The organism is Amycolatopsis sp., from assembly GCF_025464955.1.
In the GTDB taxonomy this organism is placed as follows: Bacteria; Actinomycetota; Actinomycetes; order Mycobacteriales; family Pseudonocardiaceae; genus Amycolatopsis.
Window position 1 is genome coordinate 163,619 of sequence record NZ_JAODNM010000124.1, and the last position, 54,419, is coordinate 218,037.

Genomic DNA, 54,419 nt, shown 5'->3' on the forward strand with positions numbered 1-54,419 from the left:
TGCCTCGCATACACTGAAATGAATAAGCTCAACGAAGCACGCGGCACCGTCGACGGCGTCTGGCGAAGCCTCAACAACCTGTGGGACGAGGTGCGAACGAAGGGAAATGGCGGACCGATATCGATCGCTGTCATCGGCGGCGGCCAGGCTCGCATCTCCCAATACCTTCCAGCGCAAGATTCTATCCGCTTCATTGCGCTCTCGTACATGTTTGCATCCCGGAAAGAGAAGGTGGCGAGCCGACTCAACATCGTCGCAACAAGGAGCGTCGTTAAAAACCTAGACATGCTTGAGATTCAGGCGTTTCTGAAATCCCTGAGGCCGTCATGAACACTTCGCTGGAAATTCCCGAAGTCGCGCGCTGCCCATTTTGCGACTACCTGACGGGAGCCCGACCGTTCACTATCCTGACAAGGGATTCCCTGACGGCAACTCTCGTAACGCGTGAGCAACGTGGCGCCGGCCACCTCCTGGTGATTCCAGTACAACACCGCCCTACACTGCTTGACCTCACCCGTGATGAGGCCTCCGCCGTCATGGCTTCCGTGACCTCTGCTGCAAGAGCTGTCACCCTTGCATACCAGTCCGAAGGCTTGGCCGTGTGGCAGAACAACGGAGTTCCTGCGCACCAGACGATTCCGCACGTACACTTCCATGTTGCCGGAACACTGCCCGAAGGCGGAACCGAATGGGATGAAGTAGACGAAGCGTCGATCGCCGAGACGGATGTCATCGCCGAAAAGCTTCGACCGTTTATTGCTTGATCGCATCCCACACGTGCTTATATTCTAGATTTGCCGGAACATTGTATTCCGACCGGAACCATTCATCGAACTCTGGAGTCACTTCTTTCATGAACACAGCAAGAGCCTTGGCTGCAGCATACGCCTCGTTAACGTCCGGAAACTCTAAGTTGGCATCCAGATCTTCAAGGGTGTCGACCAAATGGCCTTGCTGCAGTGCCTTGGTCGCCTCGTCGTGGCGTCCCTCGTCCTTTGCGGCGTGCGGCCATTCTAGTAGTTGATTCTGCGTCTTGTTCCATATTGCATCATGCACAATGGGGGAGATTTTCCGGAACGCTTTAATCATAGCGCTTTGAAGGACATGGAACCGTTCAATCTCATCCTCAGGAAGCGCCGCTTCACGCACCTCCTCGGCGGTCTTCGCGGCGACAATGCGCTTGTTCTGTCGCTCAAGGTCACGAAGGTCATTCTCTGAACTGCGCAACGCTTCTTGGGTGTCCTTAAGTCGATCCTTGAGTTCCTGAAACTCGGTTGGATCTATTATTTGAGGAACGCTCAAATCCTTCGCGAGGTCGTCAACGCTGGCAAGCCAGCGTGCGGCGCGCGGCCCCCATGCCGCGGCCTTCCCGTGGCGCCCGGCCGCCTTCATGACCTGGTCGTGCAGTTGATCAAGCGTCGCACGATCATCAATGTAACTAGTTAGCAAGCTGGCTAAAATGCCATCCAGGTCAGTGTGCTTCATCCCGGGTGTTAAGACAGGGAATAGTGCACCGTACTTAACCCATGCGGCACCAAGCTCAGCAAGGCAATACGTGCTATCCAGGTACATTGGCGATATAATCGCAATGACTAGATCTGAATCTCGAACTTTCTCGCGAAGATAATGATTCAAATCTTCGCCGGGAAGAATTCCCGTGTCTGCGCCGGAACTATAGAAGACTTCCTCAGGTGACAATCCAGATCCGAGTATCAGAATCTGCTCGACGAATTGTGTTACAAACTTTTCATCCTGGGAAGCGTGACTGACGAAAATACGCGGCGCGGCGACATCCTGTCTCTCGCGTTCGGCATCAGGGATCGTATTCTGACGGTACTTGGATGTCGCGAACCGAGCGACACCGTTACTGCATTCATGGTCACAATCAGGTAGTGACAGGATTTTCTCTGGCTCGTGTCGCTGCGGTCGCTCCCACGACTTGTGCCGTAGAGCACGGCGGTGTTCACCAGCACGATGAATGAGAGCTGCAGCTAGCGCACAAAAACCAACGGCTGATCGGGCGTCGGTGTGCCATCGGTACCGACAACGACATACGGGCATCTGCCTCACAGATCAGAAGGCCATCTTTTCCCGCGTAAGATGGCCTTCTGGCTGCCAATGGGCGTTACTTGCCAACAGTTTCAAGGAATGACCGCCAGCTCGCAGCCGGCACGTCCAGGAGTCCACCGTCACGGTCTTTAGTGTCACGGACGTAGACGTTTTCTCGGCTCTGGGCGACTTCGGTACAGTTTTCCGCACCACCGCTATACGACGATTTGAGCCAAGGTAGGTCATGCATCAGCTACTCCTCTAGTTCATGAATCAAGTCATCCAAAAGGGTCCATGAATCCTCACGGTTGTGGGCGGCAGCCTGGAGGCGGCCAAACACCAAGCTGTAGATACGAACTTGGTTCGCCTTGGGAAGGTAATCCGAGCCGGTCAGGCTCTCCATGTAAACGATCGTGCGCTGCTGCTGCCCCAGTTCCAGGATGGTGAACGACATCCCGAGCGCCGGATGCGCTCCGGCAGACAGCGGCAGCACTTGCAACGTGACGTTCGGCAGTTCGGCAATTTTGCGCAGATAGCGCAACTGCTCCAGCAACACCCCAGGTGTACCGACATTGCGCCGGAGTGCTTCCTCGCCCAGCACGATCCACACCAACGGACCTTTGCCACTGGCAAGTCGTTGCGCTCGTGCTTCGCGGTCTTCGGCCATCTGCTCGATGTCCGCGGCCGAGACGATCACCGAAGCGCCCAGCACCGCCCGGGCGTAGGCCTTGGTCTGGAGCGAACCCGGCACGAAGTCGCCGAACCACAGCTTTATGTCGGCCGCTGTCGCTTGCAGCGTGACGTACTTGGCCGCCCAGTCCGGCACCCGGGTCGCTGGCAAGCGTCGCCGTGCATCCTTGGCCAGCCGTCGCAGCTGGTTGGCGCGGTCTTCGCCGATGGCGTAGGTCTCGATCAGCTTCTCGACTTCGGGGTCGGTGAGCTTGGCCGAACCGGTCTCAACCTTGCTCACCTTGGCGCGATACCAACCGAGCGCAACGGCAGCATCATCTGAGCTCAGACCAGCGGCTTCACGCAGCTCACGGAGGTCTTCGCCCAGCATGATGCGCTGGAGCGCTGGTCCTGGATCGTCTTGCACACGATAAGTCTGCCTTACCCGACGCTTACGGATCTTGTCGCCCATATCGCGTAACCCTACCGGGAATCCTAGCGTCGTTCCTTTCGTAACCAGGATTCCTAGTGTACGTTCCAGTGGGACGGGCGGTTGCGGCGCGGCACGGGGCGAAACCCCGCTGCCGGGACAGTGCGGAACGGCCCGTGACCACCCCGAAGCGGTCGGCCTGGTGGTGCTGCGGCATAGCCGCCACCAGGTCGACCGTCACCACCGACTTGTGAGAGGGACTCCGCCATGACCGCGCTCATCGACAGCCGCATGCGGGTAGGGGACGACACCGAGGACGACCTATCGCCGCTGCTGGCGCTCCGGCCGCTGGCCTACGGCTACATGCGCGTGCCCTGCGACATTCCCGACGCCAAAGTGCGTCGGATGGAGCTGGAAATGCAGCGCTTCAGTGAGCGCCAGGGCTGGTGCTTGGCGGCCATCTTCTACGAGTTCGTCTGCGGCGTGCACGATGCCTTTGAGGAGCTGGTCGAGGAACTGCAGCGTGCCGATGCGCACCACGTCGTCATCCCGACGTACCGGCACTTGGCTCGCAGCCCGCTGCTGCAAAACAGCCTGTTGCAGCGGCTGGAGTTCGACGCCCATGCCGAAGCCGTCGAGCTGGCAGAGACCGTCGCATGAGCGCGCCGGACACGACCCACAAGGTCGGGAACCCACAGGTCACGCGTCCACCGCTCGTTAACAGTGCGGCTCGCCGAGCGCTCGCTATCAAACTGAAAGCTGCCTACGAAGCCGGAGCGACGACGACCAGTCTGGCCGCCGAACACGGGCTGGCTATGCACACCATCTGGCGGCTACTCAAAGAAGTGGACACCGCCATGCGGCGTACCGGGCCCGCGCGTCGTGAAAGGGACTACGGCGATGACCTCTGACGCCTTCCCACAGCTTCAGGTTCTCGCGAGCAAGCTGCTCCAGCTGCCCTTGGTCGACCCCCCGACCAGCGCCGAGATGGTCTACGGCTACGTCCGCACCAACACGGTGCAACCGGCGTACGTGGATGCGTGCGCCGACCTCCTGACCTGGTGGAGCTCGGCCATCGGACTGCGCCTCGGCACGGTCTTCCGCGACCACGGCGTTGCCGGAACGGCGCTCATCCGTCCCGGCTTCACCGGGCTGCTGGATGTGCTGCGACTGCCGCAGAGCGCCGGCGCGTTAGTGGTCGAGGGCTCGCACCTCTCCGGCTCGGCCGCGGTGGCCAAGCAGCTGAGCTCAGAAATCCGCCGTACCGCCTCCACGTTGCGCATCCTGGCTGACGAGCTCGCCGAGGTGACCGCGTGAAGCAGCAGACGGGCGAGCTGGTCAACGCATTGCATTCGGTCAACCTGCATGTGCCCACGGTGGCTACCAGCTTGCTGGCCGGAACCTTGCCTGTCGCCAAGCAGCGCGAATTCGCCGGGCTACTCATTGAGCTGGGCAACTTGCTACACAGGCACGCCGACGACAGCCCGTCCGAGCCCCGGCACGCCCTACGCGACGAGGGCGACGAACACATGCGCCTGACCGGCACCATTGACAGCTCGTCCGTTCCGGATTGGCTGGTGTTGGAGTCCAACGACGGTGACGACCCTCCGGACCGGTGAACGGCTGGGCGGTCTGCGCCGTAGTGGTTATCGGGGGGCCGCTGTTGCTCCTCGTTCACTGGGCCGTCTCCGACTGGCTCCGGCAACGACGGCAGCGCCGCCTCATTGTCCACCAACAGCCGGACTGGTCAGTGTCGGCGATCGTGGCGCGGGTGGAGCAGGAACGCGCCGACGAAGCAACGGCCTGGCCAACAGGAGATCCCGAAGTGACCGAAGTCCTACCAATGCTGCCGGTTGACGAGCAGCCATACGTCGGCCGCAAACCCAGCCCGTACCCCCGGCAACGGATGCCATTGCAGCCACCGGACACCGAGGTTATCCGGCAGGTACTGGACGGGTTGAAGCGGCTCGACTGATCGTTCCCTGAATGACGCCCCAATGGCCTATGTCATCACGTTCTCTAGTCTCACCATGCCGACCGTTTCTTCAGTGGGGCATGGCTTCATGAGCCAGGCTCAGTGGTGGTCTTTACTGTTGAATTGGAACTAGAAGACATCGAAACCGGCTTGCAGGAGTTCCACAGCGTGTGCCGAATTCACAACGACGGCAATTAACTCACCGAACAATTTGCCTTAAAGACCTACCGGGAGATTCATGAACAACAGTTGCAGTGGTCAATTGGGCAATGTTTGCGATTTCAATTCATGTGAGGTAAAATAGTCGTGACGATGACGAGGGAAAAGGTGATAATTCTAGATGTTGACCACACGCTAACGGTCCATAATTCATGGACCGAGCTTACGCGTGCATTGGGCGCTTCGACTGAAGATCACTTAGAATTACATAAAAGTCTGATTGATCATAAAATTGAACTAGACGAAGCTAATCGGCGGCTCGTCAGATTATGGCAACATACGGGAAAGGCAAATCGCGATTTTGTCGATCGCACGTTCCGGGAAATGCCATTGAAAACGGAAGCGAGGTTGCTCGTAGAGTGGTTAGCGCTGAACGGGTACCGCACATGTCTCATCTCTGGTTCAATGGATCGATACGTTAGCGCCGTGGCCGCTCATCTGGGCATTCAGGACTGGTTCGCTAATGGCCGACTCCTATTCGATGAACAAGACCAGCTCGTGGGACTTAAATACCGTCCGGACCAAAGTGTAGTTAAACTTGAACAGCTCAGAGAATTATGTGCTCATGTCCAGGTCGATACGACCGATACTGTCGTTGTTGGCGACGGTGAAAACGACCTCAATATCTTCAAAGAGACACGCCGAGGAATTCTCGTCTCCACAAATCCAATTCCTGACTTGCAGCGCGCGGCCTGGATGATCGTACCTAACCTCCGCGACATACCGGCAATACTTGAAGCCAATTCTACCTCTCCAAGTACTCACTAATCAGTGTGCTCGCCTCTGCCATGTAGTCGCCAGAAGAATCCAGCCAATGAATATTCGAATCGCGTCGGAACCAGATGAGTTGCTTTCGTGAAAATTGATAGATGTTGGTAGCCAAGTTTTTAACCAGCTCGTCCTCGCTCTTGTAAACACCTTGTATGTACCGCAGCAAGTGTCTGTACTCAAGCCCTAGCGAATCCAACGTGGCTGGGCTTACACCGGAATCAAGGAGGTCCACGGCCTCCTCAACCATGCCTTCCGTCATACGTCTGGTCAGTCGCGCGTAAATGCGTTCCCGTAGCACTTCGGGCGGCCACGTAAGACCCAATGCCAGTACAGTGTATCGCGGTTCAGGTGCGTATTGCTCGGAGTAGCGAACCCCGCCTGCGCTAAGCTCCAATGCTCTAACTATCCGCCTTGTGTTGCGTCGGTCTATAAGCTCAGTAGCCTTAGGGTCAACTGCTGAAAGTCGCTCCCAAAGGTCGCTTTCACTCATCCCCTCTAACTCAGCCCGCAGCGCAGGGTTCGGAGCTACGTCTAGCAGCCTGTATCCTTGCGTAACCGCAGTTACATACAGGCCGGTGCCCCCTACAAGAAATGGGGTAGACCCTTCGGCTTGGACATCATCGATTGTTTGGTACGCCAACCTTTGATAGTCCGCCAAAGAGAAAGTCACGTCTAGATCAACGACATCGATCAGATGATGTGGGATTCCGCGCATTTCAGCTTCTGTCAGCTTGCCGGACCCCAGATCTAAACGACGGTAAACCTGTCGCGAATCTGCCGATATCACCTGGCCATTGAAGCGCTCTGCCAGATCAACACCAAGACTACTCTTGCCGGACGCATTAGTTCCGACAACGGCAACAATTTTCACCATTCAAGTTCCATACTGTCAGTTGGATTTAGTACCACGAGAATCTTAATCTGCATTCCGCTTGGAAGTAATTCTCCAAAGATTGGCCAAGCCTGGGTTAAATCGCGCAGCTAGTATCATGTCTACCAACTTGTCTTTCTTTGGGTCCACAAATATTTGCTTTAAGACGGATGCGCCACCAATTCCTTCAAGAACCGACGCGCCTGCAATGTGACCCAGCCACCCTCCCAGGGCCGGGCTACCAACCTTCAACATCACTTGGATCGAACTTTCAACTCTTCGAGCTTTCCTTACAAACTGCGCGGACGACAACTCTTTCGCGGCGACAGAAATCTCTTTTTGAAGATCGGACGCGCGATCTAGCATTTCCCGATGACCAAGGTGGGACGCTTTAGATGCCTTGCTGACCTTGTTCGCTTTAGACTCAAAATAGCTCATAGCCCTGCGCAGTCTTACGCTATGGCCAGATTGATGGAAGTCAATGATGGCACTAGCATCCATGGTCCTAACCTTAAATCCAAGCCCATTCAAGAGGAGGGGCAAGGTGTCGGGTATAACGCGAACCATAGTCTTATCGCGAGCAAAGTCGAGTCCAGCGAAGATGCTCGCCTCGTTTGCAAAGAACTGTCGGTCGTAGTTTGCGGTTCCACCCAAGCCAAACAACGTCGGATACGTTCGAATCTCGTTAGCCAAAAACAGTCGTTGAGCTATGTCGCCAGCGCTGGCCAGTCCTGAAAATGAGTCGGCAATCTCGCCCTCGCCGAAGATCCACAGGTCCGCGTAGTTAATAAGAATTTCCCGTTTGATTCGATTGGTAAGATCATCACGTGACAGTTCGGGGTGGTATGCAGAATACTTCGTACGCAATGGTTGCCATGCCGCCATCTCTGCAACGGGAAGCGGGCAATGAGCCTCAATAAGCGTATCCCCGAGATTTAGTCGTTCGAGCAGTGCGGCGCCTCTTGGATACAAAGCTGGCGGCTGGGTCTCAAGAAGTGGTTCAAAATGCGGCCTACCATAGTCAATCGCTCGACCGATAATTGGCTGAACGATACCCGCACGAGCTAATTCGACAACCGTGTCGAGCGAAAGGCCCCAGCGCTGCTCTAGCGCTTTCTGCGGGGCGGATGGAACATAGACGACTGTCTTATCGTACAGAAAGATGAGAAATGCCAGAGGGATCGGGGTTCTGGCGTACGCGGTCTGCTTTACTATTTGAATATCAGGATACAGATCTTCGGGTCCTGATATGTACCCGCGTTGAACAGTCTCATACCCCTCCGAGAGCACCAGAGACGCTTGCTCGTCGTCGTAGGCGGCCAGTTTTCTGTCCCTGCTCACGATCGCATATCTTTCGACTCAAACTCGATATGTGAATCATCAGGATAGAAGGTTGCGGTCAAGTCAGGTTTAGAGGTACTGATCGTCACGGTCGGCGCCAGAGTTATACCAGGAACCCCTTGCATGTAGTAGGCGACAACATGGATAAGCGCTTCTAGTTCAACTTGATGCGCCTCATTATCACCAGGATATTCTTCCGAAACTTCCAATTCAAACTGACTGTTGGTGGATATGCGAGCTTCGCGGACGAGTCCGTCAGTTATGCTGAATCCGACTTCGCCACACGAGATCCATTGATCGTCATCAACGGCCGATGGCCACTCGATGATCGCGCGATTCTGCACCTCGCCGTCAGCTTGCGGTATTCTCAGAACCGCGAACTCAGCAAGCATGTTTACCCCTAAGAAGGGTCGTCGGGAAGCTTCGGACAGCCGATGTTACGCGACGACAGAGCACCCTGCGCGCGCACGTTGACCAGTATGCTCAACGCACGTTGAATTACATGCGGCGCTGGGTGCAGCGGCGTAGCGTCCTTCGGTGTCTGTACTAGGTTGGTCGACCGCGGGCTCGTCGTCGCAATCCATCCCCCAACTGCTCCTGGGTGACGGGGCTTACAACCAGCGTGAACCGCTTCCGACGTCGCGGCTCGTGGCTACACTAAGCGCACGGGATGACACGCAGACGAGACATAAGGAGCGCGAGCGCGGGGGCGCAGCGGTTAGGGGGAGATCGTGACCACCGGAGGGGACGCCGCTGGTGCTCGGCATGCACTGGTTCGGCTTGATGACGCACCCGACCGACTACCCGAGTTGCTGTTTGTGCTGGTGACGCCGCCGGAAGGTGGACAACCGGGCGGGGTCGAGGTGCGACGCACAGCCCGCCAGGACAAGGCCGTTATCGCGTACAGCAGGATCGATCTGCTGGTCGGTGCCTGCGGAGCCGGGCAGCCGTGGGTGCAGGTCACCAGGGACCAGCTGATCGCGTTTTGCGAGGAGTTGAAGGTCGGCACGATCACGCTGGACGCGGTGGTTGACGTGACGCCCCGTTATCCAGAGGTGGATAGCCGAGAGCTGCCGCCGCTCGAGCCGATGGAGCCGCTCGAAGAACACGACGACCTGCTGTACGTGCCGTCGCGGCCGGTGAAAGAAGGCCAGTACGGAGTGGAGCTGGAGCTGCAACCCGATACCGGGGGACGGCCTCTGCTCATGGCGTACACCTCAGCTCAGCTGCTCGCCGCCGGGTGCGGCGAGTTCCAGCCGTGGGTCGCGATCCGCGTCGACGACATCGAGGAGATCGTCGACGAATCCGGCGCGCGCGGCGTACTGATCAACCCCGTGCTGGCTGAAGAGTCGCGGCACGCCGGGCCTGTGCACGACTGGAACCGACGCTCACTAACTGGAGGGAACCAATGACCGGCCCATACGGCGAAGGCGGCGGCTACAGCTACACGGCCGGAGCACTCAATTCCCTTGCCGGGCAGCTCAACGACGGTGCGCAAGCACTCGACAACGTCGCTTCCCGCGCGGTGAACGCCGTCGACGCCGGGGCCTCGTCCGCCGCTGTCGGCACGGTCCTGTCCGACATCATCCAGATGGCCACTGCCGCAGCTGGAGCCATGGGCGGAACAGCGAGCCGAGTGCACTCCGCGAACGGGTCTTACGACGATATCGAGAACAGCAACGCCGGACAGATGAAGCTCAACGCGGACAACGACACCCCGGACAGCCGTCTTCAAGACGGCGTCCACGGATAACGGGGCGACATGGGACAGGCACTCAACACCACCGTCAACGGCAGCTCCGGCACCTGCATCGCTGCCGCCGATTGGCTGCACACCGTGGCCGACGCCGGCCACCACGCCGCAGGCTGTGTCCGCAGCGCCAACACCACAGCCGAAGCCGGATGGCAAGGACCAGCAAGTCAGGCCTTCGCGGACGCGATCAACCATGTCGATGTGGTGTCCGACGAGATGGCGACCTGGGCATCCAACACCGAACGCGGACTGCGCGACTTCGCGTCGTCGCTGGACGCGGTGGTCGCGCAGATGCAGGACGCCCTCACCAAGGCCGCCGCCGGAAAGCTCGCAGTTCAGGGCCCCTTTATCGTTGAGCCTGATCCCGTGGCGATGCCGCAGCCGGGTACCCCGGCCAAGGTCTGTATGGCGAACAACGTCGTCGGGATCGTCGGGACCTACCAGGGCGACATCAAGGTCTACAACGGCCTGGTGGCCGACTACAACGCCAAGATCGCCGTCTACAACACCTGCAAAGCGATCGTCGACGCGGCCCGCACCACCGAAGGCAACGCCCACGACGCCCTCCAACAGGCGCTCCAGCCACCCCCTGAGGGGCCACAGATCAACGCCTACAAGCTGGGCAACACCACCATCTCGCGTGTCAACGGGTACATCAAGAGCTTCGAGAACCCGCGCATGGAGAACCTGCTCAAGGCAGGCAGGGCTGAAACCAACGCCCAGTTCTTCGAGGGGTGGGCCAACGGCGCGCTGACCACCTTGAGCGCCGACGACAAGGGACTCCTGCAGTGGGCTGCGGACAATTCGCGCGGCAACAAATTCGGCTACGAAGCTCGTGCGCAGGAGTACGGCAAGTACGTTGCCACCGTCCCGCAGGGCGTGCGGGACCTCATCTCGGCCTACCCTGGCAAAGGGAAGTATGCAATGCTCCCCGCCGACGCGGGCATTGAACTGCAAGCTGGGCAAAAACTCCTCAAGGGTCTGCCCTACGTCGGGAGCCTGCTCACGATAGGCACCGAGGCTTTCGGGGCCTACAAGGGTGAGCAGACCTGGGCGCATGCCGCGGCCAGTACCGGCGGTGTCATCGGTGGTGGGATACTCGGTGCGGCGGGTGCCAGCGCGGCCGCCGGAGCAATCTACGGTTCGCCACTCGGCCCGGTCGGCTCGTTCGTGGTCGGCACGGCCGGCGGGATCGCTGGAGCGATCGGCGGCCAGGCGGTCGTGGACTGGCTGGTGCCCCATTAACAGCGAAAGGCCAACACGGTGACGGACCCGTCGCGAAACGCAGACAACCCGTACAGCGGTGACCAGCTACCACCCCGACCTGACCCCCACACCGGACAGCCGTTCCCGCCGCACGGGCTGAGCTACATGGGTGGGCCGGAGACCGACCGGTTCGACGACCCGCGCCGTGAGACGAGACTGTCCCGCAAACCCGAGCCACCGCCCGGTCTAGGTCCGGTGCTGGCCTGGTACCAAGTAAGTCGTGGCGGCAAGGTGATGAACGTGCTGATCGGGTTCCTTGGGATGCTCCTCATGGTCGCCGTGATCTCCCTGACCGCCGGTGCTGGCCTATCCGGGTTCACGGCCTGGCCGATGTGGATTCTTATTGTGGTCGGCACTGTCCTGACGACCAGCCCGTTCAGCTACTTCACTTACTCGGCGGGGGCGGACTGGCTCCTGGTGGAGCGGGTCCGCTGGGGAGTGCGGAAGCGGGGTTGGGTAGATCTGTACGAGCTGAAGCGGATCGACGCGTCCTTCGGTGGCACCACCTTCCATCTTTGGCTGTTCGACAAGGATTTGGGCTTCAGTCGCAGTTTCCAAGAACTTCAGCAGGATCGACGCATCTGGGACCTCGTCTACAACGGCATCCTGCATTCGGTCGCAGGCGGTGCCGAGCCGAGCAAGCAGGCCATCGGCATCCTCAAGCTGAATGAGACTCCGGCGCTACGGTTGCGGGAATCTGCACGATCTTCCGAGGAGTAGCCCGAAACCCGCGACCAGCAATGAGATGTGCGCTGAGCTGGCGGGAAGGCGAGCAGGAGTTCGCATCGAAGTGAAGGTGACTGGAGCACGTTAGTTGACTGAAGGCCTGATGGAATGGTCGCACGCGCGCCGCGGCATCCCAGAATGCCGATCGACTAATAGCCCATGAGCCATGTGCCGCCATTTGTTCGTCCAAAGCCGTACGTCTTCTGAATCCAATCTGCTCGTCCAATTTGCGTCGCGGCACTCTCCAGCTCCCGCCTCAGCCCGTCAATCCAGTCCTGCGGGTGTTCTGCATCCTCTGCAATCAGGAAACATGCGCACAACCCACGAGCGTACCAATAGAGATTCCTGTGAACATCTCCCATTTTTCTCGCCGCTTCATACATTCTTTGAGATGCAGTTCTTCGCTCATCCGGGGAGAGCGTCAAGTTTGCGTGAACATCGTCCCGCATTTCGCTCGGTGCTTGTTCGACCACCAAGTTCAGCAGGTCGTCATCAGCGTCTATCAGAAGGGCGATCGCGGGAGTGGACAATACTGAACACTGCAGCGAAAGCAGGTCTTTCTGATAAGCCCAACCTTTTTGCTCGAACCAGTCAGACAGATAATCAATTTCCTTCATGGATAAGCTGTCATTAGCCAGCGTAAGCAAGCGGATTTTATGCATACCCGATTCCGGAATCAGTCGAAATAGGTCTAAGCGGTATAGCAATCCTAAATCATTTGTTGCTTCGTCAAGACGTGACCGTCCGCCAGGAAGACCACCTTTTGTCGGATCGCGCTCAATAATAAAATTCTGAAGGAAATTGGGGTCTTCAACCTCGTCTCTTTCAAATTCCACTAACCTACCATTCAGTTCTATCTGTGTCTGCACCTGTGAAATTTGCGCCTTAAGCAGAATGTCCGCCAGCTGGTATGGCGACCTATTCCCGCCGAAACTACTTTTCGATCGATCACGGTATGTCTCTCCAGCACGAAGAAGCCAGAAAGACGCATCGTTCAAATTTCCGGCGCGCAGATGCACGCACGCAAGTCGCCGTGCCGAATCAACTGCGCCACGGAAAGACTCCGCATCCGCACCAATCTTCAAATAACAGGAGTACGCATGCTCGAGGGCACCAATAGCATCTTTCCAACGAGTCGCATCGTAGTGAATTACCGATGCCTGAACTGCTGACTGAGCCATCGATTTGGTAAGCTTACTCCTCGCTGGACGCGCAGTTGCGAGCGCAGCGTCCAACGCAACGACCGAGGAGTTATCGGCCTGACTTCGACTGACGCGTTGAGACGTATCGGCGAAGTGCTGAGTGAGTTCCCACTCCGTAGAACACTCGATTCGAAATCTGTTTATATACGCAATTGCCATGTCGCGATTGAGGCCATGGATAATCGGTTCAATCAGCCCCTCATCAGTTGAATTAAACCCCGTCTTTGCCACGATGTAGCGAAGGTACTCGCTATAAAATCCATTTAATCTTGCCAACAGTGCTTTCTTGTCAATTTTCTCATCATGAACAGATTCGAACACCCGGTCACGGACGACCACGAAAACGCGTAAAGCAGGCAAAATAAATTCCTGCATATAAAGTCCGAGCTGAAGCGCCGACCGAAGGACAAACGCCACAACTACCGCAAGCTGATTAGTCTTGCTATTTGTCAGATCCGAGCGCCGAGCCACCAATTCAGGTTCGACTTTCGGAATAATCGAAATCAGATGAAATGCCCAAGGCAATCGGTGCGCCGGAATAGCGTCGCCAATCTGCCAGTCATCGACTTGCATCAGGACGTGAACCGCCGACAATACGCGCTCATAGGCACGGGCACTTCCCTCGACGCGCAGTGAGCGAAGTATTGAACGAGTAAGCTGATGCATGGAAACCACCTCGCCATCAAAGCGAATAAGTCCGAACTGCTCAAGGCGCTGGACAGCTCCCGCAAAAGCAACCAGCTCAACAGGATCAAACACCGATAGCCGAATGGGACTGACCCATGCCACACCAGGACGATTCGATTCCTGTTCCAGAAGACGCAAACTGCCAATGGAACCAACCAGAGACGATTCGAAAGATTCGACCTCAAGAGTCTCCGGCACAAAGACCTCGTTAGCACTCAACATCGCGAGCATATCAATAGTAAGAGCGCCCGGCTCACTAAAGAGCACGCAATCTAACATTCGTAGGCTAATCGACGAATCGCCGAGCGCTTCAACAGTGAGACGGTAGGCCCCTGTAAGCGTTCGTTCGTATCGGTTTTCCGCGAGCCCCAGTGTGTCCACCGGGCTACGTTCGACCGCTTGGCAGTAGTAGTCGATCGGCATACCGGTCTCACCTATATACGCGCAACTGTGTTCGAGTGCGAGCGGCCGGCCTCCGTGCGTCGTGATGAGCTGATTTATCTCGTATTCAGTGACAGCAGGAAGGCGCGAACGGAGCATTGCTTCCGCTTCTGATCGATCCATTTCGCTTACTTCTATCCGCTTGCCCGCGTAACGTGGAGGCGGCAGAATGACGCTGGTAAAAATCAACACAGTGTCTGTTTCAACGATTAGTCGATCGAGCAGCTCACTGTCTGGCATCATGTCAAAGACGATGGCTGACGGTAGACGATTGTCGCGGAGCGCGCTCAGGAAGATCGGCCACAGGTTGGCCGGGTTGATTACCTCAGGGGTGACGCAGCCGTACTGGACAAGCAGCTCTCCGACCTGATGCTCAAGCTGCCGATTATCACCCGCAAACAGGACGGGAACGGCTATCTCGTCGATGTTGTCATTGTTGACAGCGCGCGCCAGTCGGGTTTTTCCCGTCCCGGCGTCACCATGGAGCCAAAATAGCCGTTCGCCAGAATCACGCAGCGCCCTGATGGTCTGTTCGTACGCCGGGCGGGGGATGAACTTGTCGACGAGCACGGATTGCGTGACCACGATCTGACTCGCCACGCTCGTTGACTCGGCCGCCGTCGCATCGAAAGGGAAGTCGGGATCAACCAGGATGCTGGCCAGCTCTTGCCGCAGTTCTGCAATGTAGCGCCGATATTTCCGCGGTGTCGGTTCATCGATTCTGACGACCTTCGTGAGGCGCTCCACAATCTCCGAGTACCAGTGTCCCGAATTACCGTAGACGAGCGGCTTGATTTTTTTGTACAGCGGCGCCCCGTCAAGGTTGAAGAGCAACAAGGCGGCCTGTTGATCTGGGATTCTCTTACGGGATCCGTGCATTCGGCCGATGCCCCGGCGCAGCACGAGTTCAAGCGCCGCCGTCGGATCACGCTGCCACACCTCTTCGAAGTGGCGGGTGGCAAGGAAGCGCAGTTGCGGAATCTTCAGCGGATGCTGTTTTTCATACTTCCAGAAGGCACGGCTGGCGACGCGCCGGGCGACGTCGTCAAGCTCTCTTGTAACCGTGTGCTCGGCCAGCTCCATCGAGTAAGTATGCCCGCATTCGACCGTGCCGTCGAGACATGAGGTTAAAGCCTACGGATGGAGTTTAAGACTCTGACCACCCCTTCCATGCGTCAGCCTGCCAGTCCCCAGGTAGCTTGCTGTCAAGGTAGCTCGCTGTCGGCGCATCGATCCAGTCGGCACCCACGACCTCCTGCATGGCATCCCTGGCGGTGCCCTGGACTTCAAAATTGTCGTCGTCAAGTAGCTGCACCCACTGGTCGATGACCTCCTGGCGCTTCGGATCATCGATCGCGTAGTGCCGCATGAGCGGTTGTGGCCACGTGTTTATGACAAAAGTCTTGGTCCATTCGTCATCAACTCTGGCCAGCTGCAGAAATAGTTCCTGCGCCCTGTCCGGCTCCTGTTCGGCCAGCCGCGTCAGATCACTGCCCAGGATGTCGATCATGGCCTCTTCGGCGGTATCCATCGGCCGCCCGGTTGGTTTTCTTTGATCGGCATCGTATGCCGCCCCTAGGGCGCTAATCAGGACTGTTATCTGCTCAATGGTGAGCTTCCCCAGGTTGAACACGTCCATTGGACGCTCTTTGTTTATTTCCGGTGTTCGCATGCCTTCGTGTTCCATAGTGGTTCCTTGTTTACAAGATCAACTATGCACGCTGAAGTCGATCTTGACAAGCCCTTCAGCAGGCACGCACGTATGCCTTGAGCTGCGTAAACGTGTCAAGGGTTTGCCACTCGGGATTGGCAGTCAAGTACGGGTCTCACGATGAGTGGCAACCCCGACTAGGAACCCATGGCGTGCCTATAGGAGCCGTCCTAACGTTCAGCTTGTTAGTCCGCTGCTTCTGAACTACATAGTGAAAGTGCCGAAATCAGGACACAAGTCTCTCAAAAATACGTGTTGAACAATAGGAGGTACTGAGAATGTCATTTACACCTGGACGCTACACACCAAGTAGCGACCTCGACCGCGCCAGCGCTCGCAACCTGCCAACCCGTCTTGAACGAGCCGTCCGCGGTGAGGTCGACCTCGTTCAGGGGCGAGCCGTCGTCCAGGCGGCACGTACCCAGAGTGTCGAGTATGTCGCTCACAGTGCACTTCGCGCTGTGGAAGGTCTCACCGACATGGAGGCGATGGCACTTCAGCGCAACCCGCTCGGGGACGCGCGGTACAAGGCCATCGTCGATACGGCTACCGCCAGCCTGGCGTACATCGTCGCCGAGACGGGGCGGTCCTGATGATCAACGTGATACTCGTACTGCTCGGGCTGGTGTTCCTGGCCGGCCTGGTTTGGTTCGGCTACATGATCGCAAGGGAAGAACTGTCCGACGAGATTGAGACCAAGCGCCAGATGCTCGACGCCGAGTGGACGGCGATGGAGAACACGCGGCGGGTGAATTCGGTCTTCTTCAGCGCCCGCGAGGCGATGCGGCGAGCCGAATACGACGGCGACCGCCGTCGGCGGTAGTAGACGCCAAGTGTCGGGGTAGAACCGGCCGGGCAGCTTGGCCGGTTCTACCCCAGGTACTCCCTCAGTACGGCGCTGTTGACAGTAAGTGCGGAAACGATAGTCGCACCGTGACCGTACGTAGGCAGTTCAACGGCGTGGATGCCGGGTCGCTTGCTGAGCTCACTCGGAACGCGGTTGTCGTAGCGGCCGTGGACGGAGACCAGCTTGCGTCTGGTCGGCTCATCGCTCCGATCCAGGAAGGCCGCCGCCTGCCTGAACGATCCGACAAGTAGCTCCTTGGTGGCGATGTCCTTCGGCAGCAGAGGACTCGCAACGGTGACGACGTGCTCGATCTCGGGGCGTTCCGCCAAGAGGTTCACCGCGGCCACACCGCCTGCACTGGCGCCGATCACGTAGAGCTTCTGACCGCGAAGCGCATCGACATGCTTGAGAAGTAGTTCCTGACGCTCAGCCAATTTACCTAATTCGCCATTCCATCCGAATGCGTGAAGCGATACTTCATACCCAAAATTTTGCCATAACGGCACGACTGTCCGATACAGCCACACCCGGTCGCCAAGGCCGGGAATGATGAGAAGGTGTGGTTTAACGTAGTGATTACCCATCACAATAATTATACCTCAGCAAGGCGCGCTTTCCCTCAACTAGCCGCAATGCGACAGGCACGTCAACTCACCGTATCAACGGGGAGTTGTGCCGCTGCCGTACATGAAATTTTTCAGCGCGCCCATATTCGGATCATCGTCAAGGGCGACATGGCACCATGGCGCGCTCCCGGCCATGGCGTGCTGCTTGCAGGCGACCACCGCTTGGGCGCCGAAGTTGCGCCACTGTTTTCACTTTTCGGCCAATTGAGCCGACATGATTTCCATGTCGTCGCAAAGCCGTATTCACTGACCGCACGCCTCCTGTCGAGTGCATGTGGCGCGGACACGCCGATTCTGCCCGTCATTCCAAAAACTCTTACTCGAAGCTCGTCGCAAATCTGGAATCGAGATCTAGGTTGGCGCATTGCTCGCGCCAACCGACTGCCAACCGTACTGGAAGCGGACAAGCTCAATAACAGCACACTGCAAAAGGCCGCAGAACTACTTGCTGGCGGTCGCGCTGTGACCGTCTTTCCAGCAGGTGGGGTAGTAGACGGGTTTTACCGCCCGTGGCGATCAGGGGTTTCCAACGTCATGCTACGCATACCTAAATTTTGCAGAGATAGTGTTGCCGTGGCGCTGTTCCGATTTGACGACTTCTCGCCAGGGCAACTCTTACGCTCGCTCGTCCTCCAAAGCTACGGCATTAGCCCAACCCCGATGCAGATTACGTTGCGTGTAGCCGACGCCATCTCTGTCACCGACATGATGAACGGGGAAGAGGAAGCCGACGCCGCTCGCCTCACACATGCGCTCCAACGGCGATTTTGGCAGACGTTTGACACTACATCGTGAACAGCGGCAGCCCTCAAGGTTGGCGCCAGAAGGCCATCGGCGGCCTCTTGATGGTGTTCGGCGTGGCGGTGGCGGCGCGGGCGTCGTACGAACTGCTCGCGCCCCTCGTCCCGTGGCTCACCGCCGGAGTAGCGCTAGTCGTCATCTACGCCGTCAGCGTCGGCAGGTTCCGACGGTAGGCCGCTCGTCTTCTAACTACTCCACGCCATATTTTAATTCCGCAGATAGGAGAAATATGTCCCGAAGAACCCGCAAGCAACTACTCCTCGTGGACGAAGAGTTAGACCGTACCGACCGCGAAGAAGAGTACCGGGAGCTCGAAATTCAGCTCCACAATGAGTGGCGCGAAAAACTTTCCGTTGGCGCCAAACCAGAGGTGAGAGCCTACCTATCGGTGTTGTATAAAAGAGAAAGATACTTGTAGACCTCAAGCAGTTTCCCCATAATTAAAGAGCGGGTTACGCTGATGCGCCATGCACGGCAGGTTGTTCAGAACCTGCAACTTGTGTGCACACGCATGAGGCGCTAGCTCGCTCAATACATCAACATCCTCGAATCGTTCGGGATGCATACCTCCATTACATGCTTACTGCACTTAAATGTCAAGTGTGGCATGTATTTGTTGTGCCTGCATCTCCTCGTTTCGAGTCATATCGAAGGGAGGTTTTTTCATGTCCGAGCCACCGGAACAAACCGTCAACGTTAACGCGCAGGAGAGGGCGCACCCTACCATTCGCCAGCTGGCTCGGGCATGCATTGCTCTTGCCCGGCAGCTGGCACCAAAGCCGTCTCCCGCTACGACCAACCCAGCACCAATCCTTGAGGCAACAGCCACGCCTGCGAAGGAGGAGCCTCATGCGTGAACTTCGTTGGTTTGAGGCTGCGATCCCCCGCGACACGTCGCTGCCGGAGGTGACCGCGCTAATACGCGTGCTGGCCAACCGGCCGCACTACGGGCTCCGCCGACTGCAACCGATCGTCGTGTTCGAGCTGTGGCTTCACCCCGACCGCGTCCGCTGGCTGGTCGGGATCGAAGTGTCAATCGCCCGCACGCTGCCCGACGAACTCATCGCACAGCTGCCAGGGCTGGTGCTCACGCCCGTCGACGAACCGGAACGGCCGCAACCGGTCACGGCCAGGGACATTCGCTTCACCAGCCTGACCTACCCCTTGCGGCTGGATACCGCCCAAGGGGTGACGGCCGGACTGTTGCATGCCCGCGACGGTCTGCGCAAAGGGGAGGCCGTCTGTGTGCAATTCGTGGCCGGTCCTAGCCACCGCTATCAGCGGCTACCCGTCCAGCAAACGCCGCTCGATCTGCTCGGTTTCACCACACCCCGCGAGCCGGACTCCGGCGAGCGAACCGCCTTCAAGCAGAAGCTCACCGAGCCGCTCATGGGCGTCCGCGGCCGCATCGGCGCAGTATCCGCCGATCCCCGCTGGGCTGGTGGCTTGCTCCGGCCGGTGCTCTCCAGCTTGTCGCTGGTGAACGGCGCACAGGCACGGCTGACCGCCTCGCAGCAATCTTCCCGCACGGCCGTCCAGCTGATCCAGGTCATGGGACGTGCCCGGACATGGTCGGGGACGCTCAATGCCGCCGAGCTCGCCTCGCTAATCGGCTGGAACATCTCCGGCCTCGATGCGCCGGATCTGCCGAGCGGCTTCGAGCCACCGCCAGCCACGCTCCTGGCTGCCGCAACCTCGGCCGCGCCGGCCACCGCGGGACGCCTCGCAGGCATCAGCACCCATCCGGCCACGCGAGGAAAGCGGGTCGTTATGCCACTGTCCAGCTACGCCGCAAATTCCCTGGTGATCGGACCTTCGGGCGTGGGCAAGTCGACGTTGCTCGCAACCTGGATCCTCGCCGAAGCAGCGAACGGGCGCAGCGTCGTTGCCATAGAGCCCAAAGGAGACCTGACCACGGATGTGCTCTCCAGGCTGGATTCCCAGCATCACGCCGACGTCGTCGTGATCGACCCCGGAGCCGACGCCACCTTGCCCGTGGTGGGGTTCAACCCGCTGGCGGGGTCGCGTGACGACGCCGAACGGCGGGCGGACTCGCTGCTCCACCTGTTCCGTGAGCTGTTCGGCACGGCCATCGGCCCCAGAAGCGCCGATGTGCTAATGCACAGTCTCATCATGGCCGCCAGGCTGCCGGACGGAACCTTGACTGACGTTCTCCCGATCCTGACCAACCCGACGTTCCGGCGCTGGGCGGTGGGCAAGGTGGGAGACCCGTTGGTGATCTCGCCGTGGGTGGCCTGGTTCGACGGACTCAGCGACGGTGAGCGCGCCCAAGTAGTGGCGCCGATCGCCAACAAGGTAAGGGTCTTCTCCAGCCGTCCGGCTGTCCGGCGTCTGTTGGGTCAGGCTGCCCCGCGCTTCACTATCGACCAGTTATTCGAGCGCCCGACCATCCTGCTGGTAAACCTCAACGCCGGTGCCATCGGCTTTGAGACAAGTAAAATTGTTGGAGCGCTGCTGCTGGGTCAGCTCTGGGAAGCCATTCAGCGACAGACGATGCGGCCGGAGCGGGAACGCCGCCCGGTGCCGGTCATCGTGGACGAGTGGCAGACGCTGGTAGCAGGCCTCGACTTTGCCGACGTGCTGGCACGCACGCGGGGCGCTCGCGCACCGTTCACCTTGGCAAATCAGCACCTCGGCCAGCTCAGCACCGACTTGCGCGAGGCTGCCCTTTCAAACGCGAGAACAAAAGTGGTGTTTCAACCGGCTGAGGGCGATGCCCGTGCTCTCGCCAAGGTGCTGGGCGGCGTCGTAACCGCCGAAAGCCTGGAACGACTCCCGGCCTTCCACGCCGTCGCCCGCGTGCTGATTAACGGCGCTCCGAGTAGCGCGTTCGAGGTTGCCACGCCGCCCCTCCGCCCGCCGACGACCGATCCCAATCTCCTTCGGCACGCCAGCGCGATGCGGTTCGGCGTCGACCCGTCTGAGCTGGACGCGGCCATCCTGGCCCGCTGGCAAGGCGGTGACGTAGCCCCCGAAACGCCCATCGGGGCGCGGAGGAAACGCTCATGATGCGGCTCATCAGGGACAACCAGCGACCTACCGGTCGCCCTGCCGGTCGGCTTACGCCAGCGCTGCCTCTACCAGCGGAAATACCCGATTGGCGCCAGCGACACTCTGCCACTCCTGGAGGTCTCCAATGAGCGGCCGAGCGCTCGCCCGCAGGCTGGCCCGGCAACTGGGGCCGAGGGATATCGCCATCCTGCGCACGTTGCTCGAATTCAGGCTCATGCAAGGTGCCCAACTGCGGAGACTTCTATTCTCGGAGGGCCAGCGCGACACCCAGACCCGCAAGGCGCGCGCCGCCTTGCAGCGCCTCACCCAGCAGAAACTCATCGTCCGCCTCGACCACCACCGCTCGATCGGCGGAGAGGACGCGGGCTCACAGAGCCACACCTACGGCCTTGGCGGGTGGGGACATGCCGTACTCGACCTCGACCACCAGACCCCGCAGCGCCACCGCCGGGTCTATGACACCAAACCGGCTTTCGCGGCACACGCTCTAACAGTCAGCGAGCTTGCGGTCGAACTCCGGGAACAGGAACGCGCCGGCCTCTGCGAGATCGAGGAACTGCGGGCTGAACCAGGTGCCTGGCGCCGGTTCGTCGGCCTCGGCGGTGAGCAACGCATCCTCAAGCCGGACATGTTCGTGCGGATGAACGTCGGCGAATACGAGCTCAGCCACTTCATCGAGGTAGACAAGGACACCGAGAGCCTGCCGACCATTTTCCGCAAGTGCCGGGTCTACCTCGACTACTTCCGCACGGGCCAGGAACAGCAGACGCACGGGGTCTTCCCGCTGGTGTGGTGGCTCGTTCCCGACCGCCACCGGCTGGAGGCGATCGCCCACACCATCCGCCGTCTGCCCGCCGACGCCCATGCGCTGTTCACCGTCGCCCTCACCAGCGACGCCGTCAGCCGCCTTATCCACCAACCCACCGAAGGAGGTGCCCTATGAACCCCAACACACCGCTACCCCGTAACCAGATACTCGTCGGCGACGTCCGCCAGCGGCTCAAGGAGCTTCCGGACGCCTCGGTGGACTGCATCGTCACGTCGCCGCCGTACTTCGCGATGCGCGATTACGGCCACGCCGACCAGATAGGGGCGGAAGCCCACGTCGACGATTGGGCGGCCGACATCGCAGCGGTCTGCGCCGAACTCTGGCGCGTCCTCACCCCCGGCGGCAGCCTCTTCCTCAACCTTGGGGACGGGTACAGCCGCCACCCGCGAGAAGGAGCCGTCAAGAAGAGCCTGCTGCTTGGACCGCAGCGGGTGGCACTTCGGATGACCGAGGCCGGATGGCTGCTCCGTAACCAAGTCGTGTGGGCGAAGAAGAACCCGATGCCGTCGAGCGTCGGCGACCGGTTCACCACGACGCATGAGTTCGTCTACTTCTTCACCAAGCAGGCGAACTACCACTTCGACCTTGACGCCATCCGCGAGATACCAAAGAACGGACGACCCACCAAAGGGCGAAGCCGCGTCGGCCACTACCTGCCACGCCAGGCGGTGCCCGCACTCGGTGGCGGCACGTCGCCGCGGATCGACCTCAACCACGGCCTGGCGACGCTCAAGAGCGAAGGACGTGACAGCCATCCGCTGGGTAAGAATCCGGGCGACGTCTGGTCGCTGGCAACGGGCAGCTACCGGGGCGCGCACTTCGCCACGTTCCCTGTGGAGCTTGTCCGCCGACCCATCTTGGCGACCTGTCCACAGCGGCTGTGCACAACTTGTGGACAGCCGTGGCAGCGCGCACCCCAGATGTTGGGCGATCGTCGCCTGGCTACCGGCGCGCTTCGTCCTGTCTGCGCCCACAGCGAGTGGCGGCGGGGCATCGTGCTCGATCCGTTTCTGGGCTCCGGCACGGTGGCCGTCGCCGCGGAGGAGCACGAGCGGGACTGGATCGGCATCGAGTTGAACCCGGAGTACGCCGCGCTCGCAGAAAAGCGGCTCGCGGACTGGCGAATCGGGCACAAGAACACCAAGAAAACCAAAGGAGGAATCTGATCATGGAACGCACACCCCACAACCCCAACCACGGAGGTGACAACACCCCAGAAGTCCGCAGCGGCGTCAACAGCTACGGCACCGACGACCCCGAGCAACAAGCACACATAGAAAACGCTCGGATCGAGGCATCCAGAGAACGACGACACAACCGCGCCCAGCTCGAACGGCTCGTCGACGCCGGTCTGAACCCTGACGATGCCGAAACCGTCGTCGAGTTCGATCAGGCTGAACGCGACCGGCGCCGCAGTGACGAACTGCTCCCCGGCCAAGCCCCGCGGATCTACGTAGCTTGCGAAGCCGCCGAGGAGGCCGGGCAGTTGCATGGTCGTTGGATCGACACCACCGACGACCTGACCGACATCCAGACACAGGTGGTCGCCATGCTGGCGGCCTCACCGGTTGTCGGAGCCGACCGCTACGTCATCCGCGAACACCGCGGCTTCGAGGGCTACGGCGTCGAGGAGCACGCGCCGATCGCCACCGTCGCGGTGATCGGGCGCAACATCCAGCGGTACGGCGCGCCGTACGCCGCCTACCTCAGCGTCATCGACACCCGTGACGCCGAAGCGCTCGACAGTTTTGATGACCTGCACGTTGGCAGCTTCGACTCGGCCGAGGCCTGGGCGCAGGCGGTCGGCGAAGATCTCGACTGGGATCTACAGCTCGACCGTGCCGTTGATCCGCAGCTCCGGCCGTACGTGGGCATCGACTACGCCAAGTTCGCCGACGACGCCCGTGCCAAGTGGGACATCGTCGACGGCCTGGACGGCAAAACCCATGTCTTCTTACGCTGACCCGCTCAGCAGGCCACTCCTCGGTGGCCTGTGGCCGCTCACCACGCTCCGCAACTCGCGGACATGGGCGGTCACACCACACCGAGGAAGGAGATCAGTCGTGACTGATCCCACCGGAAAAAACGGCGTCAAGACGCTCGGAATCAAGCTGCCACCAGGGCTGCACGCCCAGTTTGCGCTGGTGGCGCAGCTGGACGGCATCAACCTCAGCGTTGCCGTGCTCCGAGCCGTGGAGTTCTACGTCGCTCACAAGCGGTCTGAGCCCGATTTCAACCAGCGTGCCGCTACGGCACTGGCCGAGATCGAGGAAGAAGCCGCTGCCCGCAAGGCGGCGATCGAAGGACTGTTCGGCGAGGCCAGCCCAGAGCCTGACGCCGCCGCGGCGCCGGCCACGGACGATTCGGCAACAGCCGAGACGACGAAGCCGAGCCGCACCCGCCGCGCTCCCGAGAAGGAGTAGCGGATACGGCCACAGGTAGTGCTCGTGAAGCACTACCTGTGGCCTACACAACTTGTTCGCCACATAAGAAAATGGGTCTGCGCTGCAATAACCACAGCACGACAGTCAACAGGTAAGAACTGAGGTTTTCGACACGAGGACAGCCTGTCCTTTCTTGGCACACAAGACATGCGCTGGAAAAATTGACGGGAGAGGCAATAGGGAAATTCAGAGAAAGGAAGAACTATGAAACAAACTGAACCAGAAAACCGGGCGGTCATCTACCTGCGCGGAAATCGCGCACCTCTTCAGCGGTATCAATGCCAACGGATCGCTGACAAATTCGGGCTGACCGTCGTCAGCGAGTACAACGACTATGCGGTTGCAGCCCGACTCCACCAGCAACCGGCACTCAACCAACTGCTGACTGACCTGGAAAGGCTACGCGACGTCGGCCATGTCGTCGTCTGGGACTACGCGCGTTTGGGTCGGAGTATGCAGCAGCTTGCCTACATCGAGTACCGCCTACATGCCTGCGGTGCCGCCATTACCACCATCACCGGCGTCGCGACCGTGGAGCGCTTCGTGCACACCTACTACGGCAACGACACTCCCGACCAGCCGCCACCGCAACCCTGCAACCCCCTGAATCCGCCCCTGCTGAACAACTAATTTATCAAAGGAGAAATCATGAACAAGGAAAGCAATAACACGCCGGACTACGACGCTGACGACCAAGGTCTTAGCGAAGACTTCCGAATCCAGCCGCTCAGCAGCCAGGTTCGACAAGCGCGCTCAGAGCGCTACACGGGCACGAAAAAGGCCGCCCGGTCAGCTTCATCGGAGGGCACAACCGCCGATGCCATCCGTGCACGCCTGACCACAACAACGGAGAACCACACCCGAGCCAAGCGCTCCGATCGCGCGGTCATCTACCTGCGTGTAAGCACCGAAGAACAAGCGCGTGTCGGTGGAACGGCCGAGGGGTACTCAATCCCGTACCAGCGGGACGCCTGTCACCGAAAGGCTGAGGCGCTGGGGCTGGCGGTCGTTGAAGAGTATGTCGACGCTGGACATTCCGCGAAGTCCGCCAACCGGCCGCAGCTGCAGCGGATGCTCCGCGACTTGCGCGCACAGGGCGTTGGCTGGGTCATCGTCCACAAGATCGACCGTCTGGCGCGCAATACCCGTGACGACCACCAGATCAACGACGCCATCAGCGCCGCCGGAGCCCGGCTCCTGTCGGTCGTAGACCTGATCGACGATTCGCCGCAAGGGAAGTTCAACTACACCATTCAAGCCGGGCTTGCTCAGCTGTACTCGGATAACCTGGCCATCGAGGTCATGAAGGGGTTGTCGAAGAAAGCTCAAGCAGGCGGCACGCCGTACCGGGCGCCGATCGGCTACCTCAACAAGCGGCGCTTCGAGGGCGTCGCTGACATCCGCTGGGTGGAGGTCGACCCGGAACGCAGCCCGCTCATTCGCTGGGCGTTCGAGGAGTACGCCTCGGGAAACTGGTCGCTCGCCACGCTTCGGCTGGAGCTGATCGACAAGGGGCTGACCAACTTCGCGGGTAAGCCGATCAGTATCAACGGGCTGTACAAGATACTCACCAACGCCTATTACACCGGAACCGTGCCATTCCAGGGTGCCTACTACGAAGGCACCCACGAACCGCTTGTCGACCTTCAAACCTGGCTGCTGGTGCAGCAAACCCTTGAAGCCCACAACTTCGCGGGCGAGAAGGAGTTCCTCCACAGCCACTACCTCAAGGGCAGTATCTGGTGCGGCAACTGCGGGTCGCGCCTGATCTTCAGTCGGAACAAGGGGAAGGGCGGCACATACGACTACTTCGTGTGCATCGGCCGACACCGCAAGCGCAACGACTGCACGCGGCGCGCGCTGGCGGTCAAGCGCGTCGAAGTAGGTGTCGAGGAGTTCTACCTCCAGTTCGAAGTACCGGCCGAGCAGCTTGAGAGCATCCAACAATCGGTCGGCGAGGAGTTCGCACGCATCCAAGCGGTGGCCGAAACGGACATGGCGCGGAGCCGACGCCGCCTCGTGCAAGCGCAAGATCAGCGACAGAAGCTGCTGACCGCCCACTACGAGGGTGCCATCCCGCAGGACATGCTCAAGACGGAGATGACCCGCCTGACAGCAGACGTCGGCTCAGCCGAGCGGGAACTGTCCGTGGCGAGTGCCAGCGTCGTCGAACTGGAGAGCCAGCTCGGGCGGGCGCTAGAAATCGCCGGGCAGTGCGCGGACGCGTATCGGGAAGCAGTACCGGCCATTCGTCGGCAGTTCAACCAGGGATTTTTCAAGAAGCTCTACATCGCTGAGGACGGCAGCGTGCAGGAAGGCGACCTCAACCAGCCGTTTGCTGCGCTGATGGCGCGTGTCGAGACGGCGCACCCGGCCGATGACGGACGGCAAGAAGGCGCCCAGGCGCGTCCTGACGGCACGAACGACGTGACGGGTGGAAGTGGGCGGACACGCCCGTCCGCCGTCTGGCGACGATCTGGGACGGTTCCGAGGACACAAAAACCCCCGGTCAGGAGATCCTGACCGGGGGTTCGAACGTTGACTACATGGCGGAAGCGGAGGGATTTGAACCCCCGGTACCTTTCGGTACATTCGCTTTCAAGGCGAACGCATTCGGCCGCTCTGCCACGCTTCCCTGCCCTGAGCCTAACGGGTCAGGTGTCGAGGTCGGACAGGTGTTCCGCGACCCGGTGGAAGGCAGTCGCGATGGTGGCCTGCTCCTCCGGGGACAGCAGGTCGATCAGATGGGTGCGGACGCCGACGACGTGGGTCGGAGCCGCGCTGGCAAGCAGGGCGGTGCCGGCTTCGGTCAGCTCGGCGACGACCCCGCGTTTGTCGTCCGGGTCCCGGACGCGCTGGACGTACCCGGCGACCTCCATCCGGCCGACCTGATGGGACAGCCGGCTCTTCGTCGAGCCGAGCATGGTCGCGAGCTCGGTCATCCGCATCCGCTTGTCCCGCTGCAGGGACATACAGACCAGCACCTCGTAGTCAACCAGCGACACGTCGTGCTCGCTGCTCAGCTCCTGGTGCAACAGGTGACGCAGGCGAAGGGTCGCCACGATGTAGGAACGCCAGGCAGACATCTCCGACTCGGACAGCCAGCGCACGTCGTCGCGATCCACACTCATGGAACGCACCCTAGAACCTTGATCGGCGGCTGGTGCGGCGACGTGGCCGAGTCCTCGCGATCCGACTTCAGGCACCTACACCATGTGACCGCGCGACGAAACAGTGAAATATCGCCCAATAGGGGATTACGAAATGGTTGAGACTCGGCGCGGAAAGGCGCATGGTGGAGGTATCGGATGGTTGGACCCGCACACGGCGAACCGGCACGGTGCGCTGGTCAGGGCCCCCAACCGGGAAAGGGTAGGTGGTTTCGTGGCGGGTGATTTCTCGCGGTTGACTGCCCGCTGTGTCCCCACGACCGGAGCGGATTGATCCTGAATCGGTCGTGATTGTGAACAGCACGAGCGTGGGTTTCTCATGCGCTCGATAATCCTTCTCGCGCATTCGGCGTTGTTCGAGACTGCTTCGCCCCGGCCTCAACGACCGTGGTGGCAGTGCTCAGCGTCGGCCCGGCAGCGGCCAACCGTCGTCCAATTCAACCTCGAAACCCTGAGTGCGGCCCCCGACGGGTGGCCGCACTCAGGTATTTCACTAGCCTGTCGGTGTGAGATTCGACGATGACGCCTCCCTGGACACCTCCGAAGTCCAGGACATGCGCGGCGGCGGTGGCGGAGGCGGAATCGGCGGCAGGGTCGCCCTCGGCGGCGGTGGCCTCGGCGTGGTCGGGCTGGTGATCTACTTCCTGCTCTCCCAGTTCGGCGGTGCCCCGGCGACGCAGCTCGCCGGCGGGCTCGGGCTGGGCAACCTCGGTTCCGGCCAGCAGATCGACAACACGTCGTTGTCGCAGACCTGCAAGACCGGCAAGGACGCCAACCGCAACAAGGACTGCGCGGTCGTCGCGATGATCAACTCGATCCAGGACTACTGGTCCGGCCAGCTCGCCCGATCCGGGCAGACCTATCGCCAGGCCCCGACGAAGTTCTTCAGCGGCAACGTGCGCACCGGCTGCGGGAACGCGACCTCGGACACCGGCCCGTTCTACTGCCCGGCCGACAAGGACGTCTACATCGACCTGTCCTTCTTCAACGAGCTCAAGACCCGCTTCGGCGCGCAGGGCGGCCCGTTCACCGAGGCCTACGTCCTCGCCCACGAGTACGGCCACCACGTCCAGAACCTGCTCGGCACGTCCCGCAAGGGTGGTGGCACCGGGCCGACCTCGGGCTCGGTGCGGCTCGAGCTGCAGGCTGACTGCTACGCCGGCGTGTGGGCCAACCACGCCACCACCACCCCGTCCTCCAGCGGAAAGCCGCTGGTCGCCGACATCACCAAGGACGACATCAACCGCGCGCTGGACACCGCGTCCCGGATCGGCGACGACTACATCCAGACCAAGCTGGGCAGCGGCCACGTCGACCAGTCGCAGTTCACCCACGGCACGTCCCAGCAGCGCGAGAAGTGGTTCACCACCGGTTTCCAGACCGGCGACCCCACCCGTTGCGACACCTTCGGCGCCCGCACCCTGGGTTAGCGACTGGTCAGGCGGCTGCGGGACCAGTGGTTACCGTCGCGACGCGGGCGGCTGAGCGGGCGGCGACGCGGGCCACTGAGCGGGCGGCGGCGCGGGACTTCGAGGCCTTGCCCGGGGAGACGCCGTTGACGTCCTCGGTGCTGGTCGCGTAGACGCCGAGGGCCCACGCGACGCCGTCGGCGTTGTGGTCCAGGACGACGCGGTCGATGTTGCCGAGGTTGTCGCAGGCCTGGTGGTAGCAGGGGTCGTAGGCAACGCCCGCGCGACCGCCCCACTTCTTCGCCTGGGCGTCGGTCTTGAGCACCTCGGCGCCGGTGTCGAGGCCACCGGCCGGGATCCCGGCGGCGATGAACTCGCCGTAGTCCGAGCGGCCGGTGAAGTCGGTGCCCTCGGTCTTGATGCCGCGTGAACCCATGAAGTCGGTCAGCGTCTTCTCGATCTGCGCCGATCCGTACGGTCCGGGGCCCGCGCCGACGCCGTCGGAGTTGTCGCCGTCGTAGGCGAAGTAGCCGGCGTTCGGGGAGCCGACCATGTCGTAGTTCATGTACAACGCGATGTCGAGTTGCTGCTCGAACGGCAGCGAACGCACGTAGTACGTCGAGCCGACCAGCCCGAATTCCTCCGCGCTCCAGAACCCGAACCGGACGCCGTTGTTGATCTTCGGGCTCGAGCCGAGCTGCAACGCGGTCTCCAGCAGCGTCGCCGAACCCGTTCCGTTGTCGTTGATGCCGGGACCCGCCGGGACGCTGTCCAGGTGCGCGCCGAGCATGACGACGTTGTCCTTGCGGCCGGTTTTCGTCTCGGCGATGACGTTGTAGCTCGTGCGCTGCTCCTGCAGCTCGCGCAGCTCCAGCGTCACCGAGGTGCCGTCCTTGGCGGCCAGAGCCAGGCCGTCGGCCTGGCTGACGCCTCCGGTCGGGATCTTCGCTGCCGCCGGGTCGCCGAGTGTGCCGCTCAGCGCGCCGTCGGTGTTGTTGTAGACGATCGCGCCGATCGCGCCCGCGTCCGCCGCGGTCTGCTGCTTCTGGGCGAAGGTGCACGCGCCACGTTTGACCAGCACGATCTTGCCGGTGACGCCGGTGTAGTCGCCGGCGTCGCAGCCCGGGGTTTCGTCGACGGGGACCACGGAAAGGGGCGCGGTGATGCCGCCGACCGGGGTGGACGGGGTGTACGTCATCACCGTGATCGGCACCGCGGCGCCCGCCACGGTCAGCTTCTCGGCCAGCGTTTCGCTGTAGGTGAAGGGAAATTCCTGCCGGGTGACCTGGTAGCCGGCTGCGGTCAGCTTGCCGGCGATGTACTCGGCGGACTTCCGGTGGCCGTCGGTCGAGGCCGCGCGGTTGCCGCCGTTCGTGTCGGCGATGCGTTGCAGCGCAAGGAGATGGCGGTTGATCCCGCCGATGTCGACCTTCTTCACGAGCTGGTTCGCGAGCTGGTTCGCGAGCGCGGGGCCGGTCGTGGCAGCGGCGGCGGTGGGTGCGATCGACAGGGTCAGACCGGCACACAGCGCGGCTGCGAGTATTGGGGTTTTTCTCCCTAAGGGCATGTTTAATCACTTTCACGTATTTTGTCCCGACCGTCAATGCGTCATCCGGAGTACCGCGCGGCGCGGGGATAGGGTCGGGGGCATGTACGCGATCACGATTCGTGAGCCAGGTGGGCCCGAAGCACTGGAATGGGCCGAAGTCCCCGATCCCGTTCCCGCGGCGGGCGAAGTACTCGTCGAGGTGGCCGCAACCGCGGTGAACAGAGCGGACCTCCTCCAGCGGCAGGGGCACTACCCACCGCCGCCCGGCGCGAGCGAGTACCTCGGGCTCGAGTGCTCCGGCACGATCGCCGAGCTCGGTGAGGGCGTCTCGGGCTGGCAGGTCGGCGACGAGGTGTGCGCGCTGCTGGCCGGCGGCGGCTACGCGGAAAAGGTGACCATCCCGGCTGGGCAGCTGCTGCCGGTGCCCGCCGAGGTCGAACTGATCGCCGCGGCCGGTCTGCCCGAGGTCGCCTGTACGGTGTGGGCCAACGTCGTCATGTACGGCAAGCTCGGCGAAGGCGACGTGTTCCTCGTGCACGGCGGCGCGGGCGGGATCGGCACGCACGCGATCCAGATGGCCAAGGCACTGGGCGCGACGGTCGCGGTCACGGCAGGCTCGGCGGCCCGGCTGGAGAGCTGCGGCCAGCTCGGCGCCGACATCCTGATCAACTATCGCGAGCAGGACTTCGTCGAGGAGCTGAAGAAGGTCGGCGGCGCCGACGTCATCCTCGACAACATGGGCGCGTCGTACCTGGACAAGAACATCAGCGCGCTGGCCATGGACGGCAGGCTCGTGAACATCGGGATGCAGGGCGGGGTCAAGGCCGAGCTCAACATCGGCAAGCTGATGGCCAAGCGCGCGAGCGTCTATTCGGCGGGGCTGCGCGCCCGGACGCTCGAGGAGAAGGCCGCGATCGTCACCGATGTGCGCGAGCGCCTGTGGCCGCTGGTCGAGCAGGGCTCGGTCAAGCCGATCGTCGGCCAGGTCTTCCCGCTCGCCGAGGCCGCCGACGCGCACCGCGCGCTCGAAGACGGCACGGTGTTCGGCAAGATCCTGCTGGCGGCCAAGGGCTGAAACTGGACGTGAAGGCCACCTTCATTGCGTGTTCTGGTGTGAAGGTGGCCTTCACGTCCCGCTAGCGGAGTTCTTCGAGCACTTTGACGAGCTGGTTGATCTCGAAGACGTTCGAATAGTGCGCGAGCCCGATGCGAACGGCGCCGCCGACCTCACCGACACCGAGCGACGCGAAGACACCGCTCGTGCCGTCGTCGGCGAAGGCGCACAGCCCCTGCGAAGACAGGTAGTCGGCGACCTCGGGAGCTTTCTTGTGCTCGACCGCGAACGCCAGCGCCGGGATCCGCCGCATCGCGTCGCCGATCACCATCACGTGCCGCAGCGATCGCAGCTCGCTGGACAGCTGCGCGAGCAGTCCCGCGTGGTACGACTTCGCCGAGCCCAGTGACGTGACGAGCCGCTCCCGCCGCGACCCGCTGGCCGCGTCGTCCAGCCCCGCGAGGTAGTCGACCGAAGAGACCAGCCCAGCGAGCAACGGGTACGCGTGCGGACCCAGCTCGAGCCGCGCCGCGCCGCGCGCGTTCGCCTCCAGCGACACCGAGGGCAGCCGCTCGATCATCTCGGGGTCGCGGAACACCAGCGCGCCGATCGCCGGCCCGCCCCAGCCCTGGGCGGACACGACCATGACATCGGCGCCGAGCTCGTTCAGGTCCAGCGGGACGAACGGCGCGGCGTAGGTCGCGTCGACGACGACCGTCGCGCCGACGCGCTTCGCGAACTCGATGACTGTCGGCAGGTCCGGGCGGGTGCCCACGGAACCCGAGGCGGCGGTGATGGTCACCGCCTTGGTCCGAGCCGAGATCAGGTTCTCGTACTGCCAGGCCGGCAGCTCACAGGTCTCGATGTCGATCTCACCCCAGCGCACCACCGCGCCGACCCGCTTGGCCGCCTGCCGCCACGGCGCGAGGTTGGCCTGCTCGTCGAGCCGCGACACGACGACCTCGTCGCCGATCGTCCAGCGCTCGGACATGGCGTCGACAAGGCGCCGGAGGAGCACGGACGCACTTGGTCCGAGCACGACTCCGGCCGGGTCGGCACCGACCAGGTCCGCCACCGCGCGCCTGGCTGCGGTGACGATGCTTTCCGCGCGTTGTGAGGCCGGAAACGCCCCGCCTGGCCCAGAAACCGGAGCCCGCATCGCCGTCGAAACCGCGGATGCGACCTGCTCGGGAACCAACATTCCGGCAGCGCCATCGAAGTGAATCCAGCCGTCACCCAGCGCGGGAAACAGCCCACGAATACGAGCGACGTCGAACGCCATGGGGGACACCGTACGGAGCCGTTGTTTCGCCCTGTGTTCCGGGGTTGGCCTGGTGAACACACCGCGCGACGACTCCCGCTACGCTCGGAGACCGAGCACAGGTGCGCGAAACGGAGCGTGCTGGAGCTAGGCAAGGATGGAGCGCATGACCGAGCCGAATTCCCACAAAATGAGCACAGCCGGTGACGACGACGAGTACGGCTCTCCCCACGTGGTAGTAGTGGGTCCGGACGGCACTCCGGTCGGCACCGTCCCGCTCAGCGATGTCGAGGGCGGGCCGGGCGACTCGGTCAGCGACCTCGTCGAAGAGCCCGCCAAGGTGATGCGCATCGGCACGATGATCAAGCAGCTGCTCGAAGAGGTCCGCGCCGCGCCGCTCGACGACGCGAGCCGCAACCGGGTCCGCGTCATCCACGAGACGTCCGTCCGCGAGCTGGAGAACGCGCTGGCCCCGGAGCTGCAGGGCGAGCTGGAACGCCTGATCCAGCCGTTCGACGAGGACTCGACCCCGTCCGACGCCGAGCTCCGCATCGCCCAGGCCCAGCTCGTCGGCTGGCTCGAGGGCCTGTTCCACGGCATCCAGACGGCGCTGTTCACCCAGCAGATGGCGGCCCGCGTGCAGCTCGAGCAGATGCGCCGTGGCCTGCCGCCCGGCCAGTCCGCCGAGGGCAACCACGGCCCGAGCATCAGCGGCACCGGGCAGTACCTCTAGGTCACGGACTCGTGAGTGTTCCGGCACGCCCGGGTGCGAGTGTCCCGCAGGGCACAGTAACCGGCCGGAACACTCACGAGTCTCTAACCCAGCGTGCGGAAGAAAGCCCGGACGTCGGCGATGACGAGGTCCGGCTCTTCGAGGGCGGGGAAGTGGCCGCCGCGGTCGAACTCCGACCAACCGACGATGTTCTCCGTCCGCTCGGCGAAGGAACGCACGGGCCGGGCCGTGTCCTTGGGGAACACGGCGATGCCGGTCGGCACGGTCGACTTCTCGGTTTTGCCGCCCCAGGTGCCGCCGAGTGTGGCGTAGATGCGCGAAGACGAGTTCGCGGTCCCGGTGATCCAGTACAGCATCACGTTGGTCAGCAGGTCGTCCCGATCGATCGCGTCCTCGGGCACGTCGACCGAGTCGGACCACTCCTTGAACTTCTCCGCGAGCCACGCCAGCTGCCCGACGGGCGAGTCGGTCAGGCCGTACGCAAGCGTTTGCGGCCTGGTGCCCTGGATGATCGCGTAGCCCATTTCCTCCTGCCGGAACCGCGTCGAGCGCTCCAGCGAAATCTTGGCCTCGGTCAGTTCGTCCCCGGTCAGGTCGGCCAACTCGGCTTCGCTCCACGGTCCCGCGCCCGCCAGCATCGTCAGGTGGAGCCCGATCACGTGCTCCGGGAACCGCAGCCCGATCTCGCGAGCGATCAGCGCGCCCCAGTCCCCGCCATGCGCGGCGAAGCGCTCGTACCCGAGCCGGTGCATCAGCTCGACGTACGCCGGCGCGATCCGCTTGGTGCCCCAGTCCGGCTCGGTGGTCGGCCCCGAGAACCCGAAGCCGGGACTCGACGGGACGACGACGTGGAACGCGTCCGCCGGGTCGCCGCCGTACGCGCGGGGGTCGGACAGCGGGCCGATGACGTCGAGGAACTCGACGATCGACCCCGGCCAGCCATGCATGAGCAGCAACGGCTTGGCGTCGGCCTCAGGCGACCGGACGTGCAGGAAGTGCACGTTGGCGCCGTCGAGGTTCGTGGTGAACCCGGCGAAGCCGTTGAGCCGCTCCTCCTGGGCGCGCCAGTCGTACCGCGTCCGCCAGTACTCGGCGAGCTCCTTGACGTAGTCCAGCGGGATGCCGAACTGCCAGCCCGCCCCGGGCAGCTCGTCGGGCCAGCGGATGTTGCCCAGCCTTCCGGCCAGGTCGTCGAGGTCGGCCTTCGGAACCTGGATGCGGAAGGGGGTGATGTCGTTGCTCATGAGGGCAACGCTATGACCCATCGCGGACAGGATGAGTCCTCGATCTACGCCAGTATTTCCGACACCGCGTCCAGGACCCTGTCCGCGCCGAGGCCGTCGACGGTGGCCGCGGCGGTGGCGGCGAGGCGCTCGCGCTCGGTCGAGCGGCTGAGCAGGTCGCTCAGCACGGAACCGGCTTCCTGCCCGCCCGCGAGCAGCGACTCCCCCGAGCCGATCCCGGCGGCGAGCCCGTGGTCCAGTGCGCCGCGGTACCCGGTGACCTGGTTGTCCACCAGCCGCACGACGGCTGTCGGCACGCCGAGACAGCACAGTTCGAGCAGGGTGACCCCGGCCGCGCTCACCGCGAGATCGGTGTCGACGAGCAGGTCGTGCAGGTTCGTCCCCGGCCCGGTGACCTCGAACGACTGCCCGTCGAACGCCGCTGGGACCGTGACGTCGCCGCGCGCGAGCACCCGCGCCGCAAACGACAAGCCTGTCTCGCTCAGCGCCGTCAGGATGGCGCTGACCACCCCTGCCCACGCCCCGCCACCGCCGAGCACGACCGTCACCCGCAATGGCCCGTCGAGCCGCACGTGTTGCCGCTTGTCGCGCGCGGCGAGGACGACGTCGCGCAGCGGCGCGTAGGCGACGCCGCGCAGCAGCACCGGCGAGCCGTCCTCGGGCCGCGGAGCCGGGGCGAACCCGCAGTCCGCGACGACGTCAGCCGCCCTCCTGCCGAACGTGCCGTCCTCGATCGAGACCAGCAGCGCTCCCACGTTGTTGACGTCTTTGCGCAGGTCACCGAGCTCGTAGTGGTCGACGAGTACCACGTCGAAGTCCTCCGCGAGCCGGCCCAGCGCAGGCCCGTCGTCGGCCGGCTGGAGCCGCGGGACGCCCAGCTCGTCGAACCGCGAGGCCAGCCACTCGGCGTTGTCGGTCCGGCCGGAGAACGACACGGCCCAGCCGCGCGCGACGGCTCGTTCGGCATACGCGACGACCCTGGAGATATGCCCGGCACCGATCACCGGCGAGGCGTCGGCACGCAACAGCAAGCGCGTCATGACTCGACCTTCTTCTGCTCGACTTCGGCGTTCAGCGCGGCCAGCTCCGGCCGCGCCCGCAACACGGCGACGACTTCGCGCCAGCCCGACACCCGATCACCCAGCTCCGCGACGACGCCTTCCAGCACGGCCCAATCCTCGACGGTGTCCAGTGTCACGCGCAGGTCCTCGGCGGGCGGGCTGACGACCACACCGCCGCATCGATACCGCTCCGGCTGCGTGTAGATGCCGGACGTGACGTGCTCGCGCGCGGACCCGGTGGCGTCTTTCACCTGCTCGGCGAGCACGTCGAAGCGCACCAGCTCGGCGTCGAAACCACGCGGCAGGGTGCGCGTCAACGTCGTGCTCAGGTAATCCAGCGAAGGCTGCGCGCGCCACAGGGCGATCAGCTGGGCGATCAGTTCGGGGTCGAGCAGCGGGCAATCGGCCGTGAGTCGCACCACAGCGTCCGCCGGGTACCGCTCGCACGCGAGCGCGAAGCGGGCGAGCACGTCGTCGAGCGGGCCGCGCACCACGCCGGCGCCATGAGCCTCCGCTTCGCGGGCGACCGAGTCATCGTCCGGGGCATCGGAAGTGGCCACGATTACCTGGTCCACGCCCACAGTCGCGGCGGCGGCCCGGATCACCCAGCCGAGCACGCTGCGGCCGCCGAGCGGCCGGAGCACCTTGCCGGGGAGCCGCGTCGACGAGACCCGCGCCTGTATGACGGCGTTGACGACCGGGGAGCCAGACATGAGTGACATGATGGCCGACGTTCATCCGCACCGATCGTGGAGGTCACCGATGTCCGAGCTGGATGGCTCCAGCATCCTGCTCACCGGCGGGACCGGTTCGTTCGGCAAGGCGTTCATCGCCTACGCCCTCGCCGAACTGAACCCGAGCCGGCTGGTCGTGCTCTCCCGCGACGAGCTCAAGCAGTACGAAGCACGACAGCTGTTCAACGACGACCCGCGGCTGCGGTGGTTCATCGGGGACGTGCGGGACCGCCGCCGGCTCGAGCGCGCGATGCACAAAGTGGACTACGTAGTCCACGCCGCGGCGCTCAAGCAGGTCGACACCGGTGAGTACAACCCGTTCGAATTCGTCCAGACCAACGTGATGGGTTCGCAGAACGTCATCGAGGCCGCGATCGAGACCGGGGTGAAGAAGGTCGTCGCGCTGTCCACGGACAAGGCGTCGAGCCCGATCAACCTCTACGGCGCGACGAAGCTCTGCGCGGACCGCATGTTCATCAGCGGCAACCACTACGCGGCCGCGTACGAGACCAGGTTCTCCGTGGTCCGCTACGGCAACGTGATGGGCTCGCGCGGCAGTGTGATCCCATTCTTCCGGAAGCTGGCCGAGCGTGGCGAGTCGCTGCCGATCACGCACAAGGAGATGACCCGCTTCTGGATCACCCTCCCGCAGGCCGTGCAGTTCGTCATCGACTCGTTCGACCAGATGAACGGCGGCGAGCTGTACGTGCCGCGGATCCCGAGCATGCGGCTGGTCGACCTGGCCCAGGCCATCGCACCCGGCAGCGAGATGCACGAGGTCGGCGTCCGGCCCGGGGAGAAGCTGCACGAGGAGATGATCGCGCCCGACGACGCGCGGCGGACCGTGCAGCTCGCGGACCGCTACGTCGTCCAGCCGCACATCGCGGGCTGGGGCTACGAGTCGCCGGCGGATGGCAAGCCCGTGCCCGACGGCTTCGCGTACCGCTCGGACAGCAACGACCTCTGGCTCGACGCCGACGAGCTGCGCAACCTGGTCGAGCAGTATGGCTAGCTCTGATGCCGCCTCCGCGGGAAAAAGTATGTCGGCGGATTTCCTGCCCTACGGCCGCCAGTCGGTCGTCGAAGAGGACATCGAGGCAGTCGCCGAGGTCCTGCGCGGCGACTGGCTGACCACCGGCCCCGGCGTGAAGCGCTTCGAGGAGGGGCTCGCCGAGTACACCGGCGGGACGCCGACAGTCGCCGTCACGTCCGGCACAGCCGCGCTGCACGTCGCGTACTACGCGGCTGGGATCGAACCTGGCGACGAGGTCGTGACCTCGCCGATGACGTTCGTGGCCACCGCGGCCACGGCGTCGCTGCTGGGCGCGAAGATCGTCTTCGCCGACGTCGAAGAGGACACCGCGAACCTGGACGTCGCCGCGGCGAAAGCGGCGATGACCAGCCGGACCAAGGTCGTCGCGGCGGTCGACTACGCCGGGCATCCGGCCGAGCTGGGCCAGCTGCACGACCTGGCCCACGAGGCCGGCGCACTGCTGCTGGAGGACGCCGCGCATTCCGTCGGCGGCTCGTGGCAGGGCAGGCCGGTCGGCTCCATCGCGGACCTGACGACGTTCTCGTTCTTCCCGACCAAGAACCTCACGACAGCCGAGGGCGGCGCTGTCGCGGCGACGTCGGATGAGCTGCTGCGGCGCGCGTTCAGTTTCCGAAACCACGGTCTCGTGCGCGACAAGAGTGCGCAGCGGTTCCCGGACGAGGGCGCCTGGCACCAGGAAGTCCACGAGTTCGGGCTGAACTACCGGCTGCCGGACGTCCTGTGCGCGCTCGGCATCAGCCAGCTACGGCGGCTCACGGCGTTCAAGCTGCGCCGCGCCGAGATTCACGCGCGCTACAACGCCGCGCTGGCCGACGTCGACGGCGTCCGCACCCCGGTCACCCGGCCCGGCGCCGACCCGATGTGGCACCTGTACCCGCTGCGCGTGCTCGGCGGACGACGTCACGCGATGTTCGACCACCTGCGCGCGGCCGGTATCGGCGTGCAGGTCAACTACATCCCGGTGTACTGGCATCCGGTGTTCGCCGACCTCGGTTACCGGCGGGGGATGTGCCCGAACGCGGAGGCGTTCTACGCCGAGGAAATCTCGCTGCCGCTCTTCCCGTCCATGACCGACGACGACGTCGACCGCGTTGTCGACGCCATCCGGACGTTCGCGGGTTAACGCACGTTCACGGGGCCTGTCGCGTCCTGTGGCTGTGACTGGTGTCGCTGATGTGGCAGGTGTGACGTTGTGACGTGTCGTGAAGGCCACCTTCACGGCGTAAGGCGCACTCAACTAGGCCTTCACAACGCCCCTGCCGTACCGAAAGTGCCGTCAGGGGCCCCAGCAGTCACATCGCCATCACCACCTGCACGACGTGACTGGCCATTGCCTCCGCTGCCAGCACCCCTTCGCCCCGGTCCTTGCTGCCGTAAACAGGACCTGCCGCACCAGCCAGCCCTCCAAAGTTCCAGGCATTGACGTTCAACGCACCGCGAGGGTCGCCATGTCGTGGCCTTGAGGGTCTTTCGGACCGCTACACCAGGTCCCAGGTGAGCGCGGTGCCCTTGGGGGCGTCCTGGCGGAAGGTGCGGCCGAGGACGTGCACGATGTCGCCGGGGGCCAGGCCGCCGGCCGGGCGGATCGAGCGGACGTTGCCGCGCGTGACCTCATCGCCGGCCCGGACGTCCTCGACGACGTACAGCGAGCGGCGGAAGCGGAGTCCTTCCTTCTCGCTTTCGCGCGGGCCGATCACGGCTGAGCCGAGAGCCTCCCAAGCGCGGTGGCTCTCGGTGACGAGCGAAGCCAGTTCGTGCGGCTCAAGGGAGAAGTCCGCGTCGACACCGCCATCACCGCGAGCGAGCGTGACGTGCTTCTCGATCGCGACAGCGCCGAGCGCGACGGCGGCCAGCGGCGCACCGATGCCCGGAGTGTGATCCGACAGGCCGACGAGCGTGCCCGTGACACCCGCGAGCACAGGCAGCCCGCGAAGGTTGCTCTCCGACGGCGACGCGGGGTAGCTCGCCGTGCAGCCGAGCACGATCAGCTGGTCGTTGCCGGCCTCCCTGGCCGTCCGGACGGCCGCGTCGATCTCCGCGACGCTCGCCATACCGGTCGAAATGATCATCGGCTTGCCCGTGCGAGCACACAGCTCGACCAGCGGCAGGTCGACGATCTCCGAAGACGCGATCTTGTACGCGGGCACCCCCAGCGACTCGAGGAGTTCGACGGCCGTCGGGTCGAACGGGCTGGAAAACGCCTCCAGGCCGCGCTCGCGGGCCCGCGCGAAGATCGGCTCGTGCCACTCCCACGGCGTGTGCGCGCGCTCGTAGAGTTTGTACAGGTTTTCGCCGCCCCACAGCGAATGCGTGTCACCGATCCGGAAATCCGGGGTGTCGACGTCAATGGTGATCGTGTCCGGGCGGTAGGTCTGGAGCTTCACCGCGTGCGCGCCGGTTTCGGCGATCGCGTCGACGATGGCGAGCGCGCGGTCGAGTTCACCGTTGTGGTTGCCGGACATCTCCGCGATCACGAACGGCGGGTGTGCCGGGCCGATCAGGTGGGCGCCGATCCGGAGTTCTTTGCTGGCCGTCATTTCGAGGTGGAACCCTTCCTGGTCTTCCGGTGGGCGGCGACCAACTCGGTCCACACGACGTCGCGCGGTTCGCCGTCCACCTCACGAACATAGCGTCGTGTCTCGGTAAAGCCGAACCGCTGGTGCAGTTGGATCACCTGGATGTTCGACGCGAGCGTCGCCCCACCCAGGGTCTGGACGCCGAGCACGTCGAACGCGTAGTCGATCGCGTCGCCCTCCAGCCGCATCCACGCCGCCAGCAGGTTCTTGCCGAGGCCGTCGATGTCGAGGTAGAAGCCCCATTCGGCGCTTTTCGCTGCGGGATCGATGTCGCTGAAGAGCACCACGCCGGCGGGTACACCCCCCTCTGCGTAGATCAGCACGCGCCGGGTCGGGTTCTTGACCACCGCGTCGAACCACGCCCGGTGCTCGGCGATGCCGATCTCGTGCGTGGTGAAGCTGACCTCGCGGACCTTGGGATGGTTGCGCCAGCGCCAGATCAGCTCGATGTCGGCTTCGGTGGCTTCACGCAACGACGCGATCACAACGGGTGGTGGCATCGGTGGTCGATCCTCCGGGGACGGTGGCCAGGGTCAGCTCAGGGTTTTGCGCAGCTGCCGAAACTCCCCCGCCGCGGGCACGTCGACGTAACCGGCGCGCTGGAAGAGCGCCGCCGAAGCCGCGTTGTCCCGATGGACACCGGCCAGGATGTACGCGGGACGCTGTCGCTGGGTAAGTATACGTTCACCCGCGGCGAGCATCGCGCCGGAAAGGCCGCGTCCGCGGTGCTTCGGAGCGACGGTGATACTGACTTCCCAGCTGTCGCCGCCGTTTTTGTGGTCACTGTTGTGGTCGAACCGGACGGTCCCCACCGGCTCGTTGTCCACCTCGACCACCAGCAGCAACCTGGACGGCGACGCGAGCACGTCGCGAAGCCACCCCAAGTGCCGATCGAGCGGGATCAGCCCGGTCGTCCGCGAAACGACCCGGGTCTGCGGGTCATTTCGCCATTCGAGCAGGAGTTCAGCGTCCGACTCGGTGGCTTCGCGGGCAACTGGTGGAGCCATGGCTCACGCCTCGACGGAGGCGCTCTCGCGGTCCTCGAGCTTGCGGAGCCTGTCCTCGTACCGCGCGATTCCGGCGAGGCGGACCCGGATCTGCGCGTGCTGGCGCTGGATCTCCTCGATCAGCGAACGCGACTCTGCCTGCTCCGCGGAGTCCGCCGACGGCGCGAGGCTGAGCTGCTCACGCAGGTCCTCGATCCGCGCGTCCTGCGCGGCGACGTGCGGCATCAGCCGGTCGAGCTCGTTGCGGGTCCAGTGCTGCTCGTCGTCCGCCTTCCGCAGGCTCTCTTCGATCAGCTCGAGCCGGCGGCGGTGGTCGACCGTGCAGTGCTCCTGCTCGCTCATCCGCGCGTCGAGCTCGCGCTGCCCCTCGGTGACCCGGAAGTCGACGAACCTGATGAGCCTGCCCAGCAGCAGTGATTTCGCAGTCATGGAAACGGTCCTTAAGTAAATCGAGCGGGAAGGGTCAGCGCAGGAGATCGGTGTCGCCCGTTTTGGTCCATGAGTCCAGCAGCCTGCCCTCGGCGGCGATCTGATGCTCGGGACCGACGATGCAGGAGTCGCCGGCCGCATGCTCCCACGACGTCTGGTCGGGGTCGTCGATGAAGGAGAACCCGGTGAGCAGCAGGTTCGCCGTCGGGAACGAGGTACGGGCGATCCACGCGGCCATCGTGCCGGTCGTGGACCACTTCGACTGCTCGCGGCTGGCCAGGCCCAGCGCGTCGGACAGCGGCAACGTCACTTCGCGGTTGGACACCGGGACGAACCCGAGGTCCTCGGGCCACCAGGCCGGAATCGCTTCCGGCTCCCAGTGCAGCCGGCCGGGCTCGACCATCAGGTAGAGCCGCTTGCGGTAGTCGCGGAAAACGTACGGGGTGGCGCGCACGGCCCGGTTGAACACCACGACGTGCACCCGGCTGCCCACCACCTCGGGGCCGCCGGGCTCGTCGAGGACGAACCCGTTGACCCGGATCACCAGGTCGCAGGCGTCGACCGCCTTGGCGCGCTGCGGGTCCTCCGGCAGCGGCTGATTGCCGACGACGGCGACCGAGCGGGGCTCCGGGCGGTCGGCGTAGGCCGCGAGCAGATTCACCATCAGGCTCGAAGCACCGGAAACTGCAGTCATGAGGGGAGAAACTACCAGTACATCCCGGGCGTGCGGCGCGGTCGCGCGTGCTGACCGGCCGTGCTTGCTCGGGTACCCCCGAGCAGCGTTACGCACGTGGGTACCCTCGTATCTCGTGCACGCCACCAGCACGGTTCACGCGCCCAGCGAAGACTCTGCCACCGCCTCGGACACCGTTCCGCCGCGGTCGGACAGTAAGACTTTCGCGCGCGCGGTCGCCGACCTCAAAGACGGTTTCAACCGCCGGGAACTCTGGCTCCACCTGGGCTGGCAGGACATCAAGCAGCGTTATCGCCGCTCGGTGATCGGCCCGTTCTGGATCACCATCAGCCAGGGCATCACCGCGCTCGGCCTCGGGCTGTTGTATTCACAGCTGCTCGATACGTCGATTTCGACCTTTTTGCCGTATATCACCACCGGTTTCATCGTGTGGAACTTCATCCTCGGCTGCGTGACCGAAGGCACCGAAACCTTCATCGCGAACGAAGGGCTGATAAAACATCTGCCCGCGCCGATCACGATCTACGTGTTCCGCACGGTCTGGCGCCAGACGCTGATGCTCGCGCACAACTTCTTGATCTATCTCATCGTGGTCGTCGTGTTCTGGGGCGCCATCACCAAGCACGGCTACACGATCAGCGCCGGCGGCACCCCGCAGCCGGGTCTGTCCTGGACGGCATTGCTCGCCATTCCGGGCTTCTTCCTGCTGGCGCTCAACGCGGCCTGGCTGACCGTGGTCTTCGGCATCATCTCGACCCGCTTCCGCGACCTTCCCCAGGTGGTCAGCAGCCTGATCAACCTCGCGTTCTTCGCGACGCCGATCGTCTGGTCGACCGATATCCTGGAGAAGAAGTTCGCCAACGCCGCCAGCTGGCGTGGTTACGTGGCCGAGCTGAACCCGCTTTACCACTACGTCCAGGTAGTGCGCGCACCGCTGATCGGCGCGGAGATCAACTGGCACAGCTGGGTGGTCGTCGGTGGGCTCACCGTCCTCGGCTGGAGCCTCGCGATGGTCGTCCTGCGCAACTACCGTTCCCGCGTCTCCTATTGGGTGTGACAACAAATGGTCAGCATTGATGTCTGGAACGCTTCGGTCGATTTCCCGATCTTCGACGCGAAGACGCGTTCACTGAAAAAGCGCGTGCTCGGCAAGGTCGGCGGCAAGATCGGCACCGAGAGCAAGGTGCCGGTGATCCAGGCCCTGCACGACGTGACGATCTCGGTCAACGAAGGCGACCGCATCGGCCTGGTCGGCCACAACGGCGCCGGCAAGTCGACGCTGCTGCGCCTGCTGTCCGGAATCTACGAGCCCACCCGGGGATCCGCGCGGATCCGCGGCAAGGTCGCGCCGGTGTTCGACCTCGGGGTCGGCATGGACCAGGAGATCTCCGGCTACGAGAACATCATGATCCGGGGCCTGTACCTCGGCATGACCCGCAAGCAGATGACCAAACGAGTCGACGACATCGCGGACTTCACCGAGCTCGGTGACTACCTGTCGATGCCGCTGCGCACGTACTCCACCGGGATGCGCGTGCGGCTCGCGCTCGGCGTGGTCACCTCGATCGACCCGGAGATCCTGCTGCTCGACGAGGGCATCGGCGCGGTCGACGCGGCGTTCCTCAACAAGGCCCGTGACCGCCTCAAGGACCTCGTCAAGCGGTCCGGTCTGCTCGTCTTCGCCAGCCACTCCGACGAGCTGCTCATCGAGATGTGCAACTCGGCGATCTGGATGGACGAAGGCCGCGTCAAGCAGCACGGTTCGCTGCGAGAGGTCCTCACCGCGTACAAGGGCCGCGACCCGTTCGAGAACATGAGCCAGGAGGCGATCGAGCGGCTCGGCCTCTCCGCTCAGACCGCCGCGCCGAACGGCGGGGTGTGACGTGAGCGGCGAGGCGATGGCCGCGGGTTCGGTGGTCGGCGTGGTGGTCACCATGAACCGGCGGGAGCAGCTCGCGGACTCGTTGAAGATCATCGCCGCGCAGACGCACTCGGTCGACCACCTCATCGTCGTCGACAACGGGCCCGAGCAGTCCGCGAGCGACGTCGTCAGCGGTTATCCGCTGCCGCACACGTACATCGCCTCGCACCGCAACCTCGGCGGTGCGGGCGGGTTCGCGCTCGGCATGCTGCACGCGCTGGCGATGGGCGCGGACTGGGTCTGGCTCGCCGACGACGACGGCAGGCCCGGTGACGAGAACGTGCTGTCGATCCTGTTGTCCGAAGCGGAAAAGCGCGACCTCGCCGAGATCTCGCCGATGGTGGTCAACATCGACACCCCGGACAAGCTCGCCTTCCCGTTGCGCCGCGGGCTGACGTGGAAGCGTTCGTCCGAGGAGCTGGGCGTGGACTTCCTGCCCGGCATCGCCTCGCTGATGAACGGCGCGCTGTTCCGTGCGTCCACTTTGGACGTCGTCGGCGTGCCGGACCTCCGGCTGTTCCTGCGCGGCGACGAGGTCGAGCTGCACCGCCGCCTGGTGCGGTCGGGGCTGCCGTTCGGGACCTCGCTCAAGACGACGTACCTGCACCCGGACGGCTCGGACGAGTTCAAGCCGATGCTGGGCGGCCGGTTCCACGCGCAAGACCCGGAAAACGAGTTCAAGCGCTACTACACCTACCGCAACCGCGGATACCTGCTGTCGCAGCCGGGCATGCGCAAGATCGGCGCGCTCGAAGTGCTGCGCTTCGGCCTGTACTTCGTCGGCGTCAAGCGTGATCCCAAGGCGTTCCTGCAGTGGCTGAAGCTGGTCCGACAGGGCCGCAACGAAAAGTTCTTCCGCTTCTCCAAGTAAACCGGTGCCACGCTGAAGATGACAGAGCACAATGCCACCTTGCGCTCTGCCGAGCCACCCGTCGAACCCACGGCCCAGTCGCGGCCGTGGGTTCCGGCGTTGTGGACCGGCGTCGGTCTGGTCTGGGCATTCGCACTGGTGGTGACCGGTTCCCCGCTCGGTGACGTCGTGCTGTGGTTCGTCGCGGCAGTGCTCGGGGTGCTGCTGCCCGGGGTCGCACTGGTCCGCGCGGTGCGTCCCGGGCGTGCCGCCCTGATCGAAGACGTCGGCTGGGGCATTCCGGCCGGTTTCCTCGTCGCGATCGCGGGCTGGGCCGTGGGCGCAGCGCTCCCCTGGGCTCCGCCTCCGTGGCTGTTCGGGCCGCTGGTCGTCGCGGCGCTGTTCGCCATCCCCGCTGCCCGGCCACGGCTGCTCGCGCGCCCGGGTCCTGGCTGGGGCCTGCGTCCGAACCTCGTGCTCTGCGCCGTCATGCTGGTCGTGGTCGCTTGGATGACCGTGGACTTCCTGCGGCTCAACCCGGTCGATCCGGGAGCGGCCGGCAGTTTCTCCTACCCCGACGGAATTTTCCAGCTGTCGTTGGTGGGCGAGCTCCGGCATTCGCTGGTCGTGACCTACCCGATGGTCGCGGGCGAGCCGTACTCGTACCACTGGTTCGGCCACGCGGTACTCGCCCACCTGCTCAGCGGCGGAGTGTCGCCGTTCGACGCGGTGGTCCGGCTCGCGCCGTCGACGCTGATGCCCGCGACCGTGCTCACCGCGGCCGTGGTGGCCCGCGGGGTCGCCGGGCGCGTGTCCGCCGGACCGCTCGCGGCGGTGCTGCTCGGCGCGCTGGGGACCACGGTGGCGACGCAGAGCCCGGATGGGCAGTCCCAGGCCGTGATCCAGACGTACTGGTGGGCCAGTATCACCACGGTGTTCGGCTGGATCGCGAGCCTCGCCGTGGCCGGTTGCGCCGTCGCCGTCCTCCGGAGCCGCGCGAACCCGGACGTCCCGACATGGCTGCTCGTACCGTTTCTGCTCTTCGCGGCGGGCGCGAAGTCGTCGGCCGTGCCCGTGCTGCTCGGCGGTGCCGCGCTCGCGATGGTCGCGCTGCTCATCACCCGGCAGCGGGTCCGTGCGGGTGTGCTGGTGCTCGCCGCTACCGCCGCCACCCTCGGCGCAGCCACGCTCACGGTGTACAGCGGCGGCAGTTCGGGTCTGCATGTCGACGTCTTCGGCGGCCTGGTGCGCAACGCCGGACGGCTGTTTCCCGGCCTCACCACGCCGAAGTCCGACGGCCTCGCACTGACGTTGCCCGGTGTACCGGTCACAGCCGTGCTGGTGACGGCGGTCCTGCTGTACGTCCCGCTGCTGCCGCGCCTGATCGGGTTCGTGTTCCTGGCGCGCTGGGAACGCCGTGACCCGGCGACGTGGTTCTTCGCCGGGATCGTGCTCGCCGGCGCGGGGGCGACTCTGGTGTTCCGGCATCCGGGCGAAAGCGAAGGTTTCTTCCTGCTGTCCGCGTATCCGCTCGGCGTGGTGGGCTCGGCGTGGGGTCTGGCAAGGGCGGCGGACCACGTCCGCAAACTGCCGTGGGTCCGGACAGCGCTGGCGGGGGCCGCGGCCGGGGCCGTGGCGTCGACCGTGATCGCGTTCGGCCTGCCGACGGACTGGACGCCCTCCTTCCGGCACGACCTGGAGCCTCTGGGCTTGCTCATCGTCGGCCTGGCGGTGGCGTTCGCCGCGGCTTGGGTTGTGCGGCGCGCTTCACGACGGTTCGTCGCCGTGGCCGCGGTCGGCGCGGTGCTCGGCACCGGGCTGCTGAGCACCGCGTTCTACGCGACGGCTTCGGTTACGACGTACAGCCAGATCGCGACCACCAGCCCAGGAAGCCTGCTGGTGACCCGCGACGGCCTGACGAGCGGGCACTGGCTCGACGAGCACGCCGGCCCCCACGACATCCTTGCCGCGAACCACTTGTGTACGCAGACCGGCGGCGCTCAGCCGATAACTCCCTGCCAGGCCAAGGCTTTCACCCTGTCCGCGTTGTCCGGCCGGACCATCGACGTCGGCGGCTGGGCCTACGCGTCACGCAATCTGGGCACCGCCTGGGACGCACCTCAGCACTGGACCGACCAGCCGTTCTGGGACCAGGCAAGGCTTACCCGCGAACAGACGGCGTTCAGCGCACCGACGTCCACCCTTCTCGACGGCCTCTACCGCGACGGCGTCCGCTGGCTCGTGGCCGACTCCCTAGGCACCCCGGCCGACACGACGTCCCTCGACAGGCTCGCCATCCGACGGCTTTCCTTGCCCACCATCACCATCTGGCAGCTACGCGGGTAATTGCGCCGCGGGCATAGGTGCTCCCTTGGGTGGTGCAAACAGCTCACGTACGACGCACTCGATGAGGGAGAATCACGGGAGTTCCTTGCACAACTCGCAAGTGACTACGACCAGCCCGGCGAAGGAGCTCCCTGATGCACGCGCAGCACACCCCGACTTGGCAGAAGAGCAGCTACAGCAACACCAAGGACGACTGCGTTGAGATCGCGCTGGACCCGGCCGACATGGGCATCCGCGACTCCAAAGCCCCCCACGCCGGTGCTCTGCACGTGTCCCCCCTCGCCTGGCACTCGTTCCTCTAGGACGCCGTAACTCCTGCTTAATGGCCTGACCTCGCCAAACGCACAATCTCGTGGGTTTGGTCCACTCTGCGTGCCTAACGTGTTATTTTGCGTAGTGCATAGTTTGGCGCGCAACTGGGCCGAATGGGTGAACGAGGGGTGGGGACTCCATGGCAGACGATGCTGGGCAGACAACCGGGGTAGTGGTCGGCAAGATCGACACAGCGGGTGACATCTTCGCCAAGTTCAACTTCTGGAACACCGACAGCCCCGCCGGAGGCTCTACCCCGGCCGGCGGCCAAGGGTTCAGCATGAGCGCCGACGAGATGCACGCCATGCTCACCAAAGCCAAAGCCACCCGACAACTCATCCAAGCCCAGTTCCTTCCAGCTGAGAGGCTGAGCCAGGGGGTACCGCCCGCGAATGAACCCGCCAGCAACGGGGCAGTGCTCGGCCAGAACGGCGTCAACGACACCGGACGCTACTACCAAGGCCACCTCCACATCCAGAACCAGCACTATTCATCGTTGATCCAGAAACTAGAATCGGCCCTCGGGGAGACCGTGGAAGCCGATGATCAGGCAGCCGACGCGGCGAACAAGACAGGTGGAGTACTTTGATGGTCCGTCGGTACGGTCTGACCGCTACAGCACTGGTTGTGGGAGCAGTGTTGCTCTCGGCGTGTTCCAACAGCACGGTAACCGGGGTGGCCAATACACCCTCGGCCGCGCCAAGCGATCCATCTTCGTCGTCCAATGCTGCGGTGCCGCACAGCGGCGCACCCAAAGTGCAGAACCCTTTGCCTGCCAAAGTGCTTGGCGGCAGTCCCTGCGACACAGCATTTACCGCCGCTCAGCTGACTCATTTTCTTGGTCCGACCACCCCGCCGAAGGCGACCACAGATCAGCTTGGCACTGCGTGCCTCTGGCAAAACGAGGCTGGCAACGGTTCGGGGCTCTCTGTCGGCTACCAAACCAAGGTTCACGATGGCATCAGCCTGGCATACCAGACAGTAGAGCCTACGGCTTCCCGCTGGGTGGTACTCGACTCCGTCCAGGGTTATCCAGCCATTGGGTACGTGTCGCAACACGTCGACCCCAGCGCCAAAGATAACTGCGTGATCGTGGTCGGTATCAGCGATGAACTGGCTTATTCTATTTCGCTGGGGCTCAGCGATGGTGCAATCGCCCAGCACAAGGACGCATGTCTGTCTGGCCGTGATGTTGCTGACGCGATGATGACAAATATGAAGGCGAGGGCCTGATGGGTCTCCTCGGTGACGTGATGGACGCCGCGAAGCACATCGGGTCGGGCGCCGCTCACCTGGTCGAATCAGGCGCCAAGGACCTGAGCAACATTGTGACTGGGGCTGGGGCAGGCTTGCTTCTCGGTGGTCCCGCGGGAGCGCTGATCGGCGGTTATCTGGGTTCCCAGGCCGGTGGTGGGGCGAACAATCCGACCGTCGGTGGACTGGGACCGGGCGATCTCGTCCAGCGGGTCATGCAAGGCCCTGGCACGACCTCTTTGCAGGACGTCCACCAAGCCGGTGTCGAGCAGTCCAAGGCCCAGGACCAGATCGAGTCCGGTAGTCGTGATCTGATGTCCGGGTTGGAATCGGCCTGGACCGGCAGTGGTTCGGATGCCGCACGGGCGAGTATCCAGCCGCTGGCCGACACGGCGGCGTCCGCTTCGGCGACTTTGCAGCGGAATTCCTCGTTGGCGCAGGATCAGATCGGCCAGTTCGAGTCGATGAAGAATTCGCTCCACCAGGACGTCACGAATACCGCTCCCGAAAGAAGCGCCTGGGACGTCGGTACTCCGTGGAACACCAGCACCGAAGACGCGATCAACGATCACAACCAGAAAGCCCAGGAAAACCTCGCCCGCTACACCGACTATTCGAGCCAGTCGACGGCGAACACCGGCTCACGGACCATCGACTACGGCCAGTTGGCACAGTCCCAGATCGGCGACGTCACGCTTGCCCCCACTTCGCTGACGCCGCCCCCCGGCCCCACCCATGGCCCAGGCGGCGGACCCACGCACGGCCCCGGCGGTGGGCTCACCGAATACAAGCATTCGCCGCCACCCAGCGGACCCCCTCCCGGTGGACCTCCGACTCCTGGTCCGGGAAACCAGCCCGGCACCTCCGGACTGCCCTCGGGCGGCACCGTGGCCGCGGGCTACACCCCGCCGCCGACCTCGGGCGGGTTCCAGCCGGGCGGCTTCGGTCCGGGCGGATTCGGCCCCGGTGCGAATGGTGGTAACTCGACGTACTCCCCCGGCGGCTTCGGCGGTGGGGGCGCGGGATTCGGTCCGATGGGCGGCGGCTTTGGCGGCGGCTCAAGTGGTTCGGGCGGCGGCTACGGCAGTGGCTCAAGCAGTGGCTCAAGCAGTGGAGCCGGTGCGGGCTCGGCAGGCGCCGGTCGAGGCCTCGCGGGTGGAACGAGCTCGGGTGCCGGTGCACCGGGCGAGTCGGCTGGGCGACCCGGCGGATCGGGCAGCGCGAGCGGCTCCGCGGCACCCGGCAAGGCCGGGACGAGCGGCATGGGCGGCGCCGGAAAAGGCAAGGGCGAAGGCGGCGAAGACGCCGAGCACAGCCGTCCGTCGTACCTGATGGAAGCCGACACCGACGAGATCTTCGGCAGTGACGAGCGGACAGCACCGCCCGTCATCGGTCTGTAGCCGGGCGACGAGGTGCTCCTCAACCGACCGGTTTACCTGCCAAAAGCCGTGCTGCTGAAGGTCTGGGAATGGGAAGGCCACGGCAGCCCGCCCGCGGTCTTCGGCCCGGACAACTACTGGCTCGGCGACGAGACCAAGAAACAGTACGAGGACAAGGTGCTCGACGTGCTCGTGGGCCTGGGGCTCGGTGCGGGCGGCACCGTAACCAAGGAGTTCCGTGAGGTTCTCCGCGTGCTGGCTCAAGGGACGCAGCAGTTCAGCGCTTGGCTGGGCAGCGTGGAGACCGACGAATCGGCGGGGACGCTCGTCTCCGTCCGCGGGTCCGACGCCGTTCGGCTCGTTCGCCAGGACGACAGGGTGCGCCTAGATTCCGTCGCCGTCGAGTACCCCGCGGAGTCGTTGGTCGGTCTGCTGCCACCGGTGCCGCCGGTGCGGATGGACCCGATCACCGTTCCGAACGCCCGGTTCGGTCCTCGGAAACCGCGCGCCGACGAGCCGTACGAGCTGAAGGTGTCCACCGGGTACGCGCCGCCTGACCCCGCGCGCCGGGCGAAGGACCTCGCTGCCGGCAAGCGATCCGGCGTCCACCAGTTCTACGCGACGAAGGCCGGCGGCCGGAGTAAACCGTTGACAGTGCTGACATCCTCGGCGAAGGCAGGCTACTGACGTACGTCTTCGAACGGCCACGCGAGGAAGCGATGGTCAGCTTCCAGCCAGGCACCAGGGAAAACGTGACTCGGGCGCTCTACTCGACTTTCGCCGGGATGCGGTAGCGCTACTCGCCGATGACCGGAGGCGAGGTGCGCTCGTTGGTACCGAACACCTCGTCCGGATCGCCTTCGACGAGGTAGGTCGGACGCTGGTGCTCCTGGTCTTCCTCGCCCTTGCCACCGCGGCCGCCACCCATTCCGCCGGACGCGCCGGTTTTCCCCGGGGTGGACCCCATTCCCCGGCCCGCGGCCGACTCGGCCGCACCGACTCCGCCCGGTTTCGCCGCGCCTGAGCCGCTGCCCGCGGCCGGCTCGGAAGAGCCGCCAGACAACGAGCCGCTGCCGCCGGGACCGAACCCGCCACGCCCGAGCTTGCTGTTGTACTCCTCGGCGTCGCCGAAGCCGCCCATGCCGCCGCCCATTCCGCCCATCGGCATCGGGCCCATTCCGCCCATTCCGCTGTTGTTGCTAGCGGCAGGCGGCGGAGCGATGTTGGCCTGCGGCTGGAAGCTCTGGGCGCTGGTATGTCCTTGCCCCAGGTTCACGCCTCCAGTGGTGTTGCCCGGCTGAAGCTGTTGCTGGGTACCAGCATCGGTCGACTTGCCCTGCGACGCGCTACTACTCGACGTGCCTCCGCCACCGCCGGCGGAGGAGAAGTCGGAGGAGGAGTGTGTGCCACCGCCGCCGGTCGGCATCGGGTTGTTCGTACCGCCGCCGCCGGTCGCGGCGAACTTCGGCGGGTCGGCGAACACCGGCTGCTTCGACGCGGCGGTGTAGAGGTCCTTGTCGTACTGCGACAGCACGCCGGCGGCCTCTTCGTGGGCTTTTTGGCTCTGCTGCTGCAGTTTGAACGAGTCGCCGACCGCGGTGCCCATATCGAGCGGTCCGGCGGTGGCCCATTTCTTGAACTCGTCGTTCCAGCTGAACGGGACCGGGTCCGGCATCTTGCTCTTGGCCGCCGCGGCGGCGTTGCTCTGCTCGTAGATGGTCTCGGCGGCGAGCTGCGCGTTCTGCGAGTTCGCGTCCGACCATTTGGTGAGACTGCTGAAGTACCCGCGGGCGGCCTCGGCCGAGTCGCCTTCCCAGGCGCCTTGCGACTTGTTGACCGCGGCGTTGAACTTCGTGCCGAAGTTGTCGAACGCCTTCTGGACGCCGGCGTACGCGTTGGAGACGTCGGTGACCTGGCCGGTGTTGAGGTTGGTGTTGACGTACTGCTTCAGCTGGGCGTGGTCGGTGCCCAGGTACAGCCCGTCGGAGGCCTGCAGACCCGGGACGAACTCGACGTCGTGCCCGGACGACAGGGTCGTGACGTTCTTCGTGCCGATCGCGGCGGCCCGCTGCTTGCCCGCGTTTTCGGCCTGGCTCCGCTTGAAGTCGTTAAGCAGGTTGCCGAACCAGCTGCCGTCGTCGGGATACCCCGCGTCGGCCTGCTGCTGCAGATACTGCTCACGGGCCGCCGGAGGCATGTCCGCAAGCTGCTGCTGGCTCTTCGGCGGCTGCGGCGCTGTCATCGCGCACCCCGCCCGCTGGTCTTGGCTAGAAAACGCATTACCGCCCCACAGTTTCGCCGTACAACGTCCGCGGCCGCATTCTACAAGCCGCGGCCGACCCGGGGCGACCGTTTCGCGAAGTGCCCCCCGCCGCTCGACCGCCGATCGACCGCCGATCGACCGCCGATCGACACTGTGACGCGGTGACTTTCGGGATGGTTCCCGCAGCCTAGAAATAGCCCTCGAGCTGCTCGAACAGCTGCTGCGCGATGCGTGCGTTGTCGGCCGGAGCGTAGGTCAGCCAGCTCTGGCCGTCGGCTGCCTCACGCGTGGTCATCAGGTACCGGCCGGTCTCCGTGTCGAACCAGGCGAGCGGGCTCAGGTCGGTCTCGCGACCATGGCGGCCCTGCACGAACGCGGTGAACTGACCGACACGCAGCTTCGGCTTCTCGAAGATCCGCTCGACGGACCGCAGCTGCGGCGAGACCCACCTCGGCGCGCTGACCTGCGAAAACGCGTTGTACCCGGCATCGTCCGGGCGGCGGTTGCGCGGCGGCGCGGGCGCGGGTTTGGCGACGGTGACCGACTGCCCCGGCGCGGCAGGCGTCAGCGGGATCAGGTCGACGATCGACGCGACGATCGAGGTGGGCCTGGTCTCTTCGAAGCGCAGCATGTTCTCGTCCTGGCGGACGACGATCGCGAACTGCCCGTCGGACGCCGCCCGGGCGAACAGCGCCTTTCCCCCGTCAAGACTGGCGGCGGCCGAGATCGACAGACGGGACCTCACGAACGTCGCCAGCCCCAGCTCGACGTCGGCGTCGAGGCGCCCGCCACGCAGCACGCCCCGCGACTCGAGATCGCGGAACACCGCTTCGCGGATCTGTGCGCGCTGGGTGAATGTGGTGCCCAGGTGACCGACGGTGAACGGGAACGGGGCACGGCCCAAGTTCTCCTGCTCGAGCAGGATGTCCACGGCTGCCAGCGACAGCGAGAACGAGTACGGCATCGCCAAAATCCTCACCTACCTGCGTCGAACGGTATCTCAGCCCTCAGCGAACCCGCTTGCCGCGACGCTCCCGCACTGATGTGGTGGTCGTATGGCTGATCAAAAACCCGCACTCGTCCTGCATCTGGCCGCGGGCGGCGAACCACTGCTGTTCGCCGTCACCGACGAAGACGCCACAAAGTACGAGGAAAAACTGCCCGGACTCGTCAAGAGCAGCGCCATCGAGTCGGTCCAGACGAAGGACGGCTCCAAGGTCACGATCAACTTCGCGCACATCGCCGTCGCCTACATCGACGACCTGCAGCGCAAGGGCCGCGTTTTCGGCCTGCACTAGAGGCCGCTCGCGACGTTCCCTCGGGGCCACCCTTGTGGCGTTCAAAGCCATAAGGGTGGCCCCGAGGGGTCCTTGACGCCCCTACAAGACGCGCGGATCAAAGCTCGTAGAGCCGCTTCCAGTTTTCGCG

General features: G+C 63.9%; 61 protein-coding genes and 1 tRNA gene (2 of these 62 running past the window's edge). 38 read left to right on the forward strand and 24 right to left on the reverse strand.

Features of this window, described 5'->3' with window-relative positions:
- Both JWQ81_RS31100 and JWQ81_RS31105 read left to right on the forward strand, forming a co-directional pair.
- On the forward strand, positions 1-330 hold the 3' portion of the coding sequence (locus JWQ81_RS31100; protein ID WP_297547248.1) for a macro domain-containing protein. 546 nt of this gene lie to the left of the window's left edge; the window shows 330 of its 876 coding nt (coding positions 547-876); its start codon lies off the left edge, out of view; it ends in the stop codon at positions 328-330.
- Positions 327-764: an HIT family protein gene (locus JWQ81_RS31105; protein ID WP_297547249.1), complete on the forward strand. Its 438-nt coding sequence runs from the start codon at positions 327-329 to the stop codon at positions 762-764. Before JWQ81_RS31100 ends, JWQ81_RS31105 begins: the two co-directional genes overlap by 4 nt.
- On the opposite strand, the gene JWQ81_RS31110 is transcribed toward JWQ81_RS31105, so the two are convergent.
- The 3 genes from JWQ81_RS31110 to JWQ81_RS31120 form a co-directional block, all read right to left on the reverse strand.
- Positions 754-2,061: a TIR domain-containing protein gene (locus JWQ81_RS31110; protein WP_297547639.1), complete on the reverse strand. Its 1,308-nt coding sequence runs from the start codon at positions 2,059-2,061 to the stop codon at positions 754-756. The two genes, JWQ81_RS31105 and JWQ81_RS31110, sit on opposite strands and share 11 nt — an antisense overlap.
- A 64-nt stretch (positions 2,062-2,125) precedes the next feature.
- Positions 2,126-2,299: a DUF397 domain-containing protein gene (locus JWQ81_RS31115; protein ID WP_297547251.1), complete on the reverse strand. Its 174-nt coding sequence runs from the start codon at positions 2,297-2,299 to the stop codon at positions 2,126-2,128.
- Positions 2,300-2,302: 3 nt separating this feature from the next.
- Complete coding sequence (locus JWQ81_RS31120; protein WP_297547253.1) at positions 2,303-3,190, reverse strand: helix-turn-helix transcriptional regulator; 888 nt, start codon at positions 3,188-3,190, stop codon at positions 2,303-2,305.
- Between the two features lie 225 nt (positions 3,191-3,415).
- Between JWQ81_RS31120 and JWQ81_RS31125 the strand changes: the two genes are divergently transcribed.
- The 6 genes from JWQ81_RS31125 to JWQ81_RS31150 all read left to right on the forward strand — a co-directional run bounded on the left by JWQ81_RS31125 (position 3,416) and on the right by JWQ81_RS31150 (position 6,110).
- The gene (locus JWQ81_RS31125) at positions 3,416-3,808 is read left to right on the forward strand and encodes a hypothetical protein (RefSeq protein ID WP_297547255.1); all 393 of its coding nucleotides are present in this window, start codon (positions 3,416-3,418) and stop codon (positions 3,806-3,808) included.
- On the forward strand, positions 3,805-4,059 hold the full coding sequence (locus JWQ81_RS31130; RefSeq protein WP_297547257.1) for a hypothetical protein: 255 nt from the start codon (positions 3,805-3,807) through the stop codon (positions 4,057-4,059). The genes JWQ81_RS31125 and JWQ81_RS31130 overlap by 4 nt, the downstream gene beginning before the upstream one ends.
- Positions 4,049-4,465, forward strand: coding sequence for a hypothetical protein (locus JWQ81_RS31135; RefSeq protein ID WP_297547258.1), 417 nt, complete (start codon positions 4,049-4,051; stop codon positions 4,463-4,465). Before JWQ81_RS31130 ends, JWQ81_RS31135 begins: the two co-directional genes overlap by 11 nt.
- Positions 4,462-4,767 carry a hypothetical protein gene (locus JWQ81_RS31140; RefSeq protein WP_297547260.1) on the forward strand — a complete coding sequence of 102 codons (306 nt, stop codon included), beginning with the start codon at positions 4,462-4,464 and terminating at the stop codon, positions 4,765-4,767. Before JWQ81_RS31135 ends, JWQ81_RS31140 begins: the two co-directional genes overlap by 4 nt.
- Entirely contained in the window at positions 4,764-5,123 is a 360-nt protein-coding gene (locus JWQ81_RS31145; RefSeq protein ID WP_297547262.1) for a hypothetical protein, read from the forward strand. The genes JWQ81_RS31140 and JWQ81_RS31145 overlap by 4 nt, the downstream gene beginning before the upstream one ends.
- Before the next feature lie 312 nt (positions 5,124-5,435).
- Positions 5,436-6,110 carry an HAD family phosphatase gene (locus JWQ81_RS31150; protein ID WP_297547263.1) on the forward strand — a complete coding sequence of 225 codons (675 nt, stop codon included), beginning with the start codon at positions 5,436-5,438 and terminating at the stop codon, positions 6,108-6,110.
- Here JWQ81_RS31150 and miaA read toward each other — a convergent pair.
- Genes miaA through JWQ81_RS31165 form a run of 3 tightly spaced genes read right to left on the reverse strand, consistent with a single transcriptional unit; the run spans position 6,088 to position 8,717 of the window.
- The gene (gene miaA, locus JWQ81_RS31155; protein WP_297547265.1) at positions 6,088-6,987 is read right to left on the reverse strand and encodes a tRNA (adenosine(37)-N6)-dimethylallyltransferase MiaA; all 900 of its coding nucleotides are present in this window, start codon (positions 6,985-6,987) and stop codon (positions 6,088-6,090) included. The genes JWQ81_RS31150 and miaA overlap by 23 nt on opposite strands.
- A gap of 42 nt (positions 6,988-7,029) precedes the next feature.
- A complete protein-coding gene (locus tag JWQ81_RS31160) occupies positions 7,030-8,325 on the reverse strand; it encodes a hypothetical protein (protein WP_297547267.1) in 1,296 nt (431 codons plus the stop codon).
- Positions 8,322-8,717, reverse strand: a complete 396-nt coding sequence (locus JWQ81_RS31165; protein WP_297547268.1) for a hypothetical protein — start codon at positions 8,715-8,717, stop codon at positions 8,322-8,324. Before JWQ81_RS31165 ends, JWQ81_RS31160 begins: the two co-directional genes overlap by 4 nt.
- 339 nt (positions 8,718-9,056) lie before the next feature.
- Here JWQ81_RS31165 and JWQ81_RS31170 point away from each other — a divergent pair, with 339 nt between their 5' ends.
- The 4 genes from JWQ81_RS31170 (at position 9,057) to JWQ81_RS31185 (ending at position 12,064) form a co-directional block, all read left to right on the forward strand.
- On the forward strand, positions 9,057-9,737 hold the full coding sequence (locus tag JWQ81_RS31170) for an SAV_915 family protein (protein ID WP_297547270.1): 681 nt from the start codon (positions 9,057-9,059) through the stop codon (positions 9,735-9,737).
- Positions 9,734-10,078: a hypothetical protein gene (locus JWQ81_RS31175; protein ID WP_297547271.1), complete on the forward strand. Its 345-nt coding sequence runs from the start codon at positions 9,734-9,736 to the stop codon at positions 10,076-10,078. The genes JWQ81_RS31170 and JWQ81_RS31175 overlap by 4 nt, the downstream gene beginning before the upstream one ends.
- 9 nt (positions 10,079-10,087) lie before the next feature.
- Positions 10,088-11,323, forward strand: a complete 1,236-nt coding sequence (locus JWQ81_RS31180) for a hypothetical protein (RefSeq protein ID WP_297547273.1) — start codon at positions 10,088-10,090, stop codon at positions 11,321-11,323.
- 261 nt (positions 11,324-11,584) lie between these two features.
- Positions 11,585-12,064: a hypothetical protein gene (locus tag JWQ81_RS31185; RefSeq protein ID WP_297547275.1), complete on the forward strand. Its 480-nt coding sequence runs from the start codon at positions 11,585-11,587 to the stop codon at positions 12,062-12,064.
- Positions 12,065-12,219: 155 nt separating this feature from the next.
- On the opposite strand, the gene JWQ81_RS31190 is transcribed toward JWQ81_RS31185, so the two are convergent.
- Both JWQ81_RS31190 and JWQ81_RS31195 read right to left on the reverse strand, forming a co-directional pair.
- Positions 12,220-15,483 carry a hypothetical protein gene (locus tag JWQ81_RS31190; protein WP_297547277.1) on the reverse strand — a complete coding sequence of 1,088 codons (3,264 nt, stop codon included), beginning with the start codon at positions 15,481-15,483 and terminating at the stop codon, positions 12,220-12,222.
- A gap of 64 nt (positions 15,484-15,547) precedes the next feature.
- A complete protein-coding gene (locus JWQ81_RS31195) occupies positions 15,548-16,087 on the reverse strand; it encodes a hypothetical protein (RefSeq protein ID WP_297547279.1) in 540 nt (179 codons plus the stop codon).
- A 485-nt stretch (positions 16,088-16,572) separates the two neighbouring features.
- Here JWQ81_RS31195 and JWQ81_RS31200 point away from each other — a divergent pair, with 485 nt between their 5' ends.
- Together JWQ81_RS31200 and JWQ81_RS31205 are read left to right on the forward strand one after the other, a co-directional pair.
- On the forward strand, positions 16,573-16,704 hold the full coding sequence (locus tag JWQ81_RS31200; RefSeq protein ID WP_297547281.1) for a hypothetical protein: 132 nt from the start codon (positions 16,573-16,575) through the stop codon (positions 16,702-16,704).
- The gene (locus JWQ81_RS31205; RefSeq protein ID WP_297547283.1) at positions 16,704-16,934 is read left to right on the forward strand and encodes a hypothetical protein; all 231 of its coding nucleotides are present in this window, start codon (positions 16,704-16,706) and stop codon (positions 16,932-16,934) included. Before JWQ81_RS31200 ends, JWQ81_RS31205 begins: the two co-directional genes overlap by 1 nt.
- A 47-nt stretch (positions 16,935-16,981) precedes the next feature.
- On the opposite strand, the gene JWQ81_RS31210 is transcribed toward JWQ81_RS31205, so the two are convergent.
- Entirely contained in the window at positions 16,982-17,542 is a 561-nt protein-coding gene (locus JWQ81_RS31210; RefSeq protein WP_297547285.1) for a hypothetical protein, read from the reverse strand.
- 48 nt (positions 17,543-17,590) lie between these two features.
- Here JWQ81_RS31210 and JWQ81_RS31215 point away from each other — a divergent pair, with 48 nt between their 5' ends.
- From JWQ81_RS31215 to JWQ81_RS31255, 9 genes are all read left to right on the forward strand, one after another.
- The gene (locus JWQ81_RS31215; protein WP_297547286.1) at positions 17,591-18,379 is read left to right on the forward strand and encodes a hypothetical protein; all 789 of its coding nucleotides are present in this window, start codon (positions 17,591-17,593) and stop codon (positions 18,377-18,379) included.
- Positions 18,376-18,558: a hypothetical protein gene (locus JWQ81_RS31220; protein WP_297547288.1), complete on the forward strand. Its 183-nt coding sequence runs from the start codon at positions 18,376-18,378 to the stop codon at positions 18,556-18,558. Before JWQ81_RS31215 ends, JWQ81_RS31220 begins: the two co-directional genes overlap by 4 nt.
- A 676-nt stretch (positions 18,559-19,234) precedes the next feature.
- Positions 19,235-21,415, forward strand: coding sequence for a type IV secretory system conjugative DNA transfer family protein (locus tag JWQ81_RS31225; protein WP_297547289.1), 2,181 nt, complete (start codon positions 19,235-19,237; stop codon positions 21,413-21,415).
- 127 nt (positions 21,416-21,542) lie between these two features.
- On the forward strand, positions 21,543-22,361 hold the full coding sequence (locus JWQ81_RS31230; protein ID WP_297547291.1) for a replication-relaxation family protein: 819 nt from the start codon (positions 21,543-21,545) through the stop codon (positions 22,359-22,361).
- Positions 22,358-23,413, forward strand: a complete 1,056-nt coding sequence (locus JWQ81_RS31235) for a site-specific DNA-methyltransferase (RefSeq protein WP_297547293.1) — start codon at positions 22,358-22,360, stop codon at positions 23,411-23,413. The genes JWQ81_RS31230 and JWQ81_RS31235 overlap by 4 nt, the downstream gene beginning before the upstream one ends.
- A 2-nt stretch (positions 23,414-23,415) precedes the next feature.
- On the forward strand, positions 23,416-24,210 hold the full coding sequence (locus JWQ81_RS31240) for an antirestriction protein ArdA (RefSeq protein ID WP_297547294.1): 795 nt from the start codon (positions 23,416-23,418) through the stop codon (positions 24,208-24,210).
- Positions 24,211-24,310: 100 nt separating this feature from the next.
- On the forward strand, positions 24,311-24,670 hold the full coding sequence (locus tag JWQ81_RS31245; protein ID WP_297547296.1) for a hypothetical protein: 360 nt from the start codon (positions 24,311-24,313) through the stop codon (positions 24,668-24,670).
- A gap of 225 nt (positions 24,671-24,895) precedes the next feature.
- Positions 24,896-25,321, forward strand: a complete 426-nt coding sequence (locus JWQ81_RS31250; RefSeq protein ID WP_297547298.1) for a recombinase family protein — start codon at positions 24,896-24,898, stop codon at positions 25,319-25,321.
- An 18-nt stretch (positions 25,322-25,339) separates the two neighbouring features.
- The gene (locus JWQ81_RS31255) at positions 25,340-27,214 is read left to right on the forward strand and encodes a recombinase family protein (RefSeq protein WP_297547299.1); all 1,875 of its coding nucleotides are present in this window, start codon (positions 25,340-25,342) and stop codon (positions 27,212-27,214) included.
- 24 nt (positions 27,215-27,238) lie between these two features.
- Here JWQ81_RS31255 and JWQ81_RS31260 read toward each other — a convergent pair.
- Positions 27,239-27,326, reverse strand: a tRNA-Ser gene (locus tag JWQ81_RS31260).
- Positions 27,327-27,345: 19 nt separating this feature from the next.
- Positions 27,346-27,822, reverse strand: coding sequence for a MarR family transcriptional regulator (locus tag JWQ81_RS31265; RefSeq protein ID WP_297547300.1), 477 nt, complete (start codon positions 27,820-27,822; stop codon positions 27,346-27,348).
- A gap of 545 nt (positions 27,823-28,367) precedes the next feature.
- Between JWQ81_RS31265 and JWQ81_RS31270 the strand changes: the two genes are divergently transcribed.
- A complete protein-coding gene (locus tag JWQ81_RS31270; protein WP_297547301.1) occupies positions 28,368-29,291 on the forward strand; it encodes a neutral zinc metallopeptidase in 924 nt (307 codons plus the stop codon).
- Between the two features lie 7 nt (positions 29,292-29,298).
- Here JWQ81_RS31270 and JWQ81_RS31275 read toward each other — a convergent pair whose 3' ends face one another.
- Entirely contained in the window at positions 29,299-30,837 is a 1,539-nt protein-coding gene (locus JWQ81_RS31275) for a M28 family metallopeptidase (RefSeq protein ID WP_297547302.1), read from the reverse strand.
- A gap of 82 nt (positions 30,838-30,919) precedes the next feature.
- Here JWQ81_RS31275 and JWQ81_RS31280 point away from each other — a divergent pair, with 82 nt between their 5' ends.
- Complete coding sequence (locus tag JWQ81_RS31280; RefSeq protein WP_297547303.1) at positions 30,920-31,894, forward strand: NAD(P)H-quinone oxidoreductase; 975 nt, start codon at positions 30,920-30,922, stop codon at positions 31,892-31,894.
- Between the two features lie 61 nt (positions 31,895-31,955).
- On the opposite strand, the gene JWQ81_RS31285 is transcribed toward JWQ81_RS31280, so the two are convergent.
- Complete coding sequence (locus JWQ81_RS31285; protein WP_297547305.1) at positions 31,956-33,155, reverse strand: cysteine desulfurase-like protein; 1,200 nt, start codon at positions 33,153-33,155, stop codon at positions 31,956-31,958.
- A 136-nt stretch (positions 33,156-33,291) separates the two neighbouring features.
- On the opposite strand from JWQ81_RS31285, the gene JWQ81_RS31290 reads away from it, so the two are divergent.
- The gene (locus tag JWQ81_RS31290; protein WP_297547306.1) at positions 33,292-33,867 is read left to right on the forward strand and encodes a bacterial proteasome activator family protein; all 576 of its coding nucleotides are present in this window, start codon (positions 33,292-33,294) and stop codon (positions 33,865-33,867) included.
- A gap of 83 nt (positions 33,868-33,950) precedes the next feature.
- On the opposite strand, the gene JWQ81_RS31295 is transcribed toward JWQ81_RS31290, so the two are convergent.
- From JWQ81_RS31295 to JWQ81_RS31305, 3 genes are read right to left on the reverse strand one after another with little or no spacing between them, the layout of a single operon-like run.
- Entirely contained in the window at positions 33,951-35,111 is a 1,161-nt protein-coding gene (locus JWQ81_RS31295) for an epoxide hydrolase family protein (protein WP_297547308.1), read from the reverse strand.
- Positions 35,112-35,155: 44 nt separating this feature from the next.
- Complete coding sequence (locus JWQ81_RS31300) at positions 35,156-36,151, reverse strand: spore coat protein (protein WP_297547309.1); 996 nt, start codon at positions 36,149-36,151, stop codon at positions 35,156-35,158.
- Complete coding sequence (locus tag JWQ81_RS31305) at positions 36,148-36,894, reverse strand: glycosyltransferase family protein (RefSeq protein WP_297547311.1); 747 nt, start codon at positions 36,892-36,894, stop codon at positions 36,148-36,150. The genes JWQ81_RS31300 and JWQ81_RS31305 overlap by 4 nt, the downstream gene beginning before the upstream one ends.
- A 40-nt stretch (positions 36,895-36,934) precedes the next feature.
- Here JWQ81_RS31305 and pseB point away from each other — a divergent pair, with 40 nt between their 5' ends.
- The gene (pseB, locus tag JWQ81_RS31310; protein WP_297547313.1) at positions 36,935-37,918 is read left to right on the forward strand and encodes a UDP-N-acetylglucosamine 4,6-dehydratase (inverting); all 984 of its coding nucleotides are present in this window, start codon (positions 36,935-36,937) and stop codon (positions 37,916-37,918) included.
- 28 nt (positions 37,919-37,946) lie between these two features.
- Positions 37,947-39,083, forward strand: coding sequence for an aminotransferase class I/II-fold pyridoxal phosphate-dependent enzyme (locus JWQ81_RS31315; protein WP_297547314.1), 1,137 nt, complete (start codon positions 37,947-37,949; stop codon positions 39,081-39,083).
- 355 nt (positions 39,084-39,438) lie between these two features.
- Here JWQ81_RS31315 and pseI read toward each other — a convergent pair whose 3' ends face one another.
- Genes pseI through JWQ81_RS31340 form a run of 5 tightly spaced genes read right to left on the reverse strand, consistent with a single transcriptional unit; the run spans position 39,439 to position 42,636 of the window.
- Complete coding sequence (pseI, locus tag JWQ81_RS31320) at positions 39,439-40,497, reverse strand: pseudaminic acid synthase (protein WP_297547316.1); 1,059 nt, start codon at positions 40,495-40,497, stop codon at positions 39,439-39,441.
- Entirely contained in the window at positions 40,494-41,036 is a 543-nt protein-coding gene (gene pseH, locus JWQ81_RS31325; RefSeq protein WP_297547318.1) for a UDP-4-amino-4,6-dideoxy-N-acetyl-beta-L-altrosamine N-acetyltransferase, read from the reverse strand. Before pseH ends, pseI begins: the two co-directional genes overlap by 4 nt.
- 33 nt (positions 41,037-41,069) lie before the next feature.
- Entirely contained in the window at positions 41,070-41,543 is a 474-nt protein-coding gene (locus JWQ81_RS31330; protein WP_297547320.1) for a GNAT family N-acetyltransferase, read from the reverse strand.
- 3 nt (positions 41,544-41,546) lie between these two features.
- The gene (locus JWQ81_RS31335; protein ID WP_297547322.1) at positions 41,547-41,972 is read right to left on the reverse strand and encodes a hypothetical protein; all 426 of its coding nucleotides are present in this window, start codon (positions 41,970-41,972) and stop codon (positions 41,547-41,549) included.
- 34 nt (positions 41,973-42,006) lie between these two features.
- Positions 42,007-42,636, reverse strand: coding sequence for a hypothetical protein (locus JWQ81_RS31340; RefSeq protein WP_297547640.1), 630 nt, complete (start codon positions 42,634-42,636; stop codon positions 42,007-42,009).
- A gap of 145 nt (positions 42,637-42,781) precedes the next feature.
- On the opposite strand from JWQ81_RS31340, the gene JWQ81_RS31345 reads away from it, so the two are divergent.
- The 9 genes from JWQ81_RS31345 (at position 42,782) to JWQ81_RS31385 (ending at position 51,415) form a co-directional block, all read left to right on the forward strand.
- Positions 42,782-43,723 carry an ABC transporter permease gene (locus JWQ81_RS31345; protein WP_297547324.1) on the forward strand — a complete coding sequence of 314 codons (942 nt, stop codon included), beginning with the start codon at positions 42,782-42,784 and terminating at the stop codon, positions 43,721-43,723.
- A gap of 6 nt (positions 43,724-43,729) precedes the next feature.
- A complete protein-coding gene (locus JWQ81_RS31350; RefSeq protein ID WP_297547325.1) occupies positions 43,730-44,548 on the forward strand; it encodes an ABC transporter ATP-binding protein in 819 nt (272 codons plus the stop codon).
- A gap of 16 nt (positions 44,549-44,564) precedes the next feature.
- Positions 44,565-45,458: a glycosyltransferase family 2 protein gene (locus JWQ81_RS31355; protein ID WP_297547641.1), complete on the forward strand. Its 894-nt coding sequence runs from the start codon at positions 44,565-44,567 to the stop codon at positions 45,456-45,458.
- Between the two features lie 18 nt (positions 45,459-45,476).
- Entirely contained in the window at positions 45,477-47,783 is a 2,307-nt protein-coding gene (locus JWQ81_RS31360) for a hypothetical protein (RefSeq protein ID WP_297547327.1), read from the forward strand.
- Between the two features lie 134 nt (positions 47,784-47,917).
- Positions 47,918-48,085: a DUF397 domain-containing protein gene (locus JWQ81_RS31365; protein ID WP_297547329.1), complete on the forward strand. Its 168-nt coding sequence runs from the start codon at positions 47,918-47,920 to the stop codon at positions 48,083-48,085.
- Positions 48,086-48,267: 182 nt separating this feature from the next.
- Positions 48,268-48,684 carry a hypothetical protein gene (locus JWQ81_RS31370; protein ID WP_297547331.1) on the forward strand — a complete coding sequence of 139 codons (417 nt, stop codon included), beginning with the start codon at positions 48,268-48,270 and terminating at the stop codon, positions 48,682-48,684.
- Complete coding sequence (locus tag JWQ81_RS31375; RefSeq protein ID WP_297547333.1) at positions 48,684-49,328, forward strand: DUF3558 domain-containing protein; 645 nt, start codon at positions 48,684-48,686, stop codon at positions 49,326-49,328. The genes JWQ81_RS31370 and JWQ81_RS31375 overlap by 1 nt, the downstream gene beginning before the upstream one ends.
- The gene (locus JWQ81_RS31380) at positions 49,328-50,749 is read left to right on the forward strand and encodes a hypothetical protein (protein WP_297547334.1); all 1,422 of its coding nucleotides are present in this window, start codon (positions 49,328-49,330) and stop codon (positions 50,747-50,749) included. The genes JWQ81_RS31375 and JWQ81_RS31380 overlap by 1 nt, the downstream gene beginning before the upstream one ends.
- Before the next feature lie 12 nt (positions 50,750-50,761).
- Positions 50,762-51,415: an ESX secretion-associated protein EspG gene (locus JWQ81_RS31385; RefSeq protein ID WP_297547336.1), complete on the forward strand. Its 654-nt coding sequence runs from the start codon at positions 50,762-50,764 to the stop codon at positions 51,413-51,415.
- Positions 51,416-51,524: 109 nt separating this feature from the next.
- Here JWQ81_RS31385 and JWQ81_RS31390 read toward each other — a convergent pair whose 3' ends face one another.
- Both JWQ81_RS31390 and JWQ81_RS31395 read right to left on the reverse strand, forming a co-directional pair.
- Complete coding sequence (locus JWQ81_RS31390) at positions 51,525-52,970, reverse strand: hypothetical protein (protein ID WP_297547338.1); 1,446 nt, start codon at positions 52,968-52,970, stop codon at positions 51,525-51,527.
- Between the two features lie 208 nt (positions 52,971-53,178).
- Positions 53,179-53,955, reverse strand: coding sequence for an ESX secretion-associated protein EspG (locus JWQ81_RS31395; RefSeq protein WP_297547339.1), 777 nt, complete (start codon positions 53,953-53,955; stop codon positions 53,179-53,181).
- A 91-nt stretch (positions 53,956-54,046) separates the two neighbouring features.
- Here JWQ81_RS31395 and JWQ81_RS31400 point away from each other — a divergent pair, with 91 nt between their 5' ends.
- Complete coding sequence (locus tag JWQ81_RS31400) at positions 54,047-54,289, forward strand: hypothetical protein (RefSeq protein WP_297547341.1); 243 nt, start codon at positions 54,047-54,049, stop codon at positions 54,287-54,289.
- Positions 54,290-54,386: 97 nt separating this feature from the next.
- On the opposite strand, the gene JWQ81_RS31405 is transcribed toward JWQ81_RS31400, so the two are convergent.
- Positions 54,387-54,419: the 3' portion of a glycosyltransferase gene (locus JWQ81_RS31405; RefSeq protein WP_297547343.1), read on the reverse strand. 1,902 nt of this gene lie beyond the right edge of the window; the window shows 33 of its 1,935 coding nt (coding positions 1,903-1,935); its start codon lies off the right edge, out of view; its stop codon occupies positions 54,387-54,389.

What these genes read in the sequence shown, in the direction of transcription:
- pseH (WP_297547318.1), bottom strand. Translation starts at nt 41,036, where the DNA reads ATGCCACCACCCGTTGTGATCGCGTCGTTGCGTGAAGCCACCGAAGCC.
- JWQ81_RS31105 (WP_297547249.1), top strand. Translation starts at nt 327, where the DNA reads ATGAACACTTCGCTGGAAATTCCCGAAGTCGCGCGCTGCCCATTTTGC.
- JWQ81_RS31165 (WP_297547268.1), bottom strand. Translation starts at nt 8,717, where the DNA reads ATGCTTGCTGAGTTCGCGGTTCTGAGAATACCGCAAGCTGACGGCGAG.
- JWQ81_RS31335 (WP_297547322.1), bottom strand. Translation starts at nt 41,972, where the DNA reads ATGACTGCGAAATCACTGCTGCTGGGCAGGCTCATCAGGTTCGTCGAC.
- JWQ81_RS31150 (WP_297547263.1), top strand. Translation starts at nt 5,436, where the DNA reads ATGACGAGGGAAAAGGTGATAATTCTAGATGTTGACCACACGCTAACG.
- JWQ81_RS31225 (WP_297547289.1), top strand. Translation starts at nt 19,235, where the DNA reads ATGCGTGAACTTCGTTGGTTTGAGGCTGCGATCCCCCGCGACACGTCG.
- JWQ81_RS31130 (WP_297547257.1), top strand. Translation starts at nt 3,805, where the DNA reads ATGAGCGCGCCGGACACGACCCACAAGGTCGGGAACCCACAGGTCACG.
- JWQ81_RS31210 (WP_297547285.1), bottom strand. Translation starts at nt 17,542, where the DNA reads ATGGGTAATCACTACGTTAAACCACACCTTCTCATCATTCCCGGCCTT.
- JWQ81_RS31295 (WP_297547308.1), bottom strand. Translation starts at nt 35,111, where the DNA reads ATGAGCAACGACATCACCCCCTTCCGCATCCAGGTTCCGAAGGCCGAC.
- JWQ81_RS31305 (WP_297547311.1), bottom strand. Translation starts at nt 36,894, where the DNA reads ATGTCACTCATGTCTGGCTCCCCGGTCGTCAACGCCGTCATACAGGCG.
- JWQ81_RS31360 (WP_297547327.1), top strand. Translation starts at nt 45,477, where the DNA reads ATGACAGAGCACAATGCCACCTTGCGCTCTGCCGAGCCACCCGTCGAA.
- JWQ81_RS31330 (WP_297547320.1), bottom strand. Translation starts at nt 41,543, where the DNA reads ATGGCTCCACCAGTTGCCCGCGAAGCCACCGAGTCGGACGCTGAACTC.
- miaA (WP_297547265.1), bottom strand. Translation starts at nt 6,987, where the DNA reads ATGGTGAAAATTGTTGCCGTTGTCGGAACTAATGCGTCCGGCAAGAGT.
- JWQ81_RS31175 (WP_297547271.1), top strand. Translation starts at nt 9,734, where the DNA reads ATGACCGGCCCATACGGCGAAGGCGGCGGCTACAGCTACACGGCCGGA.
- JWQ81_RS31250 (WP_297547298.1), top strand. Translation starts at nt 24,896, where the DNA reads ATGAAACAAACTGAACCAGAAAACCGGGCGGTCATCTACCTGCGCGGA.
- JWQ81_RS31300 (WP_297547309.1), bottom strand. Translation starts at nt 36,151, where the DNA reads ATGACGCGCTTGCTGTTGCGTGCCGACGCCTCGCCGGTGATCGGTGCC.
- JWQ81_RS31340 (WP_297547640.1), bottom strand. Translation starts at nt 42,636, where the DNA reads ATGGTGAATCTGCTCGCGGCCTACGCCGACCGCCCGGAGCCCCGCTCG.
- JWQ81_RS31365 (WP_297547329.1), top strand. Translation starts at nt 47,918, where the DNA reads ATGCACGCGCAGCACACCCCGACTTGGCAGAAGAGCAGCTACAGCAAC.
- JWQ81_RS31290 (WP_297547306.1), top strand. Translation starts at nt 33,292, where the DNA reads ATGGAGCGCATGACCGAGCCGAATTCCCACAAAATGAGCACAGCCGGT.
- JWQ81_RS31125 (WP_297547255.1), top strand. Translation starts at nt 3,416, where the DNA reads ATGACCGCGCTCATCGACAGCCGCATGCGGGTAGGGGACGACACCGAG.
- JWQ81_RS31195 (WP_297547279.1), bottom strand. Translation starts at nt 16,087, where the DNA reads ATGGAACACGAAGGCATGCGAACACCGGAAATAAACAAAGAGCGTCCA.
- JWQ81_RS31390 (WP_297547338.1), bottom strand. Translation starts at nt 52,970, where the DNA reads ATGACAGCGCCGCAGCCGCCGAAGAGCCAGCAGCAGCTTGCGGACATG.
- JWQ81_RS31255 (WP_297547299.1), top strand. Translation starts at nt 25,340, where the DNA reads ATGAACAAGGAAAGCAATAACACGCCGGACTACGACGCTGACGACCAA.
- JWQ81_RS31280 (WP_297547303.1), top strand. Translation starts at nt 30,920, where the DNA reads ATGTACGCGATCACGATTCGTGAGCCAGGTGGGCCCGAAGCACTGGAA.
- JWQ81_RS31285 (WP_297547305.1), bottom strand. Translation starts at nt 33,155, where the DNA reads ATGGCGTTCGACGTCGCTCGTATTCGTGGGCTGTTTCCCGCGCTGGGT.
- JWQ81_RS31205 (WP_297547283.1), top strand. Translation starts at nt 16,704, where the DNA reads ATGATCAACGTGATACTCGTACTGCTCGGGCTGGTGTTCCTGGCCGGC.
- JWQ81_RS31395 (WP_297547339.1), bottom strand. Translation starts at nt 53,955, where the DNA reads ATGCCGTACTCGTTCTCGCTGTCGCTGGCAGCCGTGGACATCCTGCTC.
- JWQ81_RS31265 (WP_297547300.1), bottom strand. Translation starts at nt 27,822, where the DNA reads ATGAGTGTGGATCGCGACGACGTGCGCTGGCTGTCCGAGTCGGAGATG.
- JWQ81_RS31380 (WP_297547334.1), top strand. Translation starts at nt 49,328, where the DNA reads ATGGGTCTCCTCGGTGACGTGATGGACGCCGCGAAGCACATCGGGTCG.
- JWQ81_RS31235 (WP_297547293.1), top strand. Translation starts at nt 22,358, where the DNA reads ATGAACCCCAACACACCGCTACCCCGTAACCAGATACTCGTCGGCGAC.
- JWQ81_RS31400 (WP_297547341.1), top strand. Translation starts at nt 54,047, where the DNA reads ATGGCTGATCAAAAACCCGCACTCGTCCTGCATCTGGCCGCGGGCGGC.
- pseI (WP_297547316.1), bottom strand. Translation starts at nt 40,497, where the DNA reads ATGACGGCCAGCAAAGAACTCCGGATCGGCGCCCACCTGATCGGCCCG.
- JWQ81_RS31115 (WP_297547251.1), bottom strand. Translation starts at nt 2,299, where the DNA reads ATGCATGACCTACCTTGGCTCAAATCGTCGTATAGCGGTGGTGCGGAA.
- JWQ81_RS31215 (WP_297547286.1), top strand. Translation starts at nt 17,591, where the DNA reads ATGCGACAGGCACGTCAACTCACCGTATCAACGGGGAGTTGTGCCGCT.
- JWQ81_RS31190 (WP_297547277.1), bottom strand. Translation starts at nt 15,483, where the DNA reads ATGGAGCTGGCCGAGCACACGGTTACAAGAGAGCTTGACGACGTCGCC.
- JWQ81_RS31135 (WP_297547258.1), top strand. Translation starts at nt 4,049, where the DNA reads ATGACCTCTGACGCCTTCCCACAGCTTCAGGTTCTCGCGAGCAAGCTG.
- JWQ81_RS31275 (WP_297547302.1), bottom strand. Translation starts at nt 30,837, where the DNA reads ATGCCCTTAGGGAGAAAAACCCCAATACTCGCAGCCGCGCTGTGTGCC.
- JWQ81_RS31180 (WP_297547273.1), top strand. Translation starts at nt 10,088, where the DNA reads ATGGGACAGGCACTCAACACCACCGTCAACGGCAGCTCCGGCACCTGC.
- JWQ81_RS31375 (WP_297547333.1), top strand. Translation starts at nt 48,684, where the DNA reads ATGGTCCGTCGGTACGGTCTGACCGCTACAGCACTGGTTGTGGGAGCA.
- pseB (WP_297547313.1), top strand. Translation starts at nt 36,935, where the DNA reads ATGTCCGAGCTGGATGGCTCCAGCATCCTGCTCACCGGCGGGACCGGT.
- JWQ81_RS31315 (WP_297547314.1), top strand. Translation starts at nt 37,947, where the DNA reads ATGTCGGCGGATTTCCTGCCCTACGGCCGCCAGTCGGTCGTCGAAGAG.
- JWQ81_RS31110 (WP_297547639.1), bottom strand. Translation starts at nt 2,061, where the DNA reads ATGCCCGTATGTCGTTGTCGGTACCGATGGCACACCGACGCCCGATCA.
- JWQ81_RS31350 (WP_297547325.1), top strand. Translation starts at nt 43,730, where the DNA reads ATGGTCAGCATTGATGTCTGGAACGCTTCGGTCGATTTCCCGATCTTC.
- JWQ81_RS31120 (WP_297547253.1), bottom strand. Translation starts at nt 3,190, where the DNA reads ATGGGCGACAAGATCCGTAAGCGTCGGGTAAGGCAGACTTATCGTGTG.
- JWQ81_RS31355 (WP_297547641.1), top strand. Translation starts at nt 44,565, where the DNA reads ATGGCCGCGGGTTCGGTGGTCGGCGTGGTGGTCACCATGAACCGGCGG.
- JWQ81_RS31230 (WP_297547291.1), top strand. Translation starts at nt 21,543, where the DNA reads ATGAGCGGCCGAGCGCTCGCCCGCAGGCTGGCCCGGCAACTGGGGCCG.
- JWQ81_RS31240 (WP_297547294.1), top strand. Translation starts at nt 23,416, where the DNA reads ATGGAACGCACACCCCACAACCCCAACCACGGAGGTGACAACACCCCA.